This is a genomic window from Pseudoalteromonas sp. SR44-2 (assembly GCF_014163745.1).
GTDB classification, from domain to species: domain Bacteria; phylum Pseudomonadota; class Gammaproteobacteria; order Enterobacterales; family Alteromonadaceae; genus Pseudoalteromonas; species Pseudoalteromonas distincta.
This window is the reverse complement of the sequence record NZ_JACJDW010000012.1, coordinates 1-57,671: the sequence shown is the minus strand read 5'-3', so window position 1 is coordinate 57,671 and position 57,671 is coordinate 1. Positions and strand designations below refer to the sequence as shown.

The following is a 57,671-nucleotide window of genomic DNA, read 5'->3' as shown; positions in this document are numbered from 1 at the left end:
AAAATTGACGTGGCTCTAGCTACCGACAGTTCCCAATTTGAGCGAAATATTTCATTGCGAATACTTTCATCATCAGTATAACCTCGTACTCTTACATAGTTATCTACTGGTGCAATAATATCTTTAACAATCTTGACGACCTGTTTTGCTCGAGAGTGTGCAACTGAACTACCACTTGAAAATAACATACCTGAGCTTAGCTCTATAATCAGCCAATCTTGGTTAAGCTCTAAACTGGCTTCTCCATCACGGATTTCATCAATAAGCGCTGACTGTAATTTAATTAATAAACTATCAAGAGGTTTGCCTAAATACTTTTGCTGGATGTTGCTTGTATCACTTTGGCCGTCGAGTAGCTCAGGACCTTGCTCTTCTTTTAATATACTTTCGCCATAAAGAACTTCTTGTTCAGGTGTCACTCTATCTGTCAATATTCCATTACCGTTGACACCTTCACCTTGCTGGGAGTATTGGCGAGCTGACTTATCAAAAACCTGTTCAAGGGAATCTGACAATATTTGGAATTGTTCTTCTTTATTAATCGCTATCGCATACAGAACCACAAAAAAAGCAAACATAATAGTCATGTAATCGGCATACGATACAAGCCAACGTTCGGTATGTTGACTTTTAGCAGCAGAGTGACGAAGTCGTCGGCGTAACATGTTATTCGTCCACTAAATTAGGGCGCTCTACACGATAGGCTTCAAGCTTTAATTCTATATTTACTGGGCTTTCACCTATGCTTATTGCAATAACGCCTTCAGCAAGCATTTCATGGTAAAGCATTTTTTGCTCTACACGCTGTTTTAACTTATTTGCCATAGGTAAAAACAATAAATTAGCTAAACCAACACCATAAATGGTCGCAATAAATGCCGTTGCAACGCCGGCGCCAAGCATTTGTGGATCGGTAATAAACGACATTGCCTGTATTAAGCCAAGCACCGCACCTAAAATACCAATGGTAGGGCTGTAACCCCCCATTGCTTCATAAACACGCGCGGCTTCAAGCAAACGATCGCGCTCTAGCAGTAAATCAATTTCAAGCGTGTCACGTAGTTTTTGCTCTGAGCAGCCATCGACAAGTAAGCTTAAACCTTTTGCTGCATACGCATCTGGGTGAGCTAAGGCTTCATTCTCAAGCGCTAAGTAACCTTCTTGACGTGCTTTATGAGACCATCGTTTAACTTGCTCTATTGCGTCTTCAATATCGTATTGTGGTGCAAAAAAAACCCACGAGCTCATATTTAGCATCTTTTTGAATGTGCTAGCAGAGGTTTGCAACATAACAGCGCCAAGCGTGCCACCTAGTACAATAATAAGCGCAGGGCCATTAAATAAAGCTGAAACAACACCGCCTTCTAAAGAATAACCTAGACCTATTGCACTAAGTGCTACCAATAGTCCAAATATTGAGAGTTTATCCACAACCTACCTCTCTCATTATACGCGCTGCAACATCGCTCAATGCTAAGCTTTCACTTGAAAGCCCCGCATTAGCAATTGCTTGGGGCATTCCATAAACGACACAGCTTTTCTCATCCTGTGCCCAAATAGTTGCCCCCGTTTGTTTTAACATTCTTGCACCATCACGACCATCAGCGCCCATACCTGTTAAAACAATAGCAAGTACATCACCTTGGTACGTTTTAGCTGCACTAGCAAACGTTACATCTACGCTTGGTTTATAACTTATTCTCTCGCTATGATCTTCAAATACGCGCAGCGTTCTATTTGCTCCACGCCCCTCTACCATCATCTGCTGCCCGCCAGGCGCTAAATAAGCAGTTCCTGGTTGTAAGCGATCGCCTTGTTGTGCTTCTTTCACTTTTATTTGGCACAAACCGTTTAAGCGCGCTGCAAACGCAGGTGTAAATGCAGCGGGCATGTGCTGAATCAGTAAAATAGGGTGAGGAAAATTAGCAGGCAATTGAGTCAATATAGTTTGCAGAGCAACAGGACCACCTGTAGAAGTACCAATAGCTAAAAGTTGATATTGTTTTCCACTTGCTCGCATTGAGGCAACATTTGAACTTGTCGATGCAGCAGGCGCAGCTCTTTGAAAGCTTCTATCAGGCTGCTTGATTTGAGTTGTTGACGTGCTTGCTCTTTGCGAAAGTGAACTTGTTGGTTTAGTTGAAATGACTGGTTTAGCTGGTGTTGCCGCTCTAAATGTTCGCGGTAAACGTCTTCGCCCTATATCTTTTACTTTACTTTGCAAAAGCTTAATTGCATCTTCATTATTGCGCGCAATATCTTCAAATTTTTTCGGTAAAAAATCCATTGCGCCAGCATCTAACGCATCAAACGTTGCTGTTGCACCATCACGTGTAAGTGATGAAAACATTAAGATAGGAGTTGGGTTACTCGCCATTATCTCTTTAACTGCGCTAATACCATCAAGCACAGGCATTTCGACATCCATGGTGATCATGTCAGGACGCAATTGAGCTGCTTTCTCAACAGCCTCTCTGCCATTAACAGCAAAGCCTATAACTTGTATATCGCTATCTTGCTCAAGGATTTCGCTTACTCTACGGCGAAAAAAGCTTGAATCATCAACAACTAAAACTTTAACGGCCATTTAGCTCTCTTATTAAATTTATGCGTAGGTATATATTAAATATATACCTACTTTATTATTAGCCTGCGTAATGTTTTAACATGTTTGGAACGTCTAAAATCAGTGCAATGCCGCCATCCGAAGTTATTGTAGCGCCTGCCATACCTGGCGTTCCTTGAAGTAACGCATCAAGCGGCTTAATCACTACTTCTTCTTGGCCAATTAATGAATCAACAACAAAACCAATTTGTTGCGTACCAATTTGTACAATAACGACGTGACCTTTAGATTTTCGCTGAGAACGATCTGAGCCTTTTACTAACCAATGCTCAAGGTAAAATAACGGTATCGCCTTTTTACGCACAATAATTGTTAATTGCCCATCAACTACATTCGTCTTCGTTAAATCCAAATTGAATATCTCACTAACACCAGCCAGTGGTAACGCAAATGTTTGTGCGCCAACAATGACCATTAATGTCGGTAATATAGCCAAGGTAAGTGGTACTTTTATTTCTAAAATAGTACCGACACCAAGTTCAGACTGAATGCTTACTGAGCCATTAAGTTGCGTGATCTTAGTTTTAACTACGTCCATCCCTACACCACGGCCTGAAATATCAGATATTTCTTCTTTTGTAGAAAAGCCAGGTGCAAAAATCAGGTTATATGCTTCGGTGTCAGAAAGTCGACTCGCCTGGTCATGATCGAGTACGCCTTTACTAATTGCAATTTTTTTCAGTTTTTCAGCATCCATACCTGCACCATCATCTTTGATGGTTAGCAAAATATGGTCGCCCTCTTGAGACGCTGATAAAGTAACATTACCTGTTCTAGACTTACCTGCAGCTTCACGGACAGCGGGCATTTCAATACCATGGTCAACTGAGTTTCTAACTAAATGCACAAGCGGATCGGCAAGTGCTTCAACTAAGTTTTTATCTAGATCGGTTTCTTCACCAATAAGCTTTAAATCAATATCTTTATTTAAGCTACGTGCTAAGTCGCGTACAACGCGAGGGAAGCGACCAAATACTTTCTTAATTGGTTGCATTCGCGTTTGCATAACCGCACCTTGAATATCCGCAGTCACTACATCTAAGTTAGAGATTGCTTTACCCATCGCTTCACTGTCTGAGTTAGTCGCTAAACTAACCAAACGATTTCGTACAAGAACTAACTCACCAACCATATTCATAATCTGATCGAGTCGTTTTGTATCTACGCGAACGGTGGTTTCTGCAGCTGGTGGCGCTGATTTTTTTGGAGCTGCTGCTGGTGGTGCTTTAGCTGCTGGCTTCTCTGGCGCTTTTTCAACTGGTTTTGGAGTAGGAGCTTTAGCTGGCGCAGCTTTTTTTACTGGTTCACTCACTTGTTTAGCTGGCGGTGAAACAGGTTCAGGTTGTTTTGCAGCTGGCGCACTTTCTATCGATTTAGGAGCAGTGCCTTTACCATGAAGTTCATCAAGAAGCGCTTCAAATTCGTCATCACTAATTTCATCATCTGATGAATTAACTGTATTTGCCGCTGGTGTAGCTGGTTCTACAGGTGTTTTATTGGCATCATTTTGTTCAGGTTTGCTCGTAACTTCACCAAAACTGCCAACACCATGTAACTCGTCTAATAAGCTGTCAAATTCATCATCAGTAATATCACCACTAAAATCACTACTACTTGCTACTGGTTTTTCAACTGCAGGACCTTGTCCTTTACCGTGTAGCTCATCAAGTAAGCTTTCAAATTCGTCTTCAGTGATTTCATCTATTTCAGCATCGCTAATCGAAGGCGCTCCGCTAAATAGTTCATCAAATGCAAACGGATCTTCATCATCAGCTACCGGTGTATCCACCACTTCATTATGAGGTTGTTCAACCTCTGTTTGTGAAGAGGCTTCAGTGGCTTTGGCTTCTGTTGGAGGTAGACCTAAGATATGAAGAGTATGAAGTAATTCAGGATCTGCAGGTTCAGGCTTGTCTCTGTTTTGGATAGTCGCAAACATCTCATTAATGGTGTCTAGTGCTTGTAAAATAACATCCATTAACTCTGAGTTGACTGTTCGCACGCCTTGACGTAGTAAATCAAATACGTTTTCAGCACCGTGACAAGCATCAACAAGTTCTGTCATAGCTAAAAAGCCTGCACCACCTTTTACAGTGTGAAAACCTCTAAATATAGCGTTTAGTAACTCGGTATCTTCTGGATTATTTTCCAGCTCAACTAACTGTTCAGATAAAAGCTCTAGGATTTCTCCAGCCTCTACAAGAAAGTCTTGTAAAATATCTTCATCGACTTCAAACATGCAGTTACTCTCCTCTTAGAAGCCCAAACTTGATAAAAGATCATCAACTTCATCTTGATCAGATACAACATCATTACGCGATTCTTTATCAATAATAGGGCCTTCAGGACCTGCTAAAGTTTGTGTGGCAACTGGTTCTTTTATTTTTTGTTGTTCTACTTTATTCGCGGTGCTGTTAGTGTCGTCTTGTTCAGCAAACGCAGTTAAAAGATGCAGTAAACTTTCTTCTACTTCCCTAACAAGTTCAATAACACGGCGAATAACTTGACCTGTTAAGTCTTGATAGTCTTGAGCCATTAGTACATTTGTCATTAAGCTTTGAAGCTCATCAGTCTTATGATGAGAGTTGTTCATAAACTTATCGATGCTATGGCAAAGTTGCTTAAACTCACCAAGCTCAATCTCGCGGCTCATTAAACGATCCCATGTAGGTTTGATATGAGATATTTCGTCCGCTAACTGTTGGGCTATAGGAAGACTCGCTTCCACTGCATCCATTGTTTTATTAGCCGCATTTTCTGTCATTTCTATAACATAATTAAGCCGCTTTTTAGCATCTGGAATCGCATCTGTCGTTATATCAGTTAAGCGAGTATCAAGCTCAAAACTTTTAAGGGCTTCGTGCAGTTGACGAGTCAACTTTCCAACTTCAGCAAATAATTCAGATTGCTCTTTAGAAGCAGCCTCTAAAATCAACTGATTTGCTTTGTCTTGCTCATCATTTTCTAAAAAAACAACGAGCTGACGAGCTTGTTCTAACGTTATTTGAGGCGCAGCTGGTGCTGGCATAAGCCTCTCCCCCATCATTAGCCTAAGCGTTCAAATACTTTTTCTAATTTAGTTTTTAATGTTCCAGCCGTAAATGGCTTAACAATATAACCATTCACGCCAGCTTGCGCCGCAGCTATTATTTGTTCTTTTTTAGCTTCTGCCGTTACCATTAATACAGGGATATGTTTTAACTTCTCGTCCGCACGTATTGCTCTTAAAAGATCAATACCCTGCATTCCAGGCATATTCCAATCCGTAACTACAAAATCAAACACTTGATTTTGCAACATAGGCAAAGCTGTAGACCCATCATCAGCTTCTTGAACGTTAGTGAAACCTAAGTCACGTAACAGGTTTTTTATAATGCGTCTCATCGTTGAAAAATCATCAACTACAAGAATTTTCATGTTTTTATCCAAAACATCCCCCAGTGAGGTATTAACCTTTGTTTACTTACTACTAATTTATCCAGTCATTGATTTTAGCTTTAAGCTTAATCATCGCCTGACCATGTATCTGACTTACACGCGATTCACTTACATCGAGTATATGTCCTATTTCTTTTAAATTCATTTCATCGTTGTAGTACAAAGAAAGCACCATTGCATCACGCTCTGGTAATGACTTAATTGCACTTAGCAAAGACTCATTAAACCTATCATTTTTAACATTATTAAAAGGTTTATCTTGTGCTAAATCTTGGCCTACAGGAGTAATAACATCCTCATCTACACCAAGGTCTTCAATGCCTAATATTTTACTCGTATTCGCATCATTTAAAATATGATGGTACTCATTGAGCGAAATTTCAAGTTTTTCAGCAACTTCTATGTCCGTTGGTTCGCGGTTCAGACTACTTTCGAGCTCAGTAATTGCTTCTGCAACTTGCCTGTTTTTACGGTGAACTGAACGAGGAGCCCAATCACCACGGCGCATTTCATCAAGCATAGCACCGCGAATACGAATACCTGCAAAAGTTTCAAAGCTTGCGCCTTTTGTTGCATCAAAGTTTTTCGAAGCTTCTATTAAGCCTATCATTCCTGATTGAATTAAATCATCAAGTTGAACGCTAGGTGGTAATCGAGCAATTAGATGACATGCCACTTTTTTAACAAGTGATGCATGCTTCTCAACAATCACATTTAAATTTTGTGTTGATTGATATCCCATAGCTCTATTCACCAGTGTTGTCATAATTAACCGTTTACTAGTTTCTCAATGAAAAACTCTAAATGCCCAGATGGTTGGTTGGGTATTGGCCATTTAACTGCTTTTGTTGCCAGCGTTTTAAACGCAAGAGCGGCTGGCGAATTTGGAAAGAGCTCTACTATTACTTTTTGACGACGTGTTGCTTTGCGCATATTTTCATCATAAGGAACCGTTGCTACTAGCTCCATTGATACATCTAAAAAGCGGTCGGTAACTTTAGATAGCTTTGCAAACAATTCAGTGCCTTCACGCATACTGCGCACCATATTGGCAACAATTTTAAATTTATAAACGCCGTGCTCACGACTTAATACTTTAATAAGTGCGTAAGCGTCGGTTATTGATGTCGGCTCATCGCATACAACAACCATTACATCTTGCGCTGCACGCGAGAAGCTCAGTACCATGTCTGAAATACCAGCAGCTGTATCTACAATTAAAATATCAAATTCGGTATTCAATTCGCTAAACGCACGAATTAGCCCAGCATGCTCAGATGGTGATAATTCAACCATACTTTGCGAACCCGATGTAGCGGGTACAATTTTAATTCCTGCAGGGCCTTCAACTAAAATTTCATCAAGCTCACATTCACCAGATAAGACATGTGACAAGTTACGCTCTACACGTAAACCAAGCATCACATCACAGTTTGCTAAACCCAAGTCAGCATCCAGCACTAATACTCGATTACCTTGCTGCCCAAGCGCAATAGCTGTATTTAGAGAAACATTTGTTTTCCCTACTCCACCTTTACCACCGGTTACAGCGATAACTTTTACGCCGTTGTTATTGTTTTGACTCATTTTGCGCAGGCCGCTTGCTTGATCTAATACTGTGTTAATCATACATCCCTACTGTGCTTGGCGCCACTGCTTGGTGCCTTGAATGTTGTTCTTTTGTTCTTTTTAAATATAATTGCTCAGCCTTTTTAACTAGTTTCTCAGCATTTGCAACACGAATATCCTCTGGTACTCGTTGACCATTAGTAAGATACCCTATTGGAAGGCGATTTTGAATCGCAATACTAATAATCTCACCCAAACTTAATGATTCGTCTAACTTAGTGAAAATACAGCCACTTAACTGTACTTTTTTAAAGTGACGTACAGTTTCTTGCAATACATTAATTTGTGCTGTCGCGCTAAGTACTAAGTAGCTGCGAATATCTACACGTTGGTTACGCATTAACGTGTTTAATTGCTCAGTTAAACGTAAATCTCGCTGGCTCATACCTGCTGTGTCAATTAATACTAGACGTTTATTTCGTAAATGATATAAAACTTCAGCTAATTCATTAGCATCTTTAACTTGCTTAACACCACAACCAATAATACGACCATATGTTGCAAGTTGTTCATAAGCACCAATTCTGTATGTATCAGTGGTTATTAACGCCACTTTATCGGCACCATATTTTTGTGCGCCTAGAGCTGCAAGCTTAGCAACAGTCGTTGTTTTACCCACACCTGTTGGACCCACTAACGCATATACACCACCTTGGCGAAGTATTTCATTATTGGTTGTTTGCATTTGATCTTCGACCATAGTTAACAATGCTTTCCAACCTTGCTTACGAGACACATCATCAGGTACAAAACATGCCATTTGCTGTGCTACTTCTTTATCGATACCCATACCGACTAAACGGTCAACCATACAAGCGCGTGTTGGATCGCGACGCGCCATATCTTGTTGCATCAAGCCTGATACTTGGTGCTCAAGTAATTGACGAATTGCGTTCATTTCTTCACGCATTGTTGTCATTTCTTCGCTTTCATTATTAGGTGCTTGTTGGCGAGTGGTTACTGGGCTATCTAAATCATCAAAGTCGCGGTCTAAATCATCAAAACCTAAGCTATCCGCTTGAGTTTGTGGACGAACTGGCGCAGAAGCTTCAGGAGCAAACATATTTTTAGTACGCTGCCCCATATTAGGTTCTTGATAGTTATCAGTAGTATCAATACCCGATTGTGAAAACATTGATGCAAGCTCAGGAGAACGAGGACGCGGTGATTGACGCTCTAATAATGCTTGTAGGCTGTCAGCAACTTTTGCTTGAGGCTCAGGCTTGGCACGCTGTGGCTCTGGTTTTACAAAATTATGCATGCTTTGTTGTGGCGTCTGTGTACGCGGCTCTGCAGGGCGTTGCGGTTGCGCTGCTACTTTAGGGGCTGCTTTGTCATAATCAACTGCCGCTACAATTTCTACACCGTTAGCCAGTTTTTTATTTGACATAATAACCGCATCAACACCTAACTCATCTTTAACTTCTTTAAGTGCTGTGCGCATATCTTTAGCAAAAAAACGTTTAATTTTCATGATTCAACCCCTGTTAAAATCTTATTGTTGGCCTACCGAGCTTACAATTTTGATCTGTCTTTCGTCTGGTACCTCTTGATAAGACATCACTCTCAATCCTGGAATGGTGTACTTAACAAAACGAGATAACACAGTGCGTAACATTCCTGACGTTAGCAATATAGAAGGTTCGCCGGCCATTTCTTGATTTTGATGCGCTTGTGTCAATGACACTTGAAGTCGCTCTGCAAGTCCTGGCTCAATACCGGCACCTTCATCGCCTGCATTTTGTAATGACTGATGCAACATCTGTTCCAACTCAGGCGCCAAGGTTATGACAGGGATTTCTGATGACATTCCCACCGCATCTTGAACAATTAATCTACGCAGTGAAATACGCACTGCAGCCGTTAATACATCAGGGTCTTGACTACGTGGGCCATACTCAACAAGGGTTTGAACAATTGAGCGCATATCGCGAATAGCCACGCCTTCGTTTAATAAATTTTGTAGTACTTTTACAATAGCAGTTAATGGCAATACATCAGGTACTAGTCCTTCCACTAAGCGAGGATGGCTTTTAGCAAGCATATCAAGTAGGTTTTGAACTTCTTCATGCCCTAGTAATAACGCTGCACTGTTAGTTAATAACTGGCTAATATGAGTGGCAACTACCGTGGCTGAATCTACAACGGTATAACCTAGTGATTGTGCTTCATCTTTTTGATCAGGCTTGATCCATACGGCATCAAGGCCAAACGCAGGATCTTTTGTTTCAACCCCTTTAATTGGACCAAATACTTGTCCTGGATTAATCGCTAGCTCGTCGCCATGCTTAAGCTCGCTTTCACCGGTTGAAACCCCCATTAATGTTATTCTGTAAGCGTTAGGGTCAAGCTCTAAATTGTCGCGTATATGTACCGGCGGTACTAAAAAACCAAGCTCTTGAGAAAGCTTTTTACGCACCCCCTTAATACGATTAAGTAGCTCACCACCTTGTGATTGGTCCACTAACGGAATTAATCTATAACCGACTTCTAAGCCAATTACATCAACCTGCTGAACGTCATCCCAGCCTAGTTCTTTTTGTTCTTGTTTATTAGCAACACCCGTTGCAACGCTTCCGCCATTAGCGGCCTCTTCAGCTTCTGCCGCAGCAGCTTTTAATTTACTTTGCTGAGTGTAGTAAGCTAAGTAACCCAGTAACGCACCTAAACTTAAAAAAGCAATATGCGGCATACCAGGCACTAAGCCCATGATGATCAAAATACCAGATGCAATAAAGAGTGACTTTTCGTTACCTAATTGTTTCTTAAATTGGTCCCCCATATTGAGCGACTCATTTTGGCGTGTTACAACAATCGCGGTACCAATTGAAAGCAGTAAAGAAGGGAGTTGAGCAACTAAGCCATCGCCAATGGTAAGTAATGTATATACTTCCATTGCATTGCCAAAACTCAAATTGTGCTGGATCATACCGACAAATAAACCACCAACAATATTGATGATCAGTATAACAATACCTGCAATCGCATCACCTTTTACAAATTTACTCGCACCATCCATTGAGCCGTAAAAATCAGCTTCGCGAGTTACTTCCTCGCGGCGGTCACGCGCTTGTTCTGCGCTGATAAAGCCTGCGTTCAAATCGGCGTCAATTGCCATTTGTTTACCCGGCATTGCATCAAGGGTGAAACGCGCAGATACCTCAGAAATACGGCCAGCACCTTTAGTAATTACTACAAAGTTAATAATGATCAGGATTAAAAACACAACCAAACCAACAGCGTAGTTACCACCAATAACAACTGAGCCAAACGCTTCAATTACTTTACCGGCAGAATCACCACCATTATGGCCTTCAAGTAATACAACTCGAGTACTGGCAACGTTAAGTGCTAATCGCATAATTGTAGCGATTAGTAATACAGAGGGGAAAATACCAAATTCAACTGGCTTCATCGTGTAAACAGTTACAAGTAAAACCACTAACGCGAGAGCAATATTAAACGAGAAAAGGATATCGAGTAAAAATGGCGGTAGTGGTAAAATCACCATTCCCAAGGCAGCAAGCACAAGCAAAGGTGTACCTACCCCTTTGGCATAGTCTTTTTTGTCTCTGTTAAGTTGTTGTAATACCGCTTTAAAACTCATAATTCTACAATTTCAAAAAATTGACACTACGTAGAATTTGCAATAACTATTCCAAGTTACTCAGTTAACGGTTTAATACTTGTAGGCATCGGGGATTGGCAGCTTTTTATTGAGCTTAGTTGGACGTTTACCGCGCCCTTTATTAAAGCGCTTAAGCTGAAATACATACGCTAAAACTTGCGCTACTGCGGTAAATAGCTGATCGGGTATTTGCTCTCCTACTTCAGCCGTATGATAAAGCGCTCGGGTCAACATGGGGGATTCTAATATAGGTACTTCATTCCCTATTGCTACTTTTCGAATTTGCATCGCCATTTCATCAATGCCTTTAGCAAGAACTATAGGCGCACCTGCGCGCTCCGTGTCGTATTTTAATGCTACAGAGTAGTGAGTTGGGTTGGTAACAATAACATCAGCGTCAGGAACATCTTGCATCATGCGGTTTTGCGACATTTGCCTTTGTGTTTGCCTAATGCGCGCTTTTATTTGTGGGTCACCTTCAGAATTTTTATACTCATCTTTAATTTCTTGCATTGTCATTTTAAGTTGTTTGTTATGGTTGTAACTTTGAAATGGTGCATCAATGGCGGCAATAACAATTAAAGTGCACGAAAGGCCTAAAAACATCCACCCTAAAATCTCTAAGGCATGAATAATATTACCCGGCGCACTTTCTAAACTTAAATGCAGTATTTCATCAAAATAAGTATTAATTAAAAACACTGCAAAACTTGCTACTAAACCAAATTTTAAAAGTGACTTTACAAGCTCAATAGCCGCTTGCGGGCCAAACATCCGCTTAAAGCCCTTCATTGGCGACATTTTACTTGCTTTAGGTGCAGCAGCTTCCCAGCTAAAGTTAAAACCACCGAGTAACGTATTACCAATAAATGCAGCCAAAACGATAATTAACACAAACATAGCCATAGGAAACATCAACGCGTCTGCAACCTCTCCCCACACGGCAAACATTTTAGTGGTATCAAAAGCTTCGTTGCGGTTTAAGCTAAGGGTTCGGCCCATTACATTGTATAAACCTTTACCAATTTCAGGACCATACATCAAAAGCGATATAGCCGAAAAAATAAGTACAAACATGGTACCTAACTCTTTTGAGCGTGCTATTTGGCCTTTCTTTTTAGATTCTTCAAGCTTTTTGGATGTGGGTTCTTCTGTTTTTTCTTGTCCTGAGTCTTCAGACATGACTTTCTCCTAAGGTGAGCAACCAACTAAAGTACACATTAGCTCAACCATTTTTAACCATTGAAACTCAAACTGAGTAACAAAGTTACCTAGTGTTGCCCAAATAATAATAAGTCCAGCTACCAAGGTAAACGGAAAACCAATAGAGAAAATATTTAATTGCGGCGCTGCACGTGTCATAATCCCAAACGACATATTAATAACGAGCATTGCGGTAAGCGGTGCAAGTGAGAGCACAAGTGCTGTAGTAAACATCCAGCCGCCCCAAGTCACTATGTCCCAGTAATGATCTACAGACCACCATGTGCCATCAATGGGTAGCACTTGAAAGCTATGCACCACCATTTGAATCATCATTAAATGACCGTTAAAAGCAAAAAATAACAAGGTGGCCAAAATAAGGAAAAACTGGCCAACCGCTGGGACGCTTGCGCCATTAGAGGGGTCAATAACCGAAGCAAAACCTAAACCGGTTTGCATCGCAAGTATTTGCCCTGCTAAAACAAAGGTATTTAATAAAAGTATAGATGCAAAACCAATAGCAACACCAATCAGCATTTGTTGAATAACGACTAAAATCATCTCAAACGAAAATAAATTAGTGAATGTAGCGGGCGGCAGAACAGGAACGACAAGAAAAGTTACAACAACTGATAACCCCATTTTTATACGCGTAGGGACGTTTTTAGCACCTAAACCAGCCATAATCATAATCATTGAGCTAATGCGTACCAGGGGCAGCAAAAAATCGCTCAACCATTGAATAACAACTGCAAAGGGGTATTCCACGTTTAACCTGCAATTTCAGGAATAAGTAATACTAGGCGAGTAAAAAAATCCATCAGTTCTTGAGTAAGCCAGTGCCCACCTACAATTAGCGCACTAATGGTAATTAATAAACGAGGTAAAAAGCTCAACGTTTGTTCATTGATTGATGTTGCCGCCTGAAATACAGCAACCACTAAACCAATAATTAGGCCTGGGACTACAATTGCAGACACCAATTTAATAACTAAAAACAGCGCGTCACTTAGAATATCAACAAAAATTTCCGGTTCCATGTTGTACTCCTATCGTTGGGTCATGTTAATGCTTTGCATACTAAGTCCCTAAACCAAAGCTTTTAGCTAGAGTCCCCATCACTAAGCTCCAACCATCAACAAGTACAAACAGCATAATTTTAAACGGTAAGGACACTATCATGGGAGAAAGCATCATCATACCCATCGCCATTAAGACCGAAGCGACCACTAAATCAACAATTAAAAATGGGATAAAAAACATAAACCCAATTATAAATGCCGTTTGCAGTTCGCTGGTTACAAAGGCCGGTATTAACACTATTAATGGCGTATCTTGTGGCGAATTTAACTGATCGTAACCAGCAATTTTAGCAAACGTTTCTAAATCTTTTAAACGCACCTGTGAAAGCATAAATGCTTTCATTGGCTCTTTAGCAAGCTCTAAAGCCTCTACTGATGTAACCTGCTCATTTAAGTAAGGCTCTATAGCTCGCTCGTTTACCTGCTGATAAATAGGCGCCATTATAAAAATACTTAAAAAAAGTGACATACCTAATAACACTTGGTTTGACGGTGTTTGCTGTAAGCCAATTGCTTGGCGCAAAATGGCGAGTACAACAATAATTCGTGTAAAAGAGGTCATCATAATTATGGCGGCCGGTATAAAACTCAGCGCCGTCATAATTGCTAAAACTTGTAACGTTACTGAGTAATCTTGTGTGCCATCAGCGTTTGTTGTAATGGTAAGGGCATCAATTCCTTCTGCACTTACATTTGGTACAAACACTATGGCAAAAATAATAAGCAGCCACTTTGTCATAGGTTTAATTCTTTTTATTTTGGTTTGATTGCGGGTTTAAAAGTTTACCAAATCGTTTAGCGAGTTCAGGCAGTTCTTTTTCACTTAATGGGGTTTCTAACTTGTGTAAATAATTAATACTGTGGGGAGTTACACCAAGCAAATGCTGAGCATTATCTATCTCAACAACCATTAAACGCTCGCGAGAACCTAAAGGTAGACTTCTAACTACTTTAAACTCATCACTATTTGCTAAATTAGGGTTAAGCTTTTTAACAAAAAATGCTAGTACAATAATCAGTACTAGCACCATTACAAGCGACAGCACCATCGAGAGTATATCCCCAGTTGGTGTTGCCACATCTGCTTTTGAAAAAACGGTAGTCGTTAAAGCAACTAATAAGCTCATCGTAATTTTTTGATCCGCTCTACTTGGCTTATCACGTCAGTTAAGCGAATACCAAATTTGTCGTTTACTACAACTACTTCACCATGAGCGATTAAAGTACCATTAACTAGCACGTCTAGCGGCTCACCCGCAACACGGTCAAGCTCAACAACAGAGCCTTGATTAAGTTGCAGTAAGTTACGAATGTTGATTTTAGAGCGCCCTACTTCCATTGAAATAGTAACGGGAATATCTAAAATAGTGTCGAGTTTTCGTTTTTCATCACCACTTATTTCGTGTTTTGAATCACTTAACTCATCAAGCTCTGCAACATGTGCTTCGCCACTATCATCTGGACCTTCGGCTTCTGCTAATGCTGCTGCCCATTCATCCATTGTGTCTTGATCATCGCTCATACTTTTAACCTTTTAATCAATTACCAGTCTAAGTCTACACCGTCAGAGAGGTGTAAATCATCTTCTAGTTCTGCTAATTCTGCATCTGAGTCAATTTTCTTGCCGCCTTTGGTAAATACATGCAGCTCAGATTTAACTGAATCAGGTCGTTTAATTTTTTCACTAATTTGAAGCGCAACATTATCGCGAGAGCGACCCATCTTGGCTCTAAATGTAGGGAGTTCCTCAACAAATACGGTTATATGCTCAGGCATTTCAACCGGAATAATATCACCTGCTTTTAATTCCATAATTTGCTTTAAGGTCAAATCAACTTCAAGTAACTGAGTCGACATATCAACCTCAACATCCATTATTTCATCGCGAAGTGCTTTGCTCCAACGTAAGTCGGTATCCTCTGTATCAGATTGAACACCCGCATCTAAAAGCTCTCGGATTGGCTCAAGCATCGAATACGGAAGTGCAATATGAAAATCGCCGCCACCGCCATCAAGCTCAATATGAAAAGAGCTAATAACCACAACCTCTGTTGGACTTACAATATTCGCCATAGCTGGGTTTACTTCTGAATCGAGATATTCAAACGATACATCCATAACCGGTGCCCATGCTTCTTTATAATCTTCAAAGATTATTTTAAGGAGCATTTGTACAATCCGGCGCTCTGTTGGGGTAAATTCTCGGCCCTCTATTTTTGCATGATAACGCCCGTCACCACCAAAAAAGTTATCTACCAAAATAAACACAAGTCGTGCTTCCATGGTAATCAGGCCTGTGCCTTTTAAAGGCCTAAAACGGACCATATTTAAACTGGTTGGAACAAATAAAGTATGAATATACTCGCCAAACTTAATCATTTGCACGCCGTTAATAGACACCTCTGCGGTGCGACGCATCATATTAAATAGGCTAATTCGCATATGACGAGCAAAGCGTTCGTTAACAATTTCCAGCGTCGGCATACGACCACGTACGATCCGATCTTGCGAAGAAAAATCGTACTGAAGCGTACTTCCCCCGCCATCTTCACCTTCGTGTATATCTTCCTCTTCAACGTCATCAACGCCATGTAATAGCGCATCAATTTCGTCTTGGGATAATAAATCGCTCACGCTAACCCCTTATTGCATCACAAAGCCGGTAAACAATACCCGCTCAATTACTTTACTGCCTTCAACATCCATTAAGGCTTTTTGTACCTTTTCAAGTGCAGAAAAACGAAGTGTTTCTTTACCAGAGCTCGTACTTAATTCATCAGCTGTTGTAGTAGAAAACACGCTTAATAGCGTCCCTTCTATTAGTGGAATATGTTTTTTGGCTGTTTCTTCATTTACTTCGCCACGTACTAATAATTGTACTTTAATTTGTACAATTCTATCGCGACTTGAGCCAGGCACGTTAAATACAAATGGCCGTGGCATAGCAACATATAAAGCACTACCAACTTCTGCTGATGAACCAGAAGCTGCAGGAGCAGCATCAGTCGACATTGCAGTCTCTTCATCTAAGGTTTCAACTGGCGCATCCGAACCTGACATAAAAAAGTAACCCGCAGCACCACCTGCAATAAGTAGTACAGCTACTATGATTATTATTAGTTTCTTTTTACTTTTACCGGTTTCTTCGATTTCTAAACTTGCTTCTTCAGCCATCATGATTCCTTTAATCGCAAAGGTACTTGCTTGTTTTAACTATTATAATAGCAGTACTTAGGCATAGTAATCTATTGATGATGAAGTTTGTTGTCGAGAACTTTGTGCAGTGTTATTTGCTTGCTCGTCATTTTCATCATTAACTGACTTATTATTAGCCAAACTACCTTGGGCTCCACTCTCACTTTGCTCAGCTGTTTCACCACCTGATTGCCCATAAGAAATAGTGCTTTCACCAAGCTCTAGCCCTTGTTGCGCTAACATTTCACGTAAGCGCGGCATTGATTGCTCAAGCGCTTCTTTGGCTTGCTGGTTTTGTACAACAAAGTTTATATGTGCTTGTTCTGCATCGCTACGAATACGTATTTGCATGCTGCCCATTTCTGGAGGATCGAGGCGAATTTCTGCTTCTTTATTATTAATGCTCAACATTGAGCTAACGCGCTCTTGCAGTAATTTAGCTGCATCACTTTTAACAATATTAATCGCCTGCATTACACCTGGATCAATACTTACTTGCTTAACTTGTGATGTACTTTGTAATTGTTGAGTTTGAATTATTTGGGTATCAAGTAAGCTCTGCTCGTAACTTAATGAGTCGTATTGGCTTAACGTGCTCGTTTGCTGAGTATTTAAAGCGGCTGTAATTTGCGTAAATACTTGTGCTACACGTGCAGGCGTTTGTTCTGCCGTTGTTTTTCTAAGCCCATCTTTTTGTAACTCTTCAAGTGATTTTAATAAATCATCACGCTTAGCTGAGGTTGCTACAGCTTTATTAATATCCGCGCCTTCGTTTGTAGATGCCTTTAAGCTTAACTTTTGTGGATTATATACTGTATTAGGAGTCTCTGAGGCCACAAACGTTTTTGAGTCTGATTTAGCGGTATCAGCAAGCCCAATTTCAATAGAAGCTTTTAACTCATTAACTGTTTGCTTAAGCACTGACAACTGCTCGCCTTTAGGCTGCTCTGTTTTAATATATGCGTTTAATTGCGTTAATAAACTTTGTTTTTCAGTTGTATTAAGTGAATTTATTTCTGCGCTAAAAGAGTGTTTTGTTACCGTGCTTTGCGCTTTTTCGTTATCAGTAATAAATTGTGCAAGCATTTGCTTAAGATTTGAAGTGTTACTAGTTGCGCTATTTGTTGAATCAGCGTTCTCTAATACCTTAACTTGCGCGTTAAGTTGTGAGCGCTGCTCAGGCGTTAAACTAGCAATAACACTATTAGCTTTAATTAAGCTCGCATCTTTAGTCATTAACGTATCTATTGCTGCATTATTATCAGCTTCAGTTGTGGCTAAAGGAGACTGAGTAACACCCGCTTTGTCGGCGGGTGTTGGCAAAACTATATTATTTTTATCAGCAGACTTATTTTGTCCTAGCTGCTCTTTAGAACCCATTGATGCAAATTCAGGTTTTTCTAATGTAGAGCCAGGGCTGTCATCTGGCTTTTTATTGATAGAATTTAATGGCCCTTCAATAGCTTCAGCAACACCACTTTTCCGATGCTTGCCTTCATTTAATGGTAAAGAGTTCAAAGGTAGTGAGCTTAAGTTATCGCTTTTTGAATCAATTAATTTAGCCGTTTTAGAGTCTACATTAGTGGCAATTGGATTTTGTAATACACTCGCTGTATTCGCTTCTTCAGTCGTTACTTCATAACTTGTATTAGCAGATAAAATTACTGAGGTGGTTTCTAACTCTGCATCTTCTGATTCTATACTTTTAGTTGCATCGAACGGCTTATTGATCGAGGTGCTCATTGCTTGTGCTGAATTAATTTGATCAAGCATCTCAACAGATAAAAAAGTAACTTCGTCTGTTGTTATTTCATCTAGCTTTACGCTCAGATTTTCATTTTCTTCTGGCTGTTTATGCTTAGGTATGGCAATCGAGTTTTCGGCATCGGGATTTTTATTGCCCTTAAGCAAAGGCCCCATAGAGTTATGCGCTTCGTTTAGCTGGCTTAAAAATTCCTCGCCTAAATTTCCTTCGCCATTAGCTAAGCTATTGTCTTTAAAAGCTAACAGTGAATCTTTTTCAGAAGAAACTAAAAACGAAATGTTATTCATCGCCATAAATCACCTAATACCATTACGGCAATATGCCACCGCATACCGCCAAAAGTTAAATACCACTAAGTAACAAAGCAATTAACGTGCCTGAATTACAAAGCTTTCCGACTTTGAAAAAATTGATTAGCTGAAAACTCATCTAACATTTTTTGCTCGTTTTTAGCCATTAACGCATTTGCTTTGAGTTTTTGATTCTCGATTAATTTGGCAACTGCTTTAGCTTTAATTTGCTGCTTAAGCCATAGCGTTTTACGTTGAGTAACAACTTGCTTAGCGGTATTTACTGTACTTGCTTGTTGGCGAATTGCCTCTTCAATTTTAGCTATAAAAGCATGGTACTGGCCAAATCCTGCACTAGATAAACCCGACTTACCTTTTAGGTGTAACTGCTGAGAGTATTCAAGTCTAAAGTTATTTAAACCTTGTAGCTTTTGTTGATTTGCTTGCAAATTTTGATTAGCTTGTAAGTAACTCATGCGCAAACTCTCTTCTTTATCATTTTCAATTTTGAGCAATAAATCGAGTTTATTTTTAGCCATTATGCTTGTCCTAGCAACTGAGCAAGTCCTTGCAGACCATCATCGTAACTAATGACATCTCGCATACCTTGTTGTAAAAATGCATTTACTCTTGGCATCATATTTATGGCTTGGTCGAGCATTTGATCGGTCCCTTTTTGATAAGCACCTAAAGTAATCATATCTTTGTTTTGTTGATACATTGAATAAACTTGCTTAAGTACACGGGCTTGTTGCATGTGTGGTTCAGAAACGACTTGAGGCATAACACGCGAAATCGATTTTTCTATATCTATGGCGGGATAGTGCCCGCTGTCTGCTAAATCACGCGATAATACGATGTGGCCATCTAAAATAGCTCGTGCTGCATCAGCAATAGGGTCTTGCATATCATCGCCTTCACTCAACACCGTAAAAAAGGCGGTAATTGAACCCTGCCCTTCACCGCCATTACCAGCACGTTCCACCAGCGCAGGTAATTTAGCAAACACCGAAGGCGGATAACCCTTTGTAGCAGGCGGCTCGCCTACAGCAAGTGCAATTTCACGTTGCGCCATTGCATAACGCGTTACCGAATCGAGTAACAATAATACATTTAAACCCTGATCTCTAAAATACTCTGCAATAGTTACCGCACTTTCACAGCCTTTTAAACGCATAAGCGGTGATGAATCAGCGGGCGCTGCAACAACAACTGAGCGTTTACGTCCCTCAACACCGAGTATTTCTTCAATAAATTCTTTTACTTCGCGGCCACGTTCACCGACTAAACCAACAACAATTACATCGGCTTCGCTGCCTCGGGTCATCATACCGAGAAGTACTGACTTACCCACACCTGAGCCTGCAAATAAGCCCATGCGCTGGCCTTGCCCTACTGTAATAACCGAGTTAATAGCACGCACACCTACATCCATAGGTTTACTAATAGGCCTTCTTGAAAGCGGGTTTATAGTATTTTGTGCAAACTTTAAATGATGCTCAGCATTAATTTTACCAAGGCCATCTAGCGGTCGTCCTAAGCCATCCACCACGCGGCCTAATAAACTCATCCCTACAGGTAAACCTAAGTTATTAACTTGAGGAATAACACGCGCACCAGGAAGTACACCAGAGATATGATCATTAGGCATCAAGTACAAAGTTTGATCGTTAAAACCGACTATTTCAGCGTCTACAAAGCCGTGCATAGTTTCTATTTTACATTGGCTACCAACGGGGGCACGTAAACCTCTAGCCTCAAGGGTAAGGCCAACAACACGCGTTAAAATACCTGCCACAGCAGGCGCTGGGGTTTTAATATGTTGTTGATATTGAGATAAGCGTTCGCTTAAAGGTGCACGTTGAGTTGACATAACACGCCAATAAAATAGTTAGATACCACTATTATGCAAAAAACTATCCAACGTTTCTTTGACACGTGTTTTAAGGGTCATGTCGAGTGACGATTGCGCTGTTCTAACTTCACAGCCACCGCGCTCAAGAGTGGGCTCTGCCATTAATTGCCAGTTATTATCAATAATGGTTTGTTCGCCGTAACTCTCTTTTATGAGCTCTAAATCTTCGGGGTTTAAATGAATTCGTACTTTTTCTTGCTCGGCATTAAGAGAATCTATACTTTGCTTTAACGTATGTAAAATCACATCTGGCGATGTTTTTACTTCTTGATAAATAACAGCTTCCGCTAACATGCTAGCAAGTTGTACTAATTGCTTTTCAGCTTGTTCATCTACTTTATCTAGCGGTGCAGTAAGTCCCTCTAAAATAGTTTTTAAACTTGTTAACTGCTCTTCAATTAATGGTTTTACGTCATCAAGGCCTTTTGTTTTACCTTGCTCTAAGCCTTCTTTGTAGCCTGCCTCTTTGCCTTCGCCAACGCCTTTTTCAAAACCGTCTATGTAGCCTTGCTCATGACCTTGCTTGAGGCCTTCTTCGTAGGCGTCTTGCCTAATGCGTTCAAGCTCAACCATAGTAAGCGCAGGCAATTCTGGTTCTTGTGGCTCATCAATTGGCATTTCTTCAGCTAATTCTTTTTTATACAGATCACTGAGCGGTGTGCCGTAAGCCGTAGAGCGATTGCCAAAGCTGCTCTCATCTGGTGCTACATCTGGAATAGCCCAGTTTTTTAATAATTCATCTGCTTCATCAGCCCGAAGTGTGCGCCCTTTGAGTTTGCTCATGGTTTACAAGAACTCCTCGCCACCGCCGCCGCCCAGCTGAATTTCACCTGAGTCAGATAAACGACGCGCTGTTGATAAAATCTCTTTTTGCGCCGCTTCTACCTCACTTATACGAACAGGTGCCATAGCTTCTAAATCATCAGCAAGCATTTCGGCTGCACGCTTAGACATATTGCCCAGTATTTTATCTTTAAGGGCATCGTCGGTGCCTTTAATTGCTTTCATTAATACGTCTTGTTGTACTTCTCGTAGGATTGCTTGAATACCACGGTCTTCAACATCCATTAAGTTTTCAAACACAAACATTAAGTCTTGAATTTGCTGCGACATCTCTTCGTCATGCTCACGAATAGAGTCCATCAACTGCCCTTCTACATTGGTATCTAGGTAGTTCATTATATCTGCAGCTGCTTTTAAGCCACCCATTTTAGCGGCTTGTGCACCTGCTTGGCCGGCAAATTGTTTTTCCATAATTTCGTTTAGCTCTTGCAGTGCTGCAGGCTGAACTTCTTCAAGGTTTGCAATACGCATTGTTAAATCTAAACGCACTTTTTCAGGGAACTGAGCAATAATCTCAGCTGACTGTTCTGGCTCTAAATACGATAATACAATGGTTTGAATTTGCGGATGCTCATTACGAATAATGTTTGCTACCTGCTTAGAGTCCATCCATTTTAATGAATCCAAGCCTTTAGCACCTGAGCCCATAACAATTTGGTCAATAAGGCTAGCGGCTTTGTCTTCACCAAGTGCTGCTGTAAGCGCTTTTTTAATAAAGTCTTCTGACTGAAAACCAATGGTACTAAAGCTTTGAATTTGTTCTATAAACAAGTTGTGTACAGCGCTAATTTTAGCTTGAGATAAATCCTGTAGCCCAGCCATCGCCATACCCACTTTTTGCACCTGTTTAGGTTCTAAGTGTTTAAGGATTTGCGCGGCATCTTCTTCTGATAAACTCAAAAGTAATATAGCAGCTTTATCTACCCCATCTAGCTTATCAACATCAAAGGCTGGCGGGAGTTGTTTTTGTTCTTGATCAGTCATCTTCTGTTAACCACGCTTTCACTACTTGTGATGATAGTTCTGGTTCGTTAGCTACAAGGGCACGAATTGCTTTGAGTAAATCTTCGTCGCCATGTAAATCCGGTAACTGCAGTGTACCATCACTTGAGAAACCAACCGAAGCAGAATCAAAGTCTTTATTTAGCATATCAAGTGTATTGTCGCCAATATCTACGCCTGAACTTAATGCATCTTCGTCGTATTCTTCTAGTGTATCGTCTGGGTAAATTAAGCGCTTAAGCATTGGTTTTACTACTGCCATTATCAATACAATGATAACTAAGGCTCCTAGTACAAGGCGGGCTATTTTCATAAACCAGTCTTGTTCCCACAGTGGCACTTCTATTGCTAAATTTGTTGCTTCACGTACAAACGGTACTGTTACTACTTCAAGTGCATCACCACGTTGCATATCAAAACCTACACCACCTTGTAGTAAGCGACGAATATTTGACAATGCCTCTACCGAGCGCGGGGCCATAGTTGTTTCGCCGTTTTCTCCCACTTTAGGGACGTAGTCAACAGCAACTGACACACTTATTCTGCGTATTACACCACTTTGCTGGCGCTTGTGAGAAATTGTTGTATCGAGTTCATAATTACGTGTTGCTTCTTTGTGGCTACGTGTTGGTGACGTAGCAGTACCTGCGCCGCCTTGTCCTGCAACTTCAGGGATGTTTGAGTTTAGCGGTGGTTGATTTGTAAGCGCACCAGGAATACCAACAGCTAAACCACCAATGTTATTTTCTTCAAATGTGGTTTCGCTTCTAACCGCTGGTAGGTCTGGGTTATAACGCTTTTGAGTTTCCTCAACTGAGCTAAAGTCCATGCTCAAATCAACTTGAGCTGTATAGTTTGCAAGCCCAACAACCGGTATTAAAATACTGTCTATTTTTTCAAGATACTCTTGTTCGCGCTTGCGTTCTAAATCGTATTCTTTACGAGAGCGTGCTGCTAATGAGCTTTGCGAACCTGAATTTAATAATCGACCATTTTGGTCAGTAACCGTAACACGTGCAGGCTCTAAGCCTTGTACTGCTGAAGCAATCATATCAACAACAGAGTCTACCTCTTCACGGTCAAGTGAGCGGCCACGCTTAAGTGTTAATACAACAGTAGCGGATGGTTTTTTCTCTCTGCGGGCAAATACGTTTTCTTTAGGGATGGCTAACAATACTTTGGCGCGAGTAATGTTATTTAGCTCTTCAATGGTGCGGGCAAGTTGTTGCTCGCGACCATGTTTTAAACGTTCACGCTCCAAGCGTTGGCTTACACCAAAGCCCATATCTTGCATAATTATGTCAGAGCCAGATGCAGGGCCTTGCTCTAACCCTTCGCGGGTCATTAGCAATTTAATGTTTTGGTATTCGCTTTCATCAACCGATACAACATTGCCATCAAGTTGGTATTCAATTTTTTGCGCATCTAAAAAGTCTAATGTTTGAATAAGTTCTTCTGTTTGCATTTTGCCTAACGGGCGCATATCTGGCTGACGAGCCCAAATAATAATAAAAATCGCGATAGCTAAACAAATAGCCAATGCTATAACCAATGTTACTTGGCGCAATACATCAACACCATTCAAAGCACTTAAGTAGCCTGACTTTTGTTCTTGTTGATCATCACCACCACTTTGGTCAATACCGCCACCAGCAAGTGCTAGGTCTGTAGATTGGTTAGATTGCGCCACAATAATTCTCCACTACCTAATTAAACAGGCATGTTCATGATTTCTTTATAAGCTTCAACAAGTTTATTACGAACCTGTACTGTAGCCTCAAAAGCAACTGACGATTTTTGAGAAGCAATCATCGCCTCAGCAAGGGATACACTTCGATCCCCCATCTCAACTGCTGTTACTTTTTGCGCGGCATCTTGTTGTAATCCGTGCACTGAATTTATTGCATCACTTAGCATGTCGCCAAATTGTGCTGTAGAAGTAGACTGCACCTGAGTTGGCAGTTTATTAGTTTGATTATTACGGCCGGCTTCTAAAGCCATTGATTGCATTTCTTGAAATACAGCACTGTTTTGAATTTTCATAATTTATCTCTGACACGCAGTGAACTCTTATAAGTAATAAAGCACAAAGCATGCCAAATAATTAATCATTAAAATACAATGGGTTAACTTTAATTTGTGTGAGTCAGAGTTTTGACAACCCTAAGCTCGCAGCGCAAACTTAGGGTTTATAGGAGGTTATGCAGGAAGTGAAATACCTAAATCGCGCATTTGCGCTAGTTTATAACGTAAAGTGCGTGGGCTTATGCCCAACGTTTCGGCAACGTCTTTACGCTTACCTTGGCAACGTGCAAGGGTTTCTAAAATAATACGATGCTCTTTGTCTTTAAGCTCATCTTTATAGCTACCGGTATCTGCCGCTAGTAAACCTTGCTTAGGCTCATCCTCGGCATGCGATTTTTCATCATAATATGCAGAGCTTAACGTGCTTTTGTCAACGCCTTTATCTGCGTGAGCTAATTCTGTTGGCGATACTGTTTGCGCTGGTGCCAATGATGGCTCCATAACAAAGTTATTAGATACTAAGTTTTCGATAAAAATAGCATGCTCGTTTATTGTGTTACCCGTGCGCAGTATAAGCGCACGCTGTATAACATTATCAAGCTCGCGCACATTACCAGGCCACGCGTGAGCCAGTAACTTTTGCTCAGCAGCTTTATCTAAATACGCCATAGGCTCTTTGCTTTTACTTATATGGCGCTCAATTAAATGCTTAGCCAATACAATAATATCGTCAGGGCGTTGGCACAATGGACGCCACATTAGTGGAAAAACATTAAGCCTGTAATATAAATCTTCTCTAAACTGATTATCTACCACAGCTTCTTTTAAATCACGATTACTGGTTGCCAAAATACGTACATCGAGCTGGATTGTTTTACGCCCCCCTAAACGCTCTACTTCACGCTCTTGCAGTACGCGTAAAAGTTTAGCTTGTAGCCCTAAGTCCATTTCAGTAATTTCATCAAGTAAAATAGTGCCTCCTTGTGCTTGCTCAAACTTACCCGGACATGCTTGAATCGCGCCCGTAAAAGCCCCTTTTTCGTAACCAAATAACGTGGCTTCGAGCATATTTTCAGGAATAGCCGCGCAGTTAATCGCTACAAATGGCTCATTACATCGGCTCGACTTATCATGAATATAACGCGCAAGTACTTCCTTACCTGAACCACTTGGACCAAGTACCATAACACTTGCATCAGAGCGTGCTACTTTACTTGCAAGCTCCAATAATTGAATACTAGTTGGGTCAGCAACAACGGGGCCGTCGGTTTCTTTTGCTTTTTCAGGCAAATAACGGCTCACCATATTTAACAGCACTTCAGGTGCAAATGGTTTTGCCATGTAGTCAATTGCACCTAGGCGCATGGCCTCTACCGCATCGTCAATTGTGGCATAGGCCGTCATCATCAATACAGGTAAATCAGGGTGGTTTAATTTAATACTGCGTAGTAAATCAAGTCCACTCATTGCGCCCATTTGCACATCGCTTACAACAAGCGAAAATTGATCTTTTTTAAGCAGTAACATTGCTTGCTCAGCACTGCTCGCTGCAACACATTCAATACCCGACATTTCAAGGGTATCTATTAAGGCTTCACGAAGCCCTGCGTCATCTTCGACAACTAAAATAGTGTTACTCATAATGACCCCTCTAATTTAGATGTTGCCTTAATAGGCAGTAACAAGCTAAAGCAGGCACCACCCTGCGTATTATTAGTCACATCAACACGGCCTTGGTGCGCACTAGCCACCGAACTCACTACAGCAAGCCCTAAACCTGTGCCCTGACTTTTTGTAGTAAAAAATGGTTCAAAAATTTTATCGCTTTGGCTTAAATCAACACCTGGGCCATTGTCGCTCACACTAATACGAACCATATCTAAATCTTTTAAATCTCTTTGTGCGCTAATTTTTACTTTTGCGCCACCGCCAATAACTTGAATACTATTGTGCACTAGATTTTGAATAGCACTGGCCAATGCCGTTTTATTACCAACTATTTGTATATCGGGTTCTGGTAAGCTTACATCCAGCTCACTTTCATTAAGTGCGACCATCGCATCGGCACCTGCTTTAACTTCGGTTAAAAGCTGCTGCATTGAAACTTGCTCAACAACTTGCTGATCGCCACTTTTAGCAAATAACAGCATGTCGTTTACTTGAGTTTCTAAATCTTTTAAACGCGACATTAACTTTGTTTGAAAATTATCACGAGATGCTTCGGGTAAGCGCTTAGACCCTAAATTAGCAGCGTACAGCATAGCGGCTGAGAGCGGCGTACGGACTTGATGCGCTAATGATGCAACCATTTTACCCAGCGCGCTTAATCGCTGCATATGTGCAACACGTTTTTGTAAGCGGCGGGTTTCGGTTAAATCCGTCATTAAAATAAGTTGCCCAGGCTCTGGTGCTAGAGCGGTAATATCAAGCTTTATTAGGCGCCCGTCCTTTAAAGACACTTCATGACCATCATCTTGATGTGGCCTAAAAGAGCGCTGAATAACATTAAACCAGCGTTCGCCTTCAAGTGGCTCGCCAAGCATATCAATCGCTATTTGATTCGCTTTTGCAATCAACCCTTTGCCATCAAGTACAACCACACCTGCTGGCATGGTATCAACCAAGTGCGAAAGCCAACTTGCTTGCTTGCGCAGATCGCTTAATTCACCAATGTACTCCTCTTGAAGTAAACATGGGTTATACTGATTTGCAGAAAAAAACTGTGGTTTTAGCACGCTAGCAAGGGCCATAATCAAATCTCGAATTGATGTAGATATATGTCCAAATGCACGATTTATACCAATATTTATTTACATACTTATCATTAAGTTACATCAATAATTTGAGCGACATAAAAATGACGCACACAAAAAGGAATAATAATGAGTGAGCAAATAAAGTGCCGTTGCCCGTGGCTCGACACCACTAAACCCGACTACGTTATTTACCATGATGAAGAATGGGGCGTCCCTCTTTATGATGATACAAAGCTGTTTGAATTTATCACTCTTGAATCAGCGCAAGCCGGCTTAAGCTGGTACACAATTTTAAAAAAGCGTAGCGGTTACAAAAAAGCATTTGCTAATTTTGATGTAGATAAAGTGGCACAATTCACACAAGATGACGTTGAGAGACTAATGCTTGATGAGGGAATTGTGCGCAATCGCTTAAAAATTGTGGCAACTGTTAACAACGCAAAGCGCTTTATAGAAATACAAAAAGAATTTGGAAGTTTTAGTAACTACCAATGGCAGTTTGTCGATAATAAACCGATTATAAGTAATTTGAATAATATTGAGGACTATCCTGCAATTACAGAGGCATCAACCGCATTTGCGAAAGATTTAAAAAAACGGGGTTTTAAGTTTTTAGGTCCTACAACGGTTTACGCTCATATGCAGGCCTGCGGTATGGTTAACGATCACAGTAATGATTGTTTTAGAAAAGAAGAAATCATTAAGGCTTTTAGTGAGTAAGTGATTTATAACTATAAAAGTGATTAGTTCACAAAGAGGTTAAGAGACGCTGCGCTTTAGAGAAGTAAAGCGTAAGTTGACTATGGTTTCTCATTTATCTTCGTTTTTCTCTTTGTGAAATAACGTTTTATTTAAATGATTAAAAGTCTTGTTTTTCACGCGAGCAAGTCTAGCGTCTACAACAAAAGTAAAAACCGTGTAGGTGCGAATTTACTTCGCGCTCTTGCTAATATTTTTAAGTAAAGTGCGGTATAAAACCGCACCTACAAAACGAGGGGTTATTTATCTACTGTGTTTGGCCAATTTATAACTAAACACTGACAGCTGCTTTTAAACCTTAATCTCTTGAAAGATTATACTTTTTCATTTTCTCAACGAGTGTTGTTCTGCGGACCCCTAATATCTCTGCAGCGCGAGCTACAACGTAATCATAGCGCTCTAACGCTTGGGTTATTAAGCTTATTTCGAGTTCGGCTAAATAATCTTTAAGTTCAATACCATCATCTGGCAATAGCCCACTACCCGTTTGGCTAAACTCAGCGTCTGGCTCACTTTCGTAATCACTAAAGCCTGTACTAAATATGTCGTTAAAGGCGTCTTTTTCCATTAACTCTTCAGGGTATTCTGGCTCGTAGGCTTCAACTTCAATGTAACGATATTTGTTAGGTAAATCAGGAATATCGACCACTTTGTCAGGGAACATAATAACCATACGCTCCACCAAATTAGCAAGCTCACGAATATTACCAGGCCAAGCATGTTCTTTTAAGCTCTCAACTGCGCGCTCTGTAAACTTAGCGGTAGAACCAGTCTGGTCGTTAACACGGCGCATTAACTCTTTTAAAAGCAGCGGAATATCATCAGCTCGTGCACTCAGCGATGGGTTTTCGATAGGAAATACATTTAAGCGGTAATATAAATCTTCCCTAAAACTACCTTCTTCAATCATTGTTTCAAGATTACGATGCGTGGCCGCAATAACGCGTACATCAGCTTGGATTGCCTTTGTACCACCAACACGTTCGTAGCTGCGTTCTTGCAATACTCGCAGCAACTTAACTTGCATTTGCAGTGGCATATCGCCTATTTCATCTAAAAATAGCGTCCCGCCTTGAGCTAGTTCAAAGCGCCCTTTACGAGCCGATATAGCACCAGTAAACGCGCCTTTTTCGTGGCCAAATAGTTCACTTTCGAGCAGCTCTGCCGGAATAGCACCACAGTTTACAGGTACAAACGGTCCATTAATGCGCTTTGAAAGCAGGTGTACATTACGGGCAACCACTTCTTTACCTGTGCCTGACTCGCCTAAAATTAAAACATTAGCATCGGTTTTTGCCACTTGTTCAATTAAAAAGCGAACATCTTTTACGGCCTCTGTTTCACCAACAAGTCCGTCAAAAGTTTTATGTGGTTTAGAATGCTTATGCTCATTTGGCAACATGCGCTGATACTGCTGGCAATCGTGAAGTAACTGCGTTGTCACTTCGTGATTAAATGGCTCGCAAATAAGCCCCACCACATTAGCTATACTTAATAGTGGTTTTAGCGTTTCGCCAATTAATAAAAACGGTAATGTTGGATAGCGTTTAATTAAGCTTTCGTGGTCAAGTGATTGCAACGCTCCTAAAATAATCATGCATTCTTGCTGCTGATATTTTTTGCATTCTTGTTCAAAGCAGTCTTCGCTTAATAGTTGTACAGCTTCACCAATAAAGCCAAGTGAAGCATTTAATCCTATTGCGCGGTTGTTATTATTATCTAAAATCAAGATCATATTTAGCGAGCCGTACTTTCACTAATTTGTATAATTAGTTAAATTGTAAGCCAGTTCAGCATGGATGCAAGTGATAGCGGCAGTTTTTTGACATAAACGCCAAAAAACAGGCGGGCTAGTTAAGTCAATCATACTTAATAGTTAATCATTAAGTATGGGTTATAGTTTTAACTTAGTTATTACCTAGCTATAACTTAGCTCTAAAAATTAATTTACTCGGCTATAAAAATGCTATTGTTAGTAAATAAACTCAATTATAAATTTAAGTTGAAGTTACTAATGCCGATATATAAATAAGTGAAAATGCTTGGCATTAATATTGCTTTGTTCTTGTAAAAGTATAAAAGCTTTATTAAATTTTTATGTAAGTTTTTACATCAACTTTCACATAATTTTATTGTTTTAAATTTTAGGATCATCCCATGGCTCATGTCTCAGTAAAAAAATACGGTCAAGTTCGTGCTAGCAGCATTGCCGAAATGGCCCCTTACGAACAAATAAACCTTATATTCAGTAATATTATCGGTCGCTTAGCAGCAACAAAAGGGTTTATTGAGCGCAAAGAAATACAAAAAAAAGGTGAAAACATTTCAGCCTGTGTTTTATTATTTGGTGCACTGCAAGACGCACTTAATTTAGAAGTAGAGCAAGACCCTAGTATTTCGAACAATTTATTGGCACTTTACGATTACTGCCAACGCCGTTTAACGCAAGCGAACATAAACAACGATATTGAAGCAATTGTGGAAGTATCAAGTATTGTTAAAGAAATTAAAGAAGGTTGGGATAACATCCCGCTAGATCAACGCAGCCCTGCGGTTTAATTTCAATTATGGACTCGCCAACATCTTCAGAGCAACTAACAAACAGCTCTGAGCTCATACAAACGTTGCTTAGTAAAATTGAAGTCTTAGTAAATGATGATAATGCAGATGAAGCTCAGCCTCTTTTAGACACTTTAAATGTTGAACTAAAGCAATGGTGCGAAAGCAGCGACGGCCCAAGCGCAAAGCAATTAGAATTAATTCAGCTTCGTATAAATACCATTTTAGTTAAAGCGAATAGTGCAAAAAACGAGTCATCTAAAGCTATTATTAAACATAAAAAATCAGGTAAGGCGATTAAAGCTTATAAAGCAAGTCGCTAAAATCTACTCAAATAGAAAACACAAAAAAACCGTTTTAAATAACGGTTTTTTTGTGCTTTCTTAATTTAGCTATTAATTTAATATTACATTTATCTACTAAGAGTTATCTCTTACTACGCCTGGCATATTCTCTAATTGAGCTTGAACATAACTGCTGGTGTTATTAAGGCTCGCCACTAATAAATCCATCGCATTATATTGAGCATATAATCGAGAAGATAGCGACTCCATTTTACTGGCAAGATCCAAGCGATCATCATCTAAATCATCAAGTTGGTTCGTTTTACTGTCTATTCGGTTTTGGATAATACCGTCAGAATCTGTATAAAAGCTCATTAGCTCATCGAAGGACTGAGCAAAACCACCTTCATCTTCATCTGTGCCAATAAAAAACTGTTGAACCAGATCTACATTAGAGTCTATTTGCTCATCCAATGTTTCTGTATTTAGGGTTAAAACACCGTAGCGATCTGTTTCAACACCTAATTGCGAAAGTGATAACGAATTACCATCACCTAAGTCAATTGACTCGGTGATTTCACTACGGAGCTTTGACATAACACCACGAAGTAGTGAGTCACCAGCCATTACTCCGGCTCCACTTTCGCCAGATGCACCTAAATTATTACTCAGCTCTAACAACTCATTGTAGCTACTGATAAAACTATTTAAACCTGTTTTAATATTATTATTATTTTCGGTAATTGATATGTCGCTTATGTCGTCGTCGGTATCGTGCGGTTTTTTAGCTGTTATATCCACGCCATCAATCACGTTACTAAATTCATTAGTGTTGCTTGATACCGTCAACGTACCATCAATTGTTATTTGTGCATTTTGAGCAGCGTTAACTTGTGTTAAATTAGTTGTGTGGTTAGCAGGGTCTGCGTCTGATACATCATAAGCTAATCGAGATAACCCGCCTGTATCAGTATTAGTACCGTCATCGTCTTGTACGGTAATTGTAATTGCGTTGTCTTCGCCAGTTTCTTTACTTGTAAGTACTAAATGCTGACCGGTATCACTGGTTATTATAGTTGCAACAACAGAATCATTACTATCACTGCCAGTAAAAGGGCCGTTATTAATTTGGTCTCGTAAATCTTCTAACGTATTTGTAGCCGATAAAACAGTAGAAAAACTATTTGCACCAGAACCGATTGTAATTACGCCAGCTCCAATTGCCTCGTCAGCGGCAAATGCAGGGGAAGATAATTTATGAGCTTGTGCTAATGCGTCTACTTTTACGTTGTAGCTACCAGGCTGAGCGTCTTTATCTGAGCTAATTGATATAAAATCATCATTGCCAGATGCAGTTCGCTTTTGGTAGTTATCACTATCACCCAGTGCTTCCATTGAAGTTTGTACTTTTTCAAGTGCTGACTTAAGTGCACCAACAGCAGAAATATCCGTAGTTAATTTACTTTCAGTAGTATTTAAACGAGCTTCAGCAGGTGCTTGTTCAGCATTAACTAGTGCATCAACAATATCTGACACTGCTAACCCAGAACCTAAACCATTAAATGTAATAGACATACTTCACCTCTTAAATACTCAAAAATAAACTAACTTAGTATTAGTAATTCAAACTACCTACTAAACCGTTTGATCAATTAAAATACCAGCAGATTCAGACAGTTTAGAAACTAAACTTAACACTTCCTCAGAAGGATATTGCTTAATAACTTCGCCACTGTTTTTATCGAGCACTTTGATTACATCACGTCCTGAATCTTCATCAACTTTAAATTGTAAGCTGCGATTCATTTCACCCATAAAATCCTGCAATTGTTGCGCCATTTGTTCTAGCTGTTCGCGCTCTAAGGGCTGATCTTTTTCATCTTGATTGTTATTTTTGTATTGGTTTTGCTGTAGATTTTGTTGATTGAGCACTTCCGTTTGCTTTACATCATCAACTGCTCGCTCAGTCAAAGAACGAGCAGCTTGCCCCGCTTGCTTATCATCACCAGCAACGGGGGTCGGTAATGTTGTAATTTCTGCGTTTGAAGTAATTGTATTCATAACAGATTCCTATTTTTCACTTAATTAAACCAACAATAGCTTAGTTTATATTCTTAAACCACAAAAGGAGGTAGCTAAAGCCACCTCCTTTTTTAAAATACTAATACTGACTTTATGTATTAGTTAGCTAACCATTAAGCTATTACTTTTAACTTATTAACCTAATAAGCTAAGTGCCGTTTGTGGTAACTGATTCGCTTGCGATAAGATAGATGTACCTGCTTGTTGCAAGATTTGGTTTTTCGTCATTTCAGCAGTTTCAGTTGCAAAGTCGGTGTCTTGAATACGGCTTCGTGATGCAGATACATTCTCAGAGATGTTCGCAAGGTTGCTAATAGTATGTCCGAAGCGGTTTTGAACAGCACCTAAGTCAGCTCTTTGAGAATCTATTTGAGCTAAAGCCCCGTCAATTACCGATAGTGCTTTTTGTGAATCTTCAGCAGTAGTTAAATCAAGAGTAGATACCTTATCTAAGGTTGATGTACCTAGAGCACCAATAGTAGCAGCGCCACCTCCTGCTGGAGTTAATGAAAATGCGTCTTCTGAAGTTAGCTTTACTGTTCCAGTAATACGAGCAGTATCTGTAGCAGCACCACCAGTTAAAGTTATAGCTGTTGCTGCAACACCTTCTGAATCTACAGATTCCAAACTTACTGTTTTAGTTGTACCTGTATTGTTAAAAGATACAAGTTCAATATCATCGCCATCAGCGTCAACCATAGATAATTTTCCATTTTCATCTATGCTAGCAGAGACACCTGTCTGTGTTGATTTATCATTCACAGCTTGCGCAAGAGCAGACAAATCAGACGCGTCTGTAATAGAAGCTGATATATCAATATCATTCAGTTTAAAAGACACTGTGCCTGTGTCGCCCAAAGCACTCATTTTAACTTCGGTTCTAGCTTCTGCTGTTACTCCTGTTGTGCCTGAAGATGCATTAATTGATGTCGCGGCTGCCTTGGCAGATGAGTTAATTGCAATATTTGAAGCAGTGTTATTGTCAATCTGAATCGTACCAGCTGCAACATTGCTATCGACAAGGGTGCCGGCAGCGGTGCTTATAATGGCGGAACCAAAACCAACGTTAGCAGCTGTACCTTTTAACAAGCTTTTATTAATTCCTATATCAGCCGCTGCTGTACTCTTTAATGATACATCTATAGTTTCATTAGCATTAGAACCTACTTGAAATGATTTACTACCGAACGAGCCATCTAACAATTGCTGTCCACCAAAAGAAGTTGTATCTGAAATACGTGTTAACTCAGATTGTAATGCTGACACTTCTTTTTGAAGAGCTGCTCTGTCTTTATCAGAGTTAGAGCCATTTGCTGACTGCAAAGCAAGTTCACGCATACGTTGAAGTATGTTTGTAGACTCGCTCATCGCGCCTTCAGCTGTTTGCGCCATTGATATACCATCGTTAGCGTTACGTTGTGCTACTGCTAAACCATTTACTTGTGACGTTAAACGGTTTGAAATTTGTAGTCCGGCCGCATCATCTTTTGCGCTGTTGATACGCATACCCGATGATAAACGCTCCATTGATGTTGCAAGGTCGGAACCTGATTGAGACAAGTTACGTTGTGCATTTAGTGAAGATACATTTGTATTTACTGAAATCATAATAAAACTCCTGATTACTTTCGTAATGTTGCTATTTAATTTAACCAAGAGCTGTTGCAAATATATGGCTCAGCTCCGTACTGATTAAGTTAACGGCAGGAAGAAAGTTATCTTTAGAAGTATTTTAGAAATAAATTAGTTTATTTACCTAAAAACACACAAACCATTGTTTTAAAGAAAGTTACAAATTAAATTTTTGACACATAAAGTTATATTTCAAGTGCTTTTGCTATATCAATTAACAAAAATGCACTTCAAATTGAAGTGCATTTATATAAGAAATTACTAATAAACTGAGTATTTAGCCACCTAGCAGGCTAATTGCAGCCTGAGGTATTTGATTTGCTTGCGAGAGTATAGACGTGCCCGCTTGCTGTAGAATTTGATTTTTTGTCATATGCGCTGTCTCTGTTGCAAAATCTGTATCTTGAATACGGCTACGTGATGCCGAAACATTTTCGGCTACATTTGCTAAATTACTAATAGTATGACCAAACCGGTTTTGAACCGCACCTAAATCAGCTCGTTGTGAGTCTATTTGAGCTAAGGCCCCATCTATTACTGATATGGCTTTTTGAGAGTCTTCAGCAGTTGTTAGATCAAGTGTTGATACTTTATCTAATGAAGATGTACTCGCTGCCGCAGCAATTGATGTGCTAGAAGCTGTTAATGAAAACGCATTTTCAGAAGTAAGCTTTACCGTTCCCGTAATTCGAGCTGTATCATTTACAGCACCACCGGTTACAGTTATTGCCGTTGCCAGTCCACCATCTGCATCAACAGCTTCCAATGAAACTGTTTTAGTTGTACCTGTATTATTAAAAGATACAAGTTCAATATCATCACCATCAGCATCAACCATAGATAATTTATTATTCTCATCTATGCTGGCTGTTACACCAGTTTGAGTTGATTTATCATTTATTGCTTGAGCTAGAGCAGATAAATCTGTTTTATCTGTTATGGAAGCTGATATATCAATATCATTTAACTTGAAAGAAACCGTACCTGGGTCACCTAAGGTACTCATTTTTACTTCAGATCTGGCTTCAGCTATAACACCGGTAGTTCCCGATGATGCATTAATTGAGGTAGCCGCAGCTTTAGCTGTAGAGTTTGCAGCAATAGCTGAAGTAGCATTATTATCGACCTGCACTGTACCAAGAGCGACTGTGCTATCAACAAGAGTTCCTGATACCGTAGATACTATCGAAGCACCAAAACCCACGTTGGCCGTGGTACCCTCGAGTATAGCTTTATTAACACCAATATCTGCTGCTGCAGTACTCCTTAAAGACACATTAATAATTTCATTAGCATTTGCACCTACCTGGAAGGACTTAGTACCAAATGAACCATCTAATAACTGCTGACCGCCAAATGATGTAGTATCCGAAATACGAGTTAACTCTGACTGTAAAGCTGAGACTTCTTTTTGAAGTGCGGCACGATCTTTATCTGAATTAGATCCGTTAGCAGATTGAAGTGCTAACTCACGCATACGCTGTAAAATATTAGTTGATTCTTGCATTGCCCCTTCTGCGGTCTGTGCCATTGAAATACCATCATTAGCATTTCGTTGAGCAACGGCTAGGCCATTTATTTGCGATGTTAATCTGTTTGAAATTTGTAGACCTGCGGCATCATCTTTTGCGCTATTGATACGCATACCTGATGATAAACGTTCCATTGAAGTAGCTAAGCCTTCGCCAGATTTAGTTAAGTTACGTTGTGCGTTTAGTGACGACACATTAGTATTTACTGTTAATGCCATTTTACCATCTCCTAGGTTTAAACAGAGTGTGGTTCAACACGATTTAACAGGAACCACTGTTCGATAATTTCTTACAATAATAAAAGCATTTACTGTGCCAACTTTAATTTATTTTTAAGTCATTGTTTTTTATATACGAAAATAGGTTTTGCTGAATTGTAAATAATTAGTGAAGCTATTTAGACGGGGGTGACATTTTTTTGCCGCGGTTTTGTAGCCAATTTTTGCCGCAAAGTATTGCCGCTTTAAAGTAGGTAAAGCGGCAAGGTATTTCTACTTATAATCTGCTTATAAGTAATCGAATAACGAGAGGTTAGTTAAGCGGCCAAAAGTAGCTTGCGATGCTTGCAGTGCCGTTTCTTGTTTAGTAAGTTCGCTAATAGCTTCTGCCATATCAACTTCAACTAAGTTAGAGCGATTATTTTTATTTTGAATATCGAGTGCTAAGTTTGAATCACTTACTCTTTCAAGTGCGTTCATACGCCCACCTAAACTTGCTTGGGTAAACACAACTTGCTCACTCGCGTTTTGTAATTGAACTAAGCCATCAGCTAGTACTTGCTGAAAGTCATCACCTTCAAGTGTGCCATCGTTAAGGCCGGTAATAAGTGCTTGTAGTGTATTGAGTACGTTTTCTTTGCCTGGCTTTTCAAGGCTAAAATCGAGTTGACCTGGTGCTGTGCCTTCAAATTCAATCGTCATACCTGCAAAATCGATAGGCTCATCAGTAACTTCACCTGTTACTGCTGGGGTTAATGCTGCGCCGTCTCGGTATATTTCGTAGGTTTGTGGGTCTGTTGTTGTAGCACCAGGGCTTACTAATACACTATATGTATTTGCAGTTGCTGGAGCTGTTGGGTCTGCGTTGTAATTTGCTTGATGAAACTTATCAAACTCAGCTTGGCCGTCAACATATACACTTGCCGCTGTAATAGAGCCTGAAACACTTGCCGTGTTGGATTCTACATTTAATCTGGCATCTGTTTTTTCAAACGTATCAAAGCCGTTATCACTTGCCTTGATTGATACACCTTCAGCTATAGTTATTTGGTGCTGGCCTTGGTCGCCATTATAGGTGTACTCACCCGCTGCAGAATCAAACTGATATGGCTGCGTGCTGTCTTGATATCCTGAAAATATAAATTTACCGTCTTCTGATCGGGTGTTCATTAAGTTAGCTAACGTTTGTTGAATTCCACTAAGTTCTGATGCAAACGTCTTTAAATCGTCTTTAGTATAAACACCATTACCTGCCTGAATAGTGAGCTCTTGTGCTTGTTGAATATTACTATTTATGCTTTGTAATACGCTTTCTTCTGTTTCTAGGCGGCCATTTAGCTGATCGATATTTTTAGTGTATTGCTCATTAGTTTGTATTTTATTTGAATACAGCATAGCTTGCGAAATAGCAGCTGGCGCTTCTGAGGTGGTTAGATACTTTTCACCTGTTGTTACTCGCTCTTGAGCATTTGCAACACCTTGTTGGTTGTCGAGTATTTTATTTATGTTGTTTTGGTACATTAAATTATTTGATAAACGCATAATTACCTCGCCGCATTTAATAAGGTGTCAAAAATTTCTTGAGCTGCTGCTAAAACTTGTGCTGATGCTGAGTACGATTGTTGAAAACGCAGTAAATTTGCGGCCTCTTCATCAAGGTTTACACCCGATAACGACTCGTACCATGCCTCAGATTGCTGTGCTAGAGCGTCAAATGCAGCCCCACTTGTGATTGCTTGGCCAGTTACAACACCTATATCACTCACTAATCCTGAATAAGCTTGGTTGAACGTTTTATGGTTGTCGGCCGTTGCTGTTGTTTCTACATTTAAACGGACTAACTCACCATTTTGTAAATCAGCTAATTTTAAACCATTACGGTTATCGTCAAAGCCGCCTTCATTAAACTCAAGTGTAAAGGTATCGCCTGTTGCTGGTGTACCTTCTATATCAAAATCGAATCCGTAAGTATCGAATGGGGCACCCGCTTGCGATAACATTCCTTTTGCAGGAGGCGTAATAGTAAAAGTATTCGTTCCGCTATTATCAGTAATTTGATATTCGTTAGCATTACCTGTTTTAACAAGCGTTATTTCACCGTTTGTTAAGCTTGGTGTTGAAGTAAAACCCCCAGAGGTAACACTTGTTACTTCTCCCGCTGAAATAGTAGCGGTACCTATATTATTTAAATCGTTAGCAGTACGGATTGGCGATGCTAGTGCTAAATCTTCTGCGCGCCCTGTTGCAAGTGTAATACTTGAAGCAGCATCTGAATTAAGCTTTATTTGAAATTGATCCCCCTCAACACCAGCCCCAGATACATTTACTTGAAGACCAAATGATTCTCCGGTAGTAGTCGATGAATCAATAACACCTGTCGATATATCAGCAAGTGAAGGCTGACCTAACGGGTCGCCTTTGTTATCTATAGGCTGAATACTTACTTCGTTGGGATTAGCTGTATAAGTAATAATAAAGTCACTGGCAGGAAGTTCACTGCCCTTACCTGGCTCTACCGTTGCAGTCATACCGGCAGTACCGGTGTTAGCTTGATATGCATAAGCGCCAACGGTAGGTATATTAAAAATATTACCACCTAGCTGACCTGTTGCATCCATACCCAATTTGTTTTGCTCGTTAAATGCATCAGCTATCGCTAAGCCCATTTGACCAATTTGGTTTTGCGCAGGGACTAATATGTCATCTCTAAAAGCAAGTAAGCCGCCAATTTTGCCTTTAAGCTTACTTACATCAACTTCAAGCGGCACAGCTTTGCCACCATTAACATCAAGCGTGAATTCTTTAAAATTAGGATCAGGATCGCCCGTCATCGAAAATAAGTTAAATGCGCCATTTTGCATAACCACCGCTTCGCCTGTGCCCATAAAAACGAGTTTTTCGCCATTTGGACCATCAAGCGTTTCAATGTCTATTAGCTCTGATAAGTCGCGTATTGCTTTATCGCGTTCGTTATAGGTAGAGCTCGCATCTGCGGCGTTATTAGTGCCATTAACGGCTGCAATATTTTGATTTAGCGTGCTAATACTTTGAATGAGTGAGTTTGCTTCATCTGAAAATATTTCGAGCTGCTCGTTTACTATACTTTTTTGATCAAGCACGATGCCCGAAAGCCTATCCATTTGATCAATTAAGCTTTGCGCATCTGTCATTACTAATGAGCGAGCAACAGTAGACGACGGCTGATTTAGCGCTTCTTGCACATTATTAAATAAAGAGTTAATACCAGTCGAAAGGTTGTTCGACTCTTCAGAAAAAATAGTATCAACTCGATTAGCCTCAGTAATAAACTGATCGAAAAACGATTTATTAGAGGTGTCACGATTTAGCTGTGACTGAGCAAACTCGTTTAGTAATCGGTATGTTTCGCCTCGCCCTACTTGGTTGTCAACCATAGTAGTAAACTCTGTACGCTCACGCACATAGCCTTCGGTATTTACATTGGCGATATTTTTACTTGTCGTTTGCAGTAGCTCCGAGCTTGATCTAACCCCAGAACTGGCAATGTTTAATAAATTAAACGACATGTTACTCTACTCCTTGGCGGATCACGTTTGCCGCAATGTCTTTTAGCTGACTGCTATTGAGCACTTTTTTTATTTTGCTGGCGTAATTTGGATCGGTTGCATAACCTGCTTTTTGTAATGAATCTAAAAAGTCGTTTGGTTTAGCTGTATTTTGTAATGCTTCTTTGTAGCGTGGGTTTTGCGTTAAAAAATCAACGAAGTCGTTCACGCTGTCTTTAATTGAGTCGTAGGCTCTAAAGCTGGCTTGTTTTTTAACGGGTGTACCTTGCTCAAACTCAAGCGTTATTTTGCTTGCTTTATCGCCTTCCCAGCTTTTATCTGACTTAATATTAAATAAGTTATTTGAGCTGCCACCGTCACTTTTGTTAATAATGTGCTTACCCCAACCGGTTTCAAGTGCCGCTTGTGCAACCATTACCGCAGGATTTAAACCAATTTTTTGCGCTGCAGTTTTAGCGTGTTCCCACACTGAACTTACAAACTCTTCTGCATTTTTAAATGTTGGGCTATCGGTTTTAGACTCTGCAGTATCGACTTTAGGCTCAGCAATATCGGCTTTAGTACTCTTAACGATAAGATCGGGTTGCTTATTTTTTTGCTCATGAGGAAGAGCAGAACCGACTTGCGTATCGCTAAAAATATCGTTAGTTGTTCTAAGCACCGAGCCTGGCATAAAGTTTTTAGACTCAGGCGATAACTGCTGAACTATTAAATCGGCAAGGCCTAACGAGCCATTTGATGAAAGCTCTGTTGAAAGTTGCTGATCGTGCATTTCTTCAAAAAACTTTACGCCACTTGAATTAAATGGGCTGTCTTTGTCTTCAAACGCTTCGTTAGCTTTGCGCATTCCTTTGAGCAACATTTGCGTAAAAATAGCTTCAAATTGTGCGGCCGCTTTTTTGAGCGCAGCTTTAGAGGCATCAGTTGATGCATCGCCACTCGTTAAGGCTTCTTTACGAAGTGAATCTAAGTTGCCTAAATCAAAAAAGTTTTGTTTATCGAGATGATTAGTTTCCATCGGCTTTTTGACACAAAATGAATAATGCAGTTAAAAATGCAAAAATTGAGCCACTACCGATAAAACAAGGAAGATAAAAATAATAAACTTAAGTTGCTGTAAATAAAAAGCCCTAATTTCAAAAATATAGGGCTTAAGTAATACGTTATTTAATGGCCTGGGTTATTTATATAACAACTAACTGTCCGTTAATTGCGCCAGCTTCTTTTAGTGCTTCTAAAATAGCCATTAAGTCACCAGGCGCTGCGCCTACTTCGTTAATTGCGCGAACTAAATCGTCAAGGCTTACACCTGGATTAAATACAAAGGCGCGCGAGTCGTCTTGGTTTACATCAATAATACTTTGCTGCGTGACAACTGTATCACCGTTTGCTAGCGGATTTGGTTGTGACACGTTTTGTTGTTCTGCAATTGTTACTGTTAAGCCACCATGAGTTATAGCCGCAGGCTGAAGCTTAACGTTTTTGCCAATGACAATTGTACCGGTGCGCGAGTTAACTATAATTTTAGCGGCCATGTCAGCTGGTTTAAATTCTAAGTTTTCAAGTGTCGATAAATACGATACACGCTGGGATGCATCGCGTGGTGCTATAACACGAATAGAAACAGAATCTATTGCTTGTGCGCTATTTGGGCCAACTAAGTCATTAATTGTTTTTTCTAGGCGTTTTGCCGTTGTAAAGTCTGGGCGGTTTAAATTAAAAGTAATGTAATCGCCTTGCATAAATGGGCTTTCCACTGTGCGTTCAACTGTAGCGCCATTTGGTATACGGCCAACTGTAGGGGTGTTAATTACAACTCTACTGCCATCAAGGCCTTGTGCGCCTAAGCCACCGACAATTAAACTACCTTGGGCAATTGCATACACGTTACCATCTACACCTTTTAAAAAAGTTTGTAGTAAAGTACCGCCACGTAAGCTGCCTGCACTACCAATAGAAGAAACCGTAATATCTATTGTTTGCCCGGGCTTTCTAAATGCAGGTAATTCTGCATGTACAGCAACAGCGGCAACATTTTTAATTTTAGGACTTTGAGTTGAAGGTAGCGTAATACCAAAGCTGTTCAACATGCCTCTAAAACTTTGTTGTGTGTATGAGTTTTGCTCGCCGGTGCCCGGTAAACCAACCACTAAGCCATAACCGACTAATTGGTTAGAGCGTACGCCTTCAACCATAGACACATCTTTTATGCGCTCAGCACTGGCAGTAAACTGCCAACCTAATAACACAACTAAACATAAAGCTTTAAGGCTATTCATGTTGTTACCCTCTAAAATGGAAACAGCGAACTGCTAAAGAAACGTGTAAGCCAACCAGGACTTTGCGCCTCTTGCGTTTGCCCTTTACCTGAGTATTGAATACGTGCATTAGCGATACGATTTGATTCAACCGTATTATCGGCGCTTACGTCTTGAGGGCGTACTAGCCCTTCTAAACGAATAAACTCTTCGCCAGTATTAAGCGTTAGCCATTTTTCGCCGCGTATAACTAAATTACCATTAGGTAAAACGCGCATAACATTAACCGAAATATCGCCCACCAAGCTGTTTGACTGGTTTGATTTTGAATCACCCGTAAACGACGAATCACTGCCAATACCAAACTGAATACTATCGCCACCTATATTTACAGGTAGACCACCTAATCCAATAACGGGATCTAAGCTTGCGTCGGTTTCTTTGTCTGTTTCTGTTTTAGCGGCCTTTGTTGCTTGAGTAGACTCTTGCAATTTAACCGTAATTATATCGCCAGTACGTAGCGCTTTTTTATCAGAATATAAGTCGTTTGATGTATGAGTATTAAACAATGAACCTGTTGCTACCAGCGGCTCTAAAATAGGCTCGGGGTACATAGGTGCGTAGTAAGGGTCGTCCTGCACTACTTCACTATTTTGCGTAGACATACAGCCACTTAAAAATAACGTGCCCGCTGTAAATAAAATAATATTACGCATAATTCCCCCTACTCTATTAAAGCTGTTGATTGATATAACTCATCATTTCGTCAACGGCCGAAATTACTTTTGAGTTCATTTCGTAAATACGCTGAGTTTCGATTAGGTTTACGAGCTCTTCAGTTACATTTACGTTTGATGTTTCGAGTGAGCCTTGAATAATGCTACCTAACCCTTCAACACCAGGATTACCTTGTACCGGCGCACCACTTACAGCGGTTTCGGTATAAAGGTTTTGACCAATTGGCTCAAGGCCCGATGGATTAATAAAGTCACTAATAGTCAGCTGACCAATGACCACGTTATCGGCTTGGCCTGCAACACGTACAGATACTTCGCCGTCTTGCGAAACCGTAATTGATTGCGCGTCATCTGGTACATTCATTTCTGGCTGGATCACATAACCTGCGCCCGATGTCACAATTCGTCCATCGCCATCAGTAGTAAACTGACCATTGCGCGAGTAAGCAATATTGCCATCTGGTTGCAGTACTTCAAAAAAACCTTCGCCAGAAATCATCCAATCTAGTGAGTTTTCGGTGGTCAACATGTTGCCTTGCGTAAACTCTTTTTGGTTAGCTACAACTTTAGCACCCGCACCTAACATTAAGCCCGACGGCATTTCGGTATCTTGCGATGAACGACCACCCGGTTGATTAATATTTTGATAAAGTAAATCTTCAAATATAGCGCGGCTTTTTTTGTAACCTACGGTACTCGCATTCGCTAAATTATTTGAGATAACCGATATATCGGTTTGTTGAGCGTCTAGCCCCGTTTTACTGATCCACAATGCTGGATTCATAATCGTGTCCTCACTTTAAAGTTAAACTATGCGTAATAACTGATCTTGACGCTCGTCAATTTCTTCAGCTGTTTTCATTAATTTCACTTGTAATTCAAATTGGCGCTGGTGGCTTATCATGTCGACCATTTCGTGAACCGGATTCACATTCGACATTTCAAGCGAACCACTTAAAACTTTTACATTGGCAGAGGTATCTACTGTTACATTTGCTTTTGGTCTAAATAAACCATCGTTACCTTTTTCGAGCTGTGAGCTATTTGCTTCTACCACTCTAAGCGTGTCGATTTCTTCTAAAAAGTTAGCGGGAGCGCCTTGTGGTCGAACTTGAATAGCGCCATCTTGGCTAAACCCTATTTTTTCGACTGGGACGGGTAAAATAACAGGTCCCCCTTCGCCAATAACTTGACGACCATGGCTGGTTACGAGCATGCCTTGAGCAGTAACGTTTAACGTACCCACTTTTGTGTAAGCTTCATTACCGGAGGCATCTTGCACAGCAAGCCATGCGTTATCGCTCATTGCGATATCTAAGTCTCGCCCGGTTTGAACAATGCCACCCGATACCATGTTTGAACCCGGACGCTCTTGCATTGAAAATACACGTGTAGGCAAACCTTCGCCAAACGCTTGCATAGAACGCGCCTGGGCAAAGTCAGCTTTAAATCCTGTTGTATTTGCATTCGCCAAATTATTGGCTTTAAGCGCAAGCCCTTGTAGGCTTTGCTTAGCGCCAGAGGCCGCAATGTAGACCATTTTGTCCATAGTATCGACTCACATAAAAAATCTCTGAACTTATAAATGCAAAATAGGTGCCAGATTAAATTTGACGCAACATTGAGAGGTATTTAGAAGGGCTTACAAAGAGGACTTATAAAAAAGGCTGCAAAAATGCAGCCTAATATATTTAATGGGGTTTAGCTTATCGAATCTGCAAAATACTTTGCTGAATAGTTGAGTTAACTTCAAGCGCACGTGAGTTTGCTTGGTAATTACGCTGTGCAGTAATTAAGTCTACAAGCTCGTTTGTAAGGTTAGTATTTGATTGCTCAAGCGCTGATGAGTTAATTCCACCAAACGTACCCGAACCGGCTTCACCCGCTACAGGTTCACCTGAATCAATACTTTGCTTCCAGCTTGTATCACCCACTTGTGATAATCCTTGTGAATTTGGGAAACGTACCATAGCCACTTGGCCTAGGAATGTTGAGTCACCATTACTGTAAGAAGCGACAATTTTACCGTCTGTTCCTATATCAATTCCGGCTAAACGGCCTACTGTTGAGCCATCTTGATCGAGTGCTTTTACTTCAAAACCACTTGAATACTGAGTTGGAATACGTCCAGCTGTGTTATTTTCATCGCGCCAGTTAAGCTCAATACCAGTACCAGGGAAAGTTGCACCATTGTCTAGTAATGTTGATAAACCAGTACCAGAACCCGCTGGTAGTAGTATTTCATCAAAAGTAGTTGTATTTGTATTTGCTGCACCACCTGTTGTTGATGGTAAACCACTTGAGTTAAAACCAAGGGTGGTAAGTGGTGTATAGGGCGCGGTTTGTTCTCCGCCAGTTGTGGCATCAACTACTTTGCCATCGAGTGTTGCGTATACTTCCCAACTGTTATCTGTACCACCTGCTGCGGCATCATCTTCTTTAGCAAAAAAGTACTGTAAAATATGTGGTTCACCTAGTGAATCATATACCGTTGTTGACGTAGATGAGTTATAAGTACCACTAGATGTTGGGTCAAAAGCAATACCCGGAGCATCTGCTGTTGCATCTAAGTTAAACGACAAAAATACATTTTCTGTTGCGCGAGGTGAACCAGACGAATCAGGGATTTGAATTGGGTTTGTTGTGCTCAAACTTACCGACGTTGTATCACCTGTAGAAGAATCAACAGGGAATGCTTGTAAAAAGTTACCTTTTGCGTCAACCATAAAGTTATCTTGGTTAAGCTTAAATGCACCTGCACGTGTATATGTTAAATCTTGCGAAGATAAATCGTCTGTCATCGCAAAATAACCTTCACCAGTGATTGCTAAATCAAGTGAGTTATTTGTAAATTGTAGTGAGCCTTGATGAAACTGCTGCGCAACCATGGTTGTTTGCACACCGTCACCATTTTTAGTCTTACCAGAGCTAAATACTGACGATGCGTAAACATCGGCAAACTCAGCGCGTGACTCTTTAAAACCTGTAGTATTAACGTTTGCAATGTTATTTGCAGTTACGTCTAAATCTTTTTGTGCGGCAGCTAAGCCAGTTAATGCAATATTGAAGCTCATAATTCACCTCTAACCTGTTAATATTTAGCCTGCTGACAGGCGAAGTATAATTAAAATTTATTACGCGATTTCTGCGACGTCTGTCAACCTAACCGCACCTTCTTTAGTGTTAATAATAATGCCACTTGAGCCATTAATATTAACGCTTTCAATGTTCTTAAATGTAGCAATGGGTAAGCTTGAAAATTCACCGTCAGTACTTCCTTCTGCGGTTACTGAGTATTCACCTTCAGGTAAACGCTCACCAGCTTCATTTTTGCCATCCCACGCAAAACGTACCGCACCTGCTGGCTGAGAACCCATATCAATAGTTCTTACTAGCTGACCTGATGCATCAGTAACTTTAATTTTTAAGTTATCAACGGCTTCTTCTGCTACTGCAGAGCCTCTGGCATCACCTGTTTCATTTAAATCCAGAGTGTTTGACTCTAGTAAAGCTTGTTTGCCTACAAGTGTAGATGCTTGCAGTGCTGAATTAGATGTCATTGAAGAGGCTAAAGATTCAAAATTAGTATTTAAATCTGTAATCCCTTGCGCCATCGTAAAGCTAGTCATTTGAGCAATCATTTGGTCATTATCCGCAGGGTTACTGGGATCCTGATACGATAATTGCTGAGTTAACAAAGAGAAAAAGTCTTCTTGTGTTAACGCATCACTCTCATTATCACTGGTAGCAACTTGTTGCTCTTGCCAGCGTATAGAGTCTAAATAGGATGAAGATGTACTAATATCGTTACTCATAACCTACCCTCGGTTACCGCTGCCCTAGCAACAGTGTTTTACTTAGCATTTGCTTAGCTGCATCAGCAACTTGCACGTTTGTTTGGTAAGAACGAGAGGCAGAAATCATATTTGCCATCTCTTCTACAACATTAACGTTGGGTTTATAGATATAGCCATTTTCATCCGCACTTGGATGGTTTGGGTTATATTCAATTTGCAATGGTGCATCGCTTTCAACAATGCCCAAAACTTTAACACCAACTGCGGAGCCCTGCTGGTTACTTACTGATGCTGAAGCCTTTGTTAGCTCAGCCGCAAATACAGGTTGGCGCGCTCGGTACGTTTTGTCTTGAGATGAACTAATGGTATTAGCATTAGAAATATTACTAGCTGTCGTATTTAAGCGAACGTTTTGTGCGCTCATACCCGAACCTGCAATATCGAAAACATTATATAAACTCATAATTTTTATCCTTGACTACCGAGAGCTTTATTCAGGCCTTTAAATTTGCCACTTAAAAATTGCAAGCTGGCCTGATACTCCATAGCATTCTGTGTATACAAGTTTCGTTCCACTTGTATATCAACCGAGTTACCATCACCTGTATCTGATTGATTTGGCAAACGAAATGATTCTGAACTGCCCATACTATGAGTACCTCCACCAATGTGTTTATCATTAGTTCTTACCATAGTATTGCCGCTTTGCTGGGTTGACCTTGCCGCTTTTAAAGCAGAGGCAAAATCAATATCTTTTGCTTTATAGCCAGGCGTATCAGCGTTAGCTATATTAGTTGCAATTAATTCTGCTCGCTGTGAACGGATCAACATGGCTTGCGGATGCACACCTAATGCTTTATCAAAACTGATAGCCATAACCTTCTCCAAAAAATTGACTTACCCATTAATAAAGCAAAAAATAAGCCATTAATATTAGGGCTTGCTATATTTTTATAAGGCTATGTATCTAAATAGAAAAACGACGCTAGGTGCGTCGTTTTAGGGAAGGGAGTTAGCTTAATTACTTCTTTTGGTAAATAATACCAGGGTTGCACCTAACCATATCAAACTCAATACTTAGGCCAGTTAGGGACTCTGACGCGCCTAAAAATAGGTAACCGTTTGGATTTAACGCTTGTGCAAACTGGTTAATAATTTTAGCTTTTATTTCAGGCGCAAAATAAATTAGTACATTTCGGCAAAAAATAATATCAAACTTGCCCATTAACGCGTAAGAATCAAGCAGATTTAAATGCCTAAAACTAACTTGTTTTTTTATTGTATCGTTTACTTGTGCCATACCGTTGCCGCTGTCTTTAAAAAACTTTTTACGACGCTCTGCAGATAACCCTCTGGCGAGTGCCAGCGCGTCATACTCTGCATTTTTACACATATCAAGCATGGTATTAGATATGTCGGTACCAATAATTTGTGCCCCCATACGAAGCACACCTGGTTGCTTAGCACTAAATTCAGCAACCGACATAGCTATTGAGTAAGGTTCTTGGCCTGACGAACTGGCAGCAGACCAAATTTTTAAAGGTCTTCTTAAATCTTTAAATTCTGGGAAAAGCTTGTTTTGGAGTAATTCAAATGGGTATTGATCTCTAAACCACAAAGTTTCGTTGGTGGTCATTGCATCAACCACAGCGGCTCTTAATTGCCGCTCATGAGGCCCGAGAGTTTTACTAACCAATTCCGATAAAGATCCCACATTAAATCGAGTCATTAACGGAGCAAGTCGGCTTTTAACTAAATACTGTTTATTTTCACCTAAAACAATGCCGCATTGCTGCTCTAAAAACGAACGAAACTGGTCGTATTCACTTTGCTGCAAATCTTTATTATTCAAGTTAGTAGCACCTATTTTTGTTAATCACAATGAACCCACTTTTTAACCGCTGTTGCTAATTCATCTGGGTTAAATTTAGCAATAAAGTCATCTGCCCCTACTTTTTCAATCATCGCTTGGTTAAAAACACCACTCAAAGAGGTATGCAAAATAACATGCAAAGGTGCAAGTTTGGGATCTGCTTTTATTTCAGCTGTTAAGGTATAGCCGTCCATTTCTGGCATTTCAACGTCTGAGATAAGTAATGCTACTCGCTCTGTAATATCATTTTTACAATCAAGCTCTGCTATTTCTTTAAGCCTAATTAAAGCTTCCTTACCATTTTTAGCAAGCTCTGTTTGAACACCTAGCGGCTCTAAGGCTCGTTTAACTTGATTACGCGCAACAGCAGAGTCATCTGCAATAAATACGATACGTTCGCCTAAATCTCTTTGAATATCGCCACTTTGTGCAACTTCAGCACTTACTTCTGTGTTTACTGGACAAATTTCGTTGAGAATTTTTTCTACATCGAGAATCTCGACTAATTCATTTTCGATTTCGGTCACTGCTGTTAAATATGAATAACGTCCGGCGCCTGATGGCGGTGGCATTATTTTTTCCCAATTCATATTTACAATACGTTCAACTCCGCCCACTAAAAACCCTTGCACAGAGCGGTTGTATTCAGCAATGATTATAAAGCTGTCTTTAATGTTGTCGATTGGGCGCCCACCTACAGCCATTGATAAATCAATAACCGAAATGGTTTGACCACGAATATGTGCAACACCACGAATATACGGATTAGATTTTGGCATGCTTGTTAGTGGAGGGCATTGCAGCACTTCTCTCACTTTGAATACATTAATACCAAAACGCTGACGCCCTCTGAGCTTAAATAAAAGTAATTCTAGGCGGTTCTGCCCAACCAACTGTGTGCGTTGGTTTACTGAGTCTAAAATGCCTGCCATTCAAATCTCCTAAAGAAAACAAATAATACGGAACGATAATTGCTTTCTATTTATAAAGCTACATAACATCGCGGGTGCGTCTACTTTTTGACGCAAAATATTTATACCCTGTTTGAAACCATAAGCATAGTCGAAACATTATGAGTTTGTTAAAAAAAATCAGAAGATACAGTGTTTTTTATTTTGTTACTAGCTTGTGCTTTGTATTCCCTTTGCAAGCTAAAGTGTTTAGTAAAGATTTATTACAAGACATGGCCGTTGCTTACATAGCTAAGCAAATTGGTACATTACAAAATACTAATACTCAATTAAGTGCTCTGCCTTTAGACAGTCGCATTCCTGATCGTGTCTGTAATACAGAGCTTGAATTATCAACATCCGATGAGCCACCATTTAACCGCCAAGTAACCTTACAAGCCAAGTGCAATGATGCTCAAACGTGGGCTCAATACGTTCATGTTAGAGTTGTTGAAATGGCCCCAGTTGTTGTTGCTACTGCTAATTTAACCCGCGGTGAAGTAATAACTAAATCGCATTTAAGTATTGAAATGAAACCAACTCACTTTGTACGAATACAGTACTTAGATGATCCCACAATGCTAATAGGTAGTAGAAGTAAACGAAATATTAGAAGTGGTATGCCAGTATTACTAAACCAAATTTGCATGGTGTGTAAAGGTGACTCTGTTAATATTTACGCAAACCTGAGGGGTCTTAGAATTAAAACCACAGGTATTGCTTTAGAAGACGGTACTTTGGGCGAACAGATACAAATAAAAAACAAAAAATCAGGTAAAGTTTTAAATGCGCGAGTAGATGGTGTAGAGTCTGTTCAGGTGAATATTTAATTTAGATTTATACTAAAGTATCCTACGTATATGCCGATAACATGGCATAAGTTGGGTAATATACGGGTTTATTATTATGGTTAATCAAGTTAATGGCAGTAATCAACAAGCTAATGCGTTAACAAATGCAAAGCAGCAACAAGTTGATTTAAAAAAAGATAACGCAAATACACAAGCTGCTCAGGCCCCTTCGCCTAAAGCTGCAAGTGATTCTGTAAGTTTAACGCCGCAAGCGCAGCAATTAAAAACGCTTCAAGATAAAGCACAGCAATCGCCTGGCTTTGACAGCGATAAAGTTGCTGAGCTAAAAAAAGCAATAACTGAAGGTAAATACCAAGTGGACAGTGAAAAGCTTGCTAAAAACTTAGCTGATTTTGAGTTTAACGTGTATGGCTGATCATAATAGTTTAATTAGCGTAAAGCTAAACCAACAAGTAAGTTGTTTAGACTCTTTACACACGCTATTAAACGATGAGCTTACTGCTATTGCCTCACGACGTGGTGCTGGTTTAAAAGAAATTGCCCAACAAAAAATGTCTTTTTTAACTAAGCTAAGCACTCTAGATAAAGAGCTAAGTAAGCTCATTGCCAGTAACGATACACAAAGCCCTGAAATATCTGAGCTAATTAGCCAAGTTAAAACTCAACTTGCACAATGCCAAAAACAAAATAATGTTAATGCTCATGCTGCCCGTCAAGCGCAACTTAGTGTTAAACAATTAAAAGAGATATTAATTGGCGCACCAACGTCAATGACCTACGACCAAGCCGGTAAATCTGTAAATACCGAGAGTAAATTGGTTCGTAATTTAAAAGCGTAAGCCCAAAATTTTACATTAAAAAAGCCTTATTGATAAATCAATAAGGCTTTTTTAATGTCCTTGTCTCGTCCTGAAATGTGTTTACACATTTAGGATTTATTATGACCAAGTCAAATAATATCAATTTGCTTAATAATGTAAGCCCCCTAAAAAAATAATTAAGAGGGCTTTATTGATATTAAATATCCGTTTGATTATTACTACTTTCAATTAAGTGTTTAATCATCTCTTCCGATTGATTTTGTACATCAACCGCAGGTGCTGCTGCATCAATGCTTCCTCCACTTTGAGCTGGAGTATAAGCAATTGCAGAACCTTCATCCTCAACCAGTGTATTTAGCGCTATAAGCTGCTCTGCATCTTCATCAATGATTACGTCATTAATATTAAGTGGCTCCACCGAACTTACTTGCACAGTTTGCTCAGGTGCTGATAGACCACTCAAGTTACCTAAATCAATCGTTTCAGTGCTTAATACGTTGTTGCTTGAAACTTCATTAGGGGTTGTATCGCCTAAAGCCGACTCCTCACTAAATGATTCAGGGATTGTGTCGCCGGAAGCAGCGCTTACTCCACTATCGTAAATGTTGCCTGACTCTATAAATACATCATTTCCATTTTTAACGTGGTAATTACCAGCTTCGTCCACAGTATAGAAATACGTGTTTTCAAGGCCTGTACCCAGTAAACCTAAAGCATTCAGATCTAAGTTGGTCGAGTCCCAATTACCTTGAGCATCTACAACTGCATATGGCGCTGAAGTTAATGCTAAATCAATGCCTAAAACTAATGAGTCGAGAATATAGACCTTACTTCCCTCACCGCCATCAGATGTCCCTTCGTAGCCAACCAATATCCCTATACCCAATAAATTAAGTAAGTACTCAGGTTCTACTGTAAAGTTGATCGGTGTAGTATCAATAACCAATCCAGATAAACTACCGCTTGATGTTGTATTACTTGATGCATCAGTTGCGACAGCTGTTACAGTATAAGCCCCATCAGTTAACTCCGTATCCGGTGAAGCACTCCATTCACCGGATGCGTTAGCAGTTACCTGTTTAGTGACTTCTGTTGCACCGCTAAAGGTGACTAATATAGTTTCACCTGCGCCAGCAGTCCCTGTAACAAGCGGATTTTGATCTGCGGTTAGCTCTAACCCCGAGTCAATTGTAATACCTGAGTCAATTGCGCTACTTGATGATTGCGTACCTGTATTACCTGCGCTATCAGCAATGCTTACATCTACGCTGTAATTACCCTCAGGAAGTACTTGTGTAGAGGTCACGCTCCAAGTTCCATCAGGCCCAACTGTTGTTTGAACATTATGAGTGGCACCAGCTGAATCAGTAAACATAACTATAACATTTTGTCCTGCAAAGCTTCCAGTTACTGACCCCGTAACAGTAGGTGTTGTATCTTGCCCTACCAATATTGGATCTATGACTACAGTTGGCGCTGTGTAGTCTGTGCTTGACACCATTGTATCGCTTGATGAGTTACCCGCAGCATCACTCACTGTCGCAGTAGCACTAAAACCACCTTCACTAAGCGCGCTGGTAGCTGTTACAGACCATGTGCCATTGCCTGCAACTTGAGCGGTAATAGTTTGTGAATCGTTATTATCATCAGTAATAACAACACTCACATTTGTACCTGCTGGTGCATCACTTATCCCTGTAATAGTCGGTAGCGAGTTATTGGTTACAGGTAATTGAACAACTTCAACTGTTGGTGGTGTTAAATCAATTATTCCACCAAGACTTGTAGAGCTTGAAAGCCCTAAGTCTTCAACTGTAGCACTTACAGTAAAGGCGCCTTCAGCTAATGGTGTTGTAGGTATTAGAGTCCACATACCTGCTATAGCCGTTGTATTATAAGTGGTAACCGTGCCGTCACTGTCAGTAATAACGACTTCTACGTTGCCATTTAATACATCAGTTGTACCGCTAATAGTAGGCGTTGTATCGCTCGTATCAATTATTGGGTTTATCAACAAACTAGGTAGAGTTGTACTGACTGTACCAATTTGATTTACAGTGGTTGTGTTACCGGCGCTATCAGTACTTATAGCTTCCACTGTAATTTCTCCTTCAGGTAATGCAGGAGCAATAACAGCCCAAGTACCATCTCCAAGAACAGTAGTAGTTACTGTTTGTACTGCGGCTGTTGAGTCAGTGATATTTACTGTAATTAAACTCCCTACTTCTTCATCGCTGAAGCCTGTAATTGTTGGTGTTAGGGTATTTAGTACTCCGAACGCATCTATTACTAACACTGGTGGAATGGTGTCTATTGTTACTTGTTCTGTAACAGACTCGCCTACATTGCCCGCAGCATCAGTAATATTTGCATAAACAGTGTATATACCATCTGGTAAGCTAGTTGTAACTAAAGACCACGTGCCGTCGCTACCAACAAGCGCATCGAAAACTGTTTCATTGCCGTTACTATCAACCACTGTTACGTCAATATCTGTACCTGGTTCTTCTGATGATGAACCTGAAATCTCTAATAAATCGGTATCGCTAATGCTCAGTGGTAAAATTCCAACTACTGGTACTAGCGTATCCACTACAAACTCGAGAGTATCGGTAACTACGTTTCCTGCATCATCAGTAATACTCACATTAGCAACATGCTGCCCTTCAGTTAGTGCATCTACCTCGAGTGAAAATAACCCAGCTGCATTAACCGTAGTGGTTAAAACTGAACCACCATCAAGTTGTATTTCAACAACACCATTAATTAAATCACTGGTTCCTTGGATAATTGGCGTGGAGTCTGATGTTGTGCCAATAACCTCTAAGCCAAGTGTTGGCGATATTGTATCCACCACTGCGGTAAGTAGTTGCGTGGTAGTAATACCGACTTCACTTAACACGTCAACTGTTACGCTGAATGTACCTTCAGCCAATGATTGAGGAACCTGCACAGCCCACGTATTATCGGCTTGCACTATAGCCGTAAGCTCTTGTACTACATTTTCGCTATCTACCACTCTCACTAGCACTTCGGTGCCTGGGGCTTGGTCGGTCGTACCGCTAATTATCGGCAAATCACCCTGCCCTGTAGTAAAGTCAACTACCGCATTAAGTAATGGCGTTGAAGCATCTACATCAGCCGTAGTTATAGTGGTGGTGTTACCCGCTTCATCGGTTGCAGAGGCTTCAATAACTGATAAGCCAATAATATTAACTGCTAGGCCTAATAGCTCCCAATCACCATTTGCATCTGTGGTTACATCGTATGTTAAATCGAGTAAATCACCTGCAAGCTCTAGAGTAACCGTAACGGTTTTACCTTCGCCCAAATCAGATGTGCCAGATAAAGAAACCAACTGACCTAATAGGAACGAAGGCACAATAGTAAGCTCTGGCCCTACTGTATCTACTTCGCCACCCGTTTTACTATCAACAGAGGTATTTCCTGCGCTATCAGTAATCGTTGCCGTAACACTGTAGCCCCCTTCTGCTAATTCGTTATCTGCAGCGGCTTGCCAGTCACCATTTTCATCCGTTTGTACGGTAATTTGATGAGAAACTCCAGCTGAGTCAGTAAACGTAACTATAACGTTTGTATTTGGCTCGTTTGATGTGCCATTAATTAATGGCGTGCTATCTTGAGTTAGTATTAATGAACTTTGATTAATACTAATCTCGGGAGCAATTGTATCAATGGTTGCTGTATTTGTTGCGTCCCCGGTATTACCCGCGCTGTCAGTAACAAATACTTCAACTGAATAATCTCCTTGCGATAGAGAGCTAGTTGCCTCTACAGACCATACACCACCAGTTTGAACTGTTGTATTTACAGTATGCTCATTACCTTGTGCATCAGTGAATACCACTGCAACAGCATCACCCACATTGGCACCTGTCACACTTCCAGAAATACTTGGAGTTAGATCAGTACTTCCAACAATATCGCTAATAGTTACAACTGGCGCAGTTATATCAACTACCCCTGTAGTACTTGTGTTTACAGGGTTACCGGCAGTATCTGTGGTTGAAGCTGAAACCGTGTAAGCGCCCTCACTCAACTCTGTACTTGCAGCGACTGACCATGTGCCATTTGCACCAACCGTAGCATTAACCGTTTGCTCTGCACCTAAGCTATCAGTAATTAAAATAATAACTAATGCGCCTTGCGGTGCGGTTGTTGTGCCTGAAATTGTAGGCGTTGTATCATTTAAAGTTACAAGCGGAGTAATACTAAGCGTTGGCGCGGTTAAATCGATAACACCGCTACCTGTTGTATTACTCGTTAAGCCTCCTTCAGTCACACTTGCCGAAACGGTAAACTCACCTTCAGGAAGAATACTTGTCGCATCAACACTCCAAATACCGCCTACTACCGTCGTAGTTACAGTATGTGAAACGTTATTAACGTCAGTTATAACAACCGTGATTTCTGTGTTATCTGCCGCACTACTTGTGCCTGATATTGCTGGTGTTTGATCGTTTGTATCAATAATTGTATTAATATTAATTGTAGGCGCATTGGTATTTAACATTGCGGTACTATTTGCAACTGATTCATTCCCTGCTGCATCAGTAACACTTGCAGAAACTGCAACTTCACCATCAGTCAGTGCATCTGTAATATCTACAGTCCAAGCACCACCTGCACCAACAGTAGTTGTGTAAGTCTCGGTACTATCTCCATCGGTCACAGTTACTGTAATACTCGTGTTTTCAGGTTCATTGGATGTGCCTGAAATAGTTGGCGTGCTGTCATTAATTGTACCTAATGCGTTTATAGTAATACTTGGTGCTTGAGTATCAATAAAGCTCGAGCCTGTATCCACTCCTTGATTGCCAGCATCATCGGTAATACTTACCTCTACATCATAATTACCATCAGGCAAACTTGGCGCTGTAACTTGCCAATCGCCGTTAGCATCAACTATTGCAGTTAAAGTATGTATATCACCGTTGCTATCTGTAATAACTATATCGACCACCGTATCCTGTGGTTCAGTTGAAGTACCATTTATAACTGGTGTCTCAGTGTTAAATACAGTTATGTCATTAAGTACAATAACAGGTACTTGGGTATCAATTGTTAAATCAATAGTCGTGCTGCTGGTATTATTAGCGTCATCGGTAACATTTACTTGAGCCGTATAATCACCATCAACAAGTGCTACGGGGACATCTACTTGCCAATTGCCATCAATACCCACTGTTGCTGTTAGTGTTTGACCGCCGATAAGGATGGTTACATCAGCACCAATCTCATTACTCGTGCCTGAAATTGTAGGGGTTGTATCTATTGTCGCGTTAACTTCGTTCACAATTAATGTAGGAGCAACGCTATCTATTTCACCTTGAGCCTGCTGCGTTGTTAAATTACCAACACTGTCTCTAACCTCTGCAACAACGGTATATTGACCTTGCGCTAGCTCTGCAGGTACAGCAACAGACCAGTCGCCACCGGCTTGAACTGTCGCAGTAAACGCTTGGCTTTCTCCTTCACTATCAGTCACGGTTATATTAATTACCGTGCCTTGCCCCATATCGGTGGTGCCGCTAATTACTGGCGTACTGTCATTAGATAAAGCATCAACACTAACGGTTAATTCTGGTGCTACGTTATCAAAATCAAGTGTATTGATTGTTCTGACATTACCAGCGGCATCCGTTGCACTGGCAGTCACATAGGCAAGGTTTAGTAAAGGCACTGTTATGTTTGCAAGCCCCCAGGTACCATCAGGATTTGTCGTTGCTGTATAAGTTGCGCCAACTAACCCACCAACTAGGTACTCTGTAATAGTGATTATAGAGCCTCCCGGTAAATCAGAATCCCCCGAAAGAGAAACTAAATTACCTAATAAAAACGATGGAATAATTTCAAGTTCAGGAGCAGTTACATCCACTTCGCCGCTGTCTGTACCTGTACCTGTGTTGCCTGCGGCATCGGTGATGCTGGCGCTAACGTTATAATTCCCTTCGGCTAATGTGCCTGTTGGTGTCGCACTCCAGTTACCATTGACATCGGTTTGTACATCAATGCTTTGAGTAGCATTTGCTGCATCTGTAAAGGTCACCGTGATGGTGCTGTTAGGTGCATCACTAGTGCCTGTCACTGTGGGCGTGCTGTCATTTGTTAATATTGGCGCATCTACACTCACACTTGGTGCTGTGGTATCAATGGTGCCGTTGCCGGTAATATCGGTGCTGTTACCTGCCACATCGCTAATACTTGCTTCGATGCTATATGGTCCCTCTGCCAGTGCAGTCGGTACTTCTATAGAGAAGTTGCCGTCTGCATCAACCGTGGTGGTAAAGGTTTGTGTATTGCCTTGATCGTCCACTACCGTGAAGTTAATAACGGTGCCTTCAACGGCATCACTTGTGCCACTGAGTGTCGGAGTAATATCGTTGCTTGAGCC

Annotated in this window: 52 protein-coding genes and 1 pseudogene (1 of these 53 running past the window's edge); 6 read left to right on the top strand and 47 right to left on the bottom strand. The window is 40.4% G+C overall.

The genetic code is table 11. The features are described from left to right. The 27 genes from H5115_RS09400 to H5115_RS09270 form a co-directional block, all read right to left on the bottom strand. Positions 1-665: the 5' portion of a flagellar motor protein MotB gene (locus tag H5115_RS09400; protein WP_024595392.1), read on the bottom strand. 295 nt of this gene lie to the left of the window's left edge; only the first 665 of its 960 coding nucleotides appear in the window; the start codon lies at positions 663-665; the stop codon falls past the left edge of the window. A 1-nt stretch (position 666) separates the two neighbouring features. Continuing rightward, entirely contained in the window at positions 667-1,431 is a 765-nt protein-coding gene (locus H5115_RS09395) for a flagellar motor protein (protein ID WP_182675093.1), read from the bottom strand. Beyond that, entirely contained in the window at positions 1,424-2,587 is a 1,164-nt protein-coding gene (locus tag H5115_RS09390; protein WP_182672311.1) for a chemotaxis response regulator protein-glutamate methylesterase, read from the bottom strand. Before H5115_RS09390 ends, H5115_RS09395 begins: the two co-directional genes overlap by 8 nt. Before the next feature lie 58 nt (positions 2,588-2,645). Continuing rightward, entirely contained in the window at positions 2,646-4,865 is a 2,220-nt protein-coding gene (locus H5115_RS09385) for a chemotaxis protein CheA (RefSeq protein WP_182754931.1), read from the bottom strand. 15 nt (positions 4,866-4,880) lie between these two features. After that, positions 4,881-5,654 carry a protein phosphatase CheZ gene (locus H5115_RS09380; protein WP_149602298.1) on the bottom strand — a complete coding sequence of 258 codons (774 nt, stop codon included), beginning with the start codon at positions 5,652-5,654 and terminating at the stop codon, positions 4,881-4,883. 17 nt (positions 5,655-5,671) lie between these two features. Beyond that, positions 5,672-6,055 (bottom strand): chemotaxis response regulator CheY, encoded by a 384-nt coding sequence (gene cheY, locus H5115_RS09375; protein WP_004588308.1) that lies wholly within the window; start codon positions 6,053-6,055, stop codon positions 5,672-5,674. Positions 6,056-6,095: 40 nt separating this feature from the next. Then, entirely contained in the window at positions 6,096-6,806 is a 711-nt protein-coding gene (locus H5115_RS09370) for an RNA polymerase sigma factor FliA (RefSeq protein ID WP_002959310.1), read from the bottom strand. Between the two features lie 26 nt (positions 6,807-6,832). Continuing rightward, a complete protein-coding gene (locus H5115_RS09365; RefSeq protein WP_002959312.1) occupies positions 6,833-7,693 on the bottom strand; it encodes a MinD/ParA family protein in 861 nt (286 codons plus the stop codon). Then, complete coding sequence (flhF, locus tag H5115_RS09360; protein WP_182754929.1) at positions 7,686-9,167, bottom strand: flagellar biosynthesis protein FlhF; 1,482 nt, start codon at positions 9,165-9,167, stop codon at positions 7,686-7,688. The genes H5115_RS09365 and flhF overlap by 8 nt, the downstream gene beginning before the upstream one ends. A 21-nt stretch (positions 9,168-9,188) precedes the next feature. Further along, complete coding sequence (flhA, locus tag H5115_RS09355) at positions 9,189-11,300, bottom strand: flagellar biosynthesis protein FlhA (RefSeq protein ID WP_039484610.1); 2,112 nt, start codon at positions 11,298-11,300, stop codon at positions 9,189-9,191. A 72-nt stretch (positions 11,301-11,372) separates the two neighbouring features. Further along, on the bottom strand, positions 11,373-12,503 hold the full coding sequence (gene flhB, locus H5115_RS09350; protein WP_024596365.1) for a flagellar biosynthesis protein FlhB: 1,131 nt from the start codon (positions 12,501-12,503) through the stop codon (positions 11,373-11,375). A gap of 9 nt (positions 12,504-12,512) precedes the next feature. Further along, positions 12,513-13,292, bottom strand: a complete 780-nt coding sequence (gene fliR, locus H5115_RS09345) for a flagellar biosynthetic protein FliR (RefSeq protein ID WP_024596364.1) — start codon at positions 13,290-13,292, stop codon at positions 12,513-12,515. Positions 13,293-13,294: 2 nt separating this feature from the next. Further along, entirely contained in the window at positions 13,295-13,564 is a 270-nt protein-coding gene (gene fliQ, locus H5115_RS09340) for a flagellar biosynthesis protein FliQ (protein ID WP_002959325.1), read from the bottom strand. A gap of 40 nt (positions 13,565-13,604) precedes the next feature. Then, the gene (gene fliP, locus H5115_RS09335; protein ID WP_182672308.1) at positions 13,605-14,345 is read right to left on the bottom strand and encodes a flagellar type III secretion system pore protein FliP; all 741 of its coding nucleotides are present in this window, start codon (positions 14,343-14,345) and stop codon (positions 13,605-13,607) included. 4 nt (positions 14,346-14,349) lie between these two features. Beyond that, a complete protein-coding gene (gene fliO, locus H5115_RS09330) occupies positions 14,350-14,733 on the bottom strand; it encodes a flagellar biosynthetic protein FliO (RefSeq protein ID WP_002959331.1) in 384 nt (127 codons plus the stop codon). Further along, a complete protein-coding gene (gene fliN / locus H5115_RS09325; protein ID WP_182754927.1) occupies positions 14,730-15,128 on the bottom strand; it encodes a flagellar motor switch protein FliN in 399 nt (132 codons plus the stop codon). The genes fliO and fliN overlap by 4 nt, the downstream gene beginning before the upstream one ends. Before the next feature lie 20 nt (positions 15,129-15,148). Beyond that, positions 15,149-16,240 carry a flagellar motor switch protein FliM gene (gene fliM, locus H5115_RS09320; protein ID WP_002959334.1) on the bottom strand — a complete coding sequence of 364 codons (1,092 nt, stop codon included), beginning with the start codon at positions 16,238-16,240 and terminating at the stop codon, positions 15,149-15,151. Positions 16,241-16,249: 9 nt separating this feature from the next. Further along, the gene (gene fliL, locus H5115_RS09315; RefSeq protein WP_002959335.1) at positions 16,250-16,780 is read right to left on the bottom strand and encodes a flagellar basal body-associated protein FliL; all 531 of its coding nucleotides are present in this window, start codon (positions 16,778-16,780) and stop codon (positions 16,250-16,252) included. 57 nt (positions 16,781-16,837) lie between these two features. Continuing rightward, positions 16,838-18,859, bottom strand: coding sequence for a flagellar hook-length control protein FliK (locus H5115_RS09310; RefSeq protein WP_182754924.1), 2,022 nt, complete (start codon positions 18,857-18,859; stop codon positions 16,838-16,840). Between the two features lie 89 nt (positions 18,860-18,948). Further along, positions 18,949-19,395, bottom strand: a complete 447-nt coding sequence (fliJ, locus tag H5115_RS09305) for a flagellar export protein FliJ (protein WP_182754922.1) — start codon at positions 19,393-19,395, stop codon at positions 18,949-18,951. Beyond that, complete coding sequence (gene fliI / locus H5115_RS09300; protein WP_182754920.1) at positions 19,395-20,729, bottom strand: flagellar protein export ATPase FliI; 1,335 nt, start codon at positions 20,727-20,729, stop codon at positions 19,395-19,397. Before fliI ends, fliJ begins: the two co-directional genes overlap by 1 nt. Before the next feature lie 18 nt (positions 20,730-20,747). Next, positions 20,748-21,554: a flagellar assembly protein FliH gene (gene fliH / locus H5115_RS09295; RefSeq protein WP_182754918.1), complete on the bottom strand. Its 807-nt coding sequence runs from the start codon at positions 21,552-21,554 to the stop codon at positions 20,748-20,750. A gap of 3 nt (positions 21,555-21,557) precedes the next feature. Then, positions 21,558-22,598, bottom strand: a complete 1,041-nt coding sequence (fliG, locus tag H5115_RS09290) for a flagellar motor switch protein FliG (RefSeq protein WP_007581881.1) — start codon at positions 22,596-22,598, stop codon at positions 21,558-21,560. Then, positions 22,591-24,306, bottom strand: coding sequence for a flagellar basal-body MS-ring/collar protein FliF (gene fliF / locus H5115_RS09285; protein ID WP_039484629.1), 1,716 nt, complete (start codon positions 24,304-24,306; stop codon positions 22,591-22,593). The genes fliG and fliF overlap by 8 nt, the downstream gene beginning before the upstream one ends. Before the next feature lie 20 nt (positions 24,307-24,326). Next, positions 24,327-24,659 (bottom strand): flagellar hook-basal body complex protein FliE, encoded by a 333-nt coding sequence (gene fliE / locus H5115_RS09280; protein WP_039484631.1) that lies wholly within the window; start codon positions 24,657-24,659, stop codon positions 24,327-24,329. 156 nt (positions 24,660-24,815) lie between these two features. Then, the gene (locus H5115_RS09275; RefSeq protein ID WP_182754916.1) at positions 24,816-26,282 is read right to left on the bottom strand and encodes a sigma-54 dependent transcriptional regulator; all 1,467 of its coding nucleotides are present in this window, start codon (positions 26,280-26,282) and stop codon (positions 24,816-24,818) included. Further along, a complete protein-coding gene (locus H5115_RS09270) occupies positions 26,279-27,391 on the bottom strand; it encodes a PAS domain-containing sensor histidine kinase (RefSeq protein ID WP_007581877.1) in 1,113 nt (370 codons plus the stop codon). Before H5115_RS09270 ends, H5115_RS09275 begins: the two co-directional genes overlap by 4 nt. Positions 27,392-27,523: 132 nt before the next feature. Between H5115_RS09270 and H5115_RS09265 the strand changes: the two genes are divergently transcribed. After that, on the top strand, positions 27,524-28,117 hold the full coding sequence (locus H5115_RS09265; protein ID WP_182754914.1) for a DNA-3-methyladenine glycosylase I: 594 nt from the start codon (positions 27,524-27,526) through the stop codon (positions 28,115-28,117). Positions 28,118-28,454: 337 nt separating this feature from the next. Here the strand turns inward: H5115_RS09265 and H5115_RS09260 are convergent, their stop codons facing one another. After that, positions 28,455-29,891 carry a sigma-54-dependent Fis family transcriptional regulator gene (locus tag H5115_RS09260; protein ID WP_182754912.1) on the bottom strand — a complete coding sequence of 479 codons (1,437 nt, stop codon included), beginning with the start codon at positions 29,889-29,891 and terminating at the stop codon, positions 28,455-28,457. Between the two features lie 422 nt (positions 29,892-30,313). On the opposite strand from H5115_RS09260, the gene fliS reads away from it, so the two are divergent. Further along, on the top strand, positions 30,314-30,715 hold the full coding sequence (gene fliS / locus H5115_RS09255) for a flagellar export chaperone FliS (RefSeq protein ID WP_024592736.1): 402 nt from the start codon (positions 30,314-30,316) through the stop codon (positions 30,713-30,715). Positions 30,716-30,723: 8 nt separating this feature from the next. After that, on the top strand, positions 30,724-31,038 hold the full coding sequence (locus H5115_RS09250; protein ID WP_182754910.1) for a hypothetical protein: 315 nt from the start codon (positions 30,724-30,726) through the stop codon (positions 31,036-31,038). 96 nt (positions 31,039-31,134) lie between these two features. On the opposite strand, the gene fliD is transcribed toward H5115_RS09250, so the two are convergent. From fliD to H5115_RS09165, 18 genes and pseudogenes are all read right to left on the bottom strand, one after another. After that, complete coding sequence (gene fliD, locus H5115_RS09245) at positions 31,135-32,574, bottom strand: flagellar filament capping protein FliD (protein WP_182754908.1); 1,440 nt, start codon at positions 32,572-32,574, stop codon at positions 31,135-31,137. Between the two features lie 60 nt (positions 32,575-32,634). Further along, positions 32,635-33,060: a flagellar protein FlaG gene (locus H5115_RS09240; protein ID WP_170071832.1), complete on the bottom strand. Its 426-nt coding sequence runs from the start codon at positions 33,058-33,060 to the stop codon at positions 32,635-32,637. A gap of 156 nt (positions 33,061-33,216) precedes the next feature. Then, positions 33,217-33,780: a flagellin gene (locus H5115_RS20360; RefSeq protein WP_404936123.1), complete on the bottom strand. Its 564-nt coding sequence runs from the start codon at positions 33,778-33,780 to the stop codon at positions 33,217-33,219. Positions 33,781-33,786: 6 nt separating this feature from the next. Further along, positions 33,787-34,689, bottom strand: a pseudogene (locus H5115_RS20355) (flagellin hook IN motif-containing protein); the annotation flags it as partial. 301 nt (positions 34,690-34,990) lie between these two features. Then, positions 34,991-36,463 carry a flagellin gene (locus tag H5115_RS09230; RefSeq protein WP_182754906.1) on the bottom strand — a complete coding sequence of 491 codons (1,473 nt, stop codon included), beginning with the start codon at positions 36,461-36,463 and terminating at the stop codon, positions 34,991-34,993. A 288-nt stretch (positions 36,464-36,751) separates the two neighbouring features. Then, the gene (flgL, locus tag H5115_RS09225) at positions 36,752-38,005 is read right to left on the bottom strand and encodes a flagellar hook-associated protein FlgL (protein ID WP_182754904.1); all 1,254 of its coding nucleotides are present in this window, start codon (positions 38,003-38,005) and stop codon (positions 36,752-36,754) included. A 2-nt stretch (positions 38,006-38,007) separates the two neighbouring features. Next, the gene (gene flgK / locus H5115_RS09220) at positions 38,008-40,008 is read right to left on the bottom strand and encodes a flagellar hook-associated protein FlgK (protein ID WP_182754902.1); all 2,001 of its coding nucleotides are present in this window, start codon (positions 40,006-40,008) and stop codon (positions 38,008-38,010) included. A 1-nt stretch (position 40,009) separates the two neighbouring features. Next, positions 40,010-41,026 carry a flagellar assembly peptidoglycan hydrolase FlgJ gene (flgJ, locus tag H5115_RS09215; RefSeq protein WP_182712644.1) on the bottom strand — a complete coding sequence of 339 codons (1,017 nt, stop codon included), beginning with the start codon at positions 41,024-41,026 and terminating at the stop codon, positions 40,010-40,012. A gap of 166 nt (positions 41,027-41,192) precedes the next feature. Continuing rightward, positions 41,193-42,287, bottom strand: a complete 1,095-nt coding sequence (locus H5115_RS09210; protein WP_182732721.1) for a flagellar basal body P-ring protein FlgI — start codon at positions 42,285-42,287, stop codon at positions 41,193-41,195. A gap of 11 nt (positions 42,288-42,298) precedes the next feature. Further along, positions 42,299-42,982, bottom strand: coding sequence for a flagellar basal body L-ring protein FlgH (gene flgH / locus H5115_RS09205; protein ID WP_010553251.1), 684 nt, complete (start codon positions 42,980-42,982; stop codon positions 42,299-42,301). 16 nt (positions 42,983-42,998) lie between these two features. Next, entirely contained in the window at positions 42,999-43,787 is a 789-nt protein-coding gene (flgG, locus tag H5115_RS09200) for a flagellar basal-body rod protein FlgG (protein ID WP_002959420.1), read from the bottom strand. A 21-nt stretch (positions 43,788-43,808) separates the two neighbouring features. Next, positions 43,809-44,552 carry a flagellar basal body rod protein FlgF gene (locus H5115_RS09195; RefSeq protein WP_007581863.1) on the bottom strand — a complete coding sequence of 248 codons (744 nt, stop codon included), beginning with the start codon at positions 44,550-44,552 and terminating at the stop codon, positions 43,809-43,811. 157 nt (positions 44,553-44,709) lie between these two features. Then, a complete protein-coding gene (flgE, locus tag H5115_RS09190; RefSeq protein WP_182754900.1) occupies positions 44,710-46,077 on the bottom strand; it encodes a flagellar hook protein FlgE in 1,368 nt (455 codons plus the stop codon). Positions 46,078-46,137: 60 nt separating this feature from the next. Continuing rightward, on the bottom strand, positions 46,138-46,818 hold the full coding sequence (locus H5115_RS09185) for a flagellar hook assembly protein FlgD (RefSeq protein WP_002959427.1): 681 nt from the start codon (positions 46,816-46,818) through the stop codon (positions 46,138-46,140). Between the two features lie 13 nt (positions 46,819-46,831). Continuing rightward, entirely contained in the window at positions 46,832-47,263 is a 432-nt protein-coding gene (gene flgC, locus H5115_RS09180) for a flagellar basal body rod protein FlgC (RefSeq protein ID WP_002959429.1), read from the bottom strand. A 5-nt stretch (positions 47,264-47,268) separates the two neighbouring features. Then, on the bottom strand, positions 47,269-47,676 hold the full coding sequence (gene flgB / locus H5115_RS09175) for a flagellar basal body rod protein FlgB (RefSeq protein WP_002959431.1): 408 nt from the start codon (positions 47,674-47,676) through the stop codon (positions 47,269-47,271). A gap of 145 nt (positions 47,677-47,821) precedes the next feature. After that, the gene (locus tag H5115_RS09170) at positions 47,822-48,652 is read right to left on the bottom strand and encodes a protein-glutamate O-methyltransferase CheR (RefSeq protein ID WP_182754898.1); all 831 of its coding nucleotides are present in this window, start codon (positions 48,650-48,652) and stop codon (positions 47,822-47,824) included. 20 nt (positions 48,653-48,672) lie between these two features. Beyond that, positions 48,673-49,605: a chemotaxis protein CheV gene (locus H5115_RS09165; protein WP_002959434.1), complete on the bottom strand. Its 933-nt coding sequence runs from the start codon at positions 49,603-49,605 to the stop codon at positions 48,673-48,675. 140 nt (positions 49,606-49,745) lie between these two features. Here H5115_RS09165 and flgA point away from each other — a divergent pair, with 140 nt between their 5' ends. The 3 genes from flgA to flgN all read left to right on the top strand — a co-directional run bounded on the left by flgA (position 49,746) and on the right by flgN (position 51,274). Next, positions 49,746-50,453, top strand: coding sequence for a flagellar basal body P-ring formation chaperone FlgA (gene flgA, locus H5115_RS09160; protein ID WP_007581857.1), 708 nt, complete (start codon positions 49,746-49,748; stop codon positions 50,451-50,453). A 76-nt stretch (positions 50,454-50,529) separates the two neighbouring features. Next, a complete protein-coding gene (flgM, locus tag H5115_RS09155; RefSeq protein ID WP_002959436.1) occupies positions 50,530-50,850 on the top strand; it encodes a flagellar biosynthesis anti-sigma factor FlgM in 321 nt (106 codons plus the stop codon). Beyond that, entirely contained in the window at positions 50,843-51,274 is a 432-nt protein-coding gene (gene flgN / locus H5115_RS09150; protein WP_039484691.1) for a flagellar protein FlgN, read from the top strand. Before flgM ends, flgN begins: the two co-directional genes overlap by 8 nt. Positions 51,275-51,452: 178 nt before the next feature. On the opposite strand, the gene H5115_RS09145 is transcribed toward flgN, so the two are convergent. Further along, positions 51,453-57,671, bottom strand: a 6,219-nt coding sequence (locus tag H5115_RS09145; protein ID WP_182754896.1) for an Ig-like domain-containing protein, incomplete at its 5' end; no start/stop codon positions are given.

Excerpts from the sequence above, each read along its gene's own strand:
- H5115_RS09390 (WP_182672311.1), bottom strand. The coding sequence starts at position 2,587 with ATGGCCGTTAAAGTTTTAGTTGTTGATGATTCAAGCTTTTTTCGCCGT.
- H5115_RS09385 (WP_182754931.1), bottom strand. The coding sequence starts at position 4,865 with ATGTTTGAAGTCGATGAAGATATTTTACAAGACTTTCTTGTAGAGGCT.
- H5115_RS09380 (WP_149602298.1), bottom strand. The coding sequence starts at position 5,654 with ATGCCAGCACCAGCTGCGCCTCAAATAACGTTAGAACAAGCTCGTCAG.
- H5115_RS09370 (WP_002959310.1), bottom strand. The coding sequence starts at position 6,806 with ATGGGATATCAATCAACACAAAATTTAAATGTGATTGTTGAGAAGCAT.
- H5115_RS09365 (WP_002959312.1), bottom strand. The coding sequence starts at position 7,693 with ATGATTAACACAGTATTAGATCAAGCAAGCGGCCTGCGCAAAATGAGT.
- flhF (WP_182754929.1), bottom strand. The coding sequence starts at position 9,167 with ATGAAAATTAAACGTTTTTTTGCTAAAGATATGCGCACAGCACTTAAA.
- flhA (WP_039484610.1), bottom strand. The coding sequence starts at position 11,300 with ATGAGTTTTAAAGCGGTATTACAACAACTTAACAGAGACAAAAAAGAC.
- flhB (WP_024596365.1), bottom strand. The coding sequence starts at position 12,503 with ATGTCTGAAGACTCAGGACAAGAAAAAACAGAAGAACCCACATCCAAA.
- fliQ (WP_002959325.1), bottom strand. The coding sequence starts at position 13,564 with ATGGAACCGGAAATTTTTGTTGATATTCTAAGTGACGCGCTGTTTTTA.
- fliP (WP_182672308.1), bottom strand. The coding sequence starts at position 14,345 with ATGACAAAGTGGCTGCTTATTATTTTTGCCATAGTGTTTGTACCAAAT.
- fliO (WP_002959331.1), bottom strand. The coding sequence starts at position 14,733 with ATGAGCTTATTAGTTGCTTTAACGACTACCGTTTTTTCAAAAGCAGAT.
- fliN (WP_182754927.1), bottom strand. The coding sequence starts at position 15,128 with ATGAGCGATGATCAAGACACAATGGATGAATGGGCAGCAGCATTAGCA.
- fliL (WP_002959335.1), bottom strand. The coding sequence starts at position 16,780 with ATGGCTGAAGAAGCAAGTTTAGAAATCGAAGAAACCGGTAAAAGTAAA.
- H5115_RS09310 (WP_182754924.1), bottom strand. The coding sequence starts at position 18,859 with ATGGCGATGAATAACATTTCGTTTTTAGTTTCTTCTGAAAAAGATTCA.
- fliJ (WP_182754922.1), bottom strand. The coding sequence starts at position 19,395 with ATGGCTAAAAATAAACTCGATTTATTGCTCAAAATTGAAAATGATAAA.
- fliI (WP_182754920.1), bottom strand. The coding sequence starts at position 20,729 with ATGTCAACTCAACGTGCACCTTTAAGCGAACGCTTATCTCAATATCAA.
- fliH (WP_182754918.1), bottom strand. The coding sequence starts at position 21,554 with ATGAGCAAACTCAAAGGGCGCACACTTCGGGCTGATGAAGCAGATGAA.
- fliG (WP_007581881.1), bottom strand. The coding sequence starts at position 22,598 with ATGACTGATCAAGAACAAAAACAACTCCCGCCAGCCTTTGATGTTGAT.
- fliE (WP_039484631.1), bottom strand. The coding sequence starts at position 24,659 with ATGAAAATTCAAAACAGTGCTGTATTTCAAGAAATGCAATCAATGGCT.
- H5115_RS09275 (WP_182754916.1), bottom strand. The coding sequence starts at position 26,282 with ATGAGTAACACTATTTTAGTTGTCGAAGATGACGCAGGGCTTCGTGAA.
- H5115_RS09270 (WP_007581877.1), bottom strand. The coding sequence starts at position 27,391 with ATGGCCCTTGCTAGCGTGCTAAAACCACAGTTTTTTTCTGCAAATCAG.
- H5115_RS09265 (WP_182754914.1), top strand. The coding sequence starts at position 27,524 with ATGAGTGAGCAAATAAAGTGCCGTTGCCCGTGGCTCGACACCACTAAA.
- H5115_RS09260 (WP_182754912.1), bottom strand. The coding sequence starts at position 29,891 with ATGATCTTGATTTTAGATAATAATAACAACCGCGCAATAGGATTAAAT.
- fliS (WP_024592736.1), top strand. The coding sequence starts at position 30,314 with ATGGCTCATGTCTCAGTAAAAAAATACGGTCAAGTTCGTGCTAGCAGC.
- H5115_RS09250 (WP_182754910.1), top strand. The coding sequence starts at position 30,724 with ATGGACTCGCCAACATCTTCAGAGCAACTAACAAACAGCTCTGAGCTC.
- fliD (WP_182754908.1), bottom strand. The coding sequence starts at position 32,574 with ATGTCTATTACATTTAATGGTTTAGGTTCTGGGTTAGCAGTGTCAGAT.
- H5115_RS09240 (WP_170071832.1), bottom strand. The coding sequence starts at position 33,060 with ATGAATACAATTACTTCAAACGCAGAAATTACAACATTACCGACCCCC.
- H5115_RS20360 (WP_404936123.1), bottom strand. The coding sequence starts at position 33,780 with ATGGTTGACGCTGATGGCGATGATATTGAACTTGTATCTTTTAACAAT.
- H5115_RS09230 (WP_182754906.1), bottom strand. The coding sequence starts at position 36,463 with ATGGCATTAACAGTAAATACTAATGTGTCGTCACTAAACGCACAACGT.
- flgL (WP_182754904.1), bottom strand. The coding sequence starts at position 38,005 with ATGCGTTTATCAAATAATTTAATGTACCAAAACAACATAAATAAAATA.
- flgK (WP_182754902.1), bottom strand. The coding sequence starts at position 40,008 with ATGTCGTTTAATTTATTAAACATTGCCAGTTCTGGGGTTAGATCAAGC.
- flgJ (WP_182712644.1), bottom strand. The coding sequence starts at position 41,026 with ATGGAAACTAATCATCTCGATAAACAAAACTTTTTTGATTTAGGCAAC.
- H5115_RS09210 (WP_182732721.1), bottom strand. The coding sequence starts at position 42,287 with ATGAATAGCCTTAAAGCTTTATGTTTAGTTGTGTTATTAGGTTGGCAG.
- flgH (WP_010553251.1), bottom strand. The coding sequence starts at position 42,982 with ATGCGTAATATTATTTTATTTACAGCGGGCACGTTATTTTTAAGTGGC.
- flgG (WP_002959420.1), bottom strand. The coding sequence starts at position 43,787 with ATGAATCCAGCATTGTGGATCAGTAAAACGGGGCTAGACGCTCAACAA.
- H5115_RS09195 (WP_007581863.1), bottom strand. The coding sequence starts at position 44,552 with ATGGACAAAATGGTCTACATTGCGGCCTCTGGCGCTAAGCAAAGCCTA.
- flgE (WP_182754900.1), bottom strand. The coding sequence starts at position 46,077 with ATGAGCTTCAATATTGCATTAACTGGCTTAGCTGCCGCACAAAAAGAT.
- H5115_RS09185 (WP_002959427.1), bottom strand. The coding sequence starts at position 46,818 with ATGAGTAACGATATTAGTACATCTTCATCCTATTTAGACTCTATACGC.
- flgC (WP_002959429.1), bottom strand. The coding sequence starts at position 47,263 with ATGAGTTTATATAATGTTTTCGATATTGCAGGTTCGGGTATGAGCGCA.
- flgB (WP_002959431.1), bottom strand. The coding sequence starts at position 47,676 with ATGGCTATCAGTTTTGATAAAGCATTAGGTGTGCATCCGCAAGCCATG.
- H5115_RS09165 (WP_002959434.1), bottom strand. The coding sequence starts at position 49,605 with ATGGCAGGCATTTTAGACTCAGTAAACCAACGCACACAGTTGGTTGGG.
- flgA (WP_007581857.1), top strand. The coding sequence starts at position 49,746 with ATGAGTTTGTTAAAAAAAATCAGAAGATACAGTGTTTTTTATTTTGTT.
- flgM (WP_002959436.1), top strand. The coding sequence starts at position 50,530 with ATGGTTAATCAAGTTAATGGCAGTAATCAACAAGCTAATGCGTTAACA.
- flgN (WP_039484691.1), top strand. The coding sequence starts at position 50,843 with ATGGCTGATCATAATAGTTTAATTAGCGTAAAGCTAAACCAACAAGTA.